Annotated in this window: 30 protein-coding genes and 1 pseudogene; 22 read left to right on the top strand and 9 right to left on the bottom strand. The window is 61.4% G+C overall.

Annotated elements, in window-relative coordinates:
- Positions 1-175 precede the first annotated feature (175 nt).
- Positions 176-820, bottom strand: coding sequence for a hypothetical protein (locus tag ACTOWK_RS22065; protein ID WP_441332236.1), 645 nt, complete (start codon positions 818-820; stop codon positions 176-178).
- 893 nt (positions 821-1,713) lie between these two features.
- Here ACTOWK_RS22065 and ACTOWK_RS22060 point away from each other — a divergent pair.
- The 9 genes from ACTOWK_RS22060 to ACTOWK_RS22020 all read left to right on the top strand — a co-directional run bounded on the left by ACTOWK_RS22060 (position 1,714) and on the right by ACTOWK_RS22020 (position 11,151).
- Positions 1,714-1,956, top strand: coding sequence for a YegP family protein (locus ACTOWK_RS22060; protein WP_441332235.1), 243 nt, complete (start codon positions 1,714-1,716; stop codon positions 1,954-1,956).
- Between the two features lie 56 nt (positions 1,957-2,012).
- Positions 2,013-2,615, top strand: coding sequence for a hypothetical protein (locus ACTOWK_RS22055; protein ID WP_441332234.1), 603 nt, complete (start codon positions 2,013-2,015; stop codon positions 2,613-2,615).
- Between the two features lie 531 nt (positions 2,616-3,146).
- Complete coding sequence (locus ACTOWK_RS22050) at positions 3,147-4,415, top strand: urate hydroxylase PuuD (RefSeq protein ID WP_441332233.1); 1,269 nt, start codon at positions 3,147-3,149, stop codon at positions 4,413-4,415.
- Positions 4,405-5,364: a Rieske 2Fe-2S domain-containing protein gene (locus ACTOWK_RS22045; RefSeq protein WP_441332232.1), complete on the top strand. Its 960-nt coding sequence runs from the start codon at positions 4,405-4,407 to the stop codon at positions 5,362-5,364. The genes ACTOWK_RS22050 and ACTOWK_RS22045 overlap by 11 nt, the downstream gene beginning before the upstream one ends.
- A gap of 103 nt (positions 5,365-5,467) precedes the next feature.
- Positions 5,468-6,469, top strand: a complete 1,002-nt coding sequence (locus ACTOWK_RS22040; protein ID WP_441332231.1) for a urate hydroxylase PuuD — start codon at positions 5,468-5,470, stop codon at positions 6,467-6,469.
- Complete coding sequence (locus ACTOWK_RS22035; RefSeq protein ID WP_441332230.1) at positions 6,439-7,833, top strand: MFS transporter; 1,395 nt, start codon at positions 6,439-6,441, stop codon at positions 7,831-7,833. Before ACTOWK_RS22040 ends, ACTOWK_RS22035 begins: the two co-directional genes overlap by 31 nt.
- Before the next feature lie 96 nt (positions 7,834-7,929).
- Positions 7,930-8,910 carry a Rieske 2Fe-2S domain-containing protein gene (locus ACTOWK_RS22030; RefSeq protein ID WP_441332229.1) on the top strand — a complete coding sequence of 327 codons (981 nt, stop codon included), beginning with the start codon at positions 7,930-7,932 and terminating at the stop codon, positions 8,908-8,910.
- A 616-nt stretch (positions 8,911-9,526) separates the two neighbouring features.
- Positions 9,527-10,552 carry a TolB family protein gene (locus ACTOWK_RS22025; protein WP_441332228.1) on the top strand — a complete coding sequence of 342 codons (1,026 nt, stop codon included), beginning with the start codon at positions 9,527-9,529 and terminating at the stop codon, positions 10,550-10,552.
- A gap of 107 nt (positions 10,553-10,659) precedes the next feature.
- Positions 10,660-11,151 carry a nuclear transport factor 2 family protein gene (locus tag ACTOWK_RS22020; protein WP_441332227.1) on the top strand — a complete coding sequence of 164 codons (492 nt, stop codon included), beginning with the start codon at positions 10,660-10,662 and terminating at the stop codon, positions 11,149-11,151.
- A 344-nt stretch (positions 11,152-11,495) separates the two neighbouring features.
- On the opposite strand, the gene ACTOWK_RS22015 is transcribed toward ACTOWK_RS22020, so the two are convergent.
- The gene (locus ACTOWK_RS22015; RefSeq protein WP_441332226.1) at positions 11,496-11,963 is read right to left on the bottom strand and encodes a GNAT family N-acetyltransferase; all 468 of its coding nucleotides are present in this window, start codon (positions 11,961-11,963) and stop codon (positions 11,496-11,498) included.
- Between the two features lie 370 nt (positions 11,964-12,333).
- Between ACTOWK_RS22015 and ACTOWK_RS22010 the strand changes: the two genes are divergently transcribed.
- Complete coding sequence (locus ACTOWK_RS22010; protein ID WP_441332225.1) at positions 12,334-13,374, top strand: alpha/beta hydrolase; 1,041 nt, start codon at positions 12,334-12,336, stop codon at positions 13,372-13,374.
- A gap of 194 nt (positions 13,375-13,568) precedes the next feature.
- Here the strand turns inward: ACTOWK_RS22010 and ACTOWK_RS22005 are convergent, their stop codons facing one another.
- A complete protein-coding gene (locus ACTOWK_RS22005; protein ID WP_441332224.1) occupies positions 13,569-13,970 on the bottom strand; it encodes a hypothetical protein in 402 nt (133 codons plus the stop codon).
- A gap of 567 nt (positions 13,971-14,537) precedes the next feature.
- On the opposite strand from ACTOWK_RS22005, the gene ACTOWK_RS22000 reads away from it, so the two are divergent.
- Together ACTOWK_RS22000 and ACTOWK_RS21995 are read left to right on the top strand one after the other, a co-directional pair.
- A complete protein-coding gene (locus ACTOWK_RS22000) occupies positions 14,538-14,888 on the top strand; it encodes a hypothetical protein (RefSeq protein ID WP_441332223.1) in 351 nt (116 codons plus the stop codon).
- Positions 14,889-15,250: 362 nt separating this feature from the next.
- Complete coding sequence (locus ACTOWK_RS21995) at positions 15,251-16,495, top strand: WG repeat-containing protein (RefSeq protein ID WP_441332222.1); 1,245 nt, start codon at positions 15,251-15,253, stop codon at positions 16,493-16,495.
- Between the two features lie 179 nt (positions 16,496-16,674).
- On the opposite strand, the gene ACTOWK_RS21990 is transcribed toward ACTOWK_RS21995, so the two are convergent.
- Positions 16,675-17,037: a nuclear transport factor 2 family protein gene (locus tag ACTOWK_RS21990; protein ID WP_441332221.1), complete on the bottom strand. Its 363-nt coding sequence runs from the start codon at positions 17,035-17,037 to the stop codon at positions 16,675-16,677.
- A 190-nt stretch (positions 17,038-17,227) separates the two neighbouring features.
- Positions 17,228-17,860 (bottom strand): TetR family transcriptional regulator, encoded by a 633-nt coding sequence (locus tag ACTOWK_RS21985; protein WP_441332220.1) that lies wholly within the window; start codon positions 17,858-17,860, stop codon positions 17,228-17,230.
- A gap of 356 nt (positions 17,861-18,216) precedes the next feature.
- Here ACTOWK_RS21985 and ACTOWK_RS21980 point away from each other — a divergent pair, with 356 nt between their 5' ends.
- From ACTOWK_RS21980 to ACTOWK_RS21970, 3 genes are all read left to right on the top strand, one after another.
- Positions 18,217-18,873 carry an O-methyltransferase gene (locus ACTOWK_RS21980; RefSeq protein ID WP_441332219.1) on the top strand — a complete coding sequence of 219 codons (657 nt, stop codon included), beginning with the start codon at positions 18,217-18,219 and terminating at the stop codon, positions 18,871-18,873.
- A 399-nt stretch (positions 18,874-19,272) separates the two neighbouring features.
- The gene (locus ACTOWK_RS21975; RefSeq protein WP_441332218.1) at positions 19,273-22,110 is read left to right on the top strand and encodes a pre-peptidase C-terminal domain-containing protein; all 2,838 of its coding nucleotides are present in this window, start codon (positions 19,273-19,275) and stop codon (positions 22,108-22,110) included.
- Between the two features lie 420 nt (positions 22,111-22,530).
- Positions 22,531-25,083 (top strand): pre-peptidase C-terminal domain-containing protein, encoded by a 2,553-nt coding sequence (locus ACTOWK_RS21970; RefSeq protein WP_441332217.1) that lies wholly within the window; start codon positions 22,531-22,533, stop codon positions 25,081-25,083.
- A gap of 561 nt (positions 25,084-25,644) precedes the next feature.
- Here ACTOWK_RS21970 and ACTOWK_RS21965 read toward each other — a convergent pair.
- Positions 25,645-25,839, bottom strand: a complete 195-nt coding sequence (locus tag ACTOWK_RS21965) for a hypothetical protein (RefSeq protein WP_441332216.1) — start codon at positions 25,837-25,839, stop codon at positions 25,645-25,647.
- Between the two features lie 223 nt (positions 25,840-26,062).
- Between ACTOWK_RS21965 and ACTOWK_RS21960 the strand changes: the two genes are divergently transcribed.
- A complete protein-coding gene (locus ACTOWK_RS21960; RefSeq protein WP_441332215.1) occupies positions 26,063-26,998 on the top strand; it encodes an ABC transporter ATP-binding protein in 936 nt (311 codons plus the stop codon).
- A 12-nt stretch (positions 26,999-27,010) separates the two neighbouring features.
- Complete coding sequence (locus ACTOWK_RS21955) at positions 27,011-30,622, top strand: M1 family aminopeptidase (protein ID WP_441332214.1); 3,612 nt, start codon at positions 27,011-27,013, stop codon at positions 30,620-30,622.
- A 134-nt stretch (positions 30,623-30,756) separates the two neighbouring features.
- Here the strand turns inward: ACTOWK_RS21955 and ACTOWK_RS21950 are convergent, their stop codons facing one another.
- The gene (locus tag ACTOWK_RS21950; RefSeq protein WP_441332213.1) at positions 30,757-31,344 is read right to left on the bottom strand and encodes a hypothetical protein; all 588 of its coding nucleotides are present in this window, start codon (positions 31,342-31,344) and stop codon (positions 30,757-30,759) included.
- Between the two features lie 357 nt (positions 31,345-31,701).
- Here ACTOWK_RS21950 and ACTOWK_RS21945 point away from each other — a divergent pair, with 357 nt between their 5' ends.
- On the top strand, positions 31,702-32,280 hold the full coding sequence (locus tag ACTOWK_RS21945; RefSeq protein WP_441332212.1) for a DUF1579 family protein: 579 nt from the start codon (positions 31,702-31,704) through the stop codon (positions 32,278-32,280).
- 725 nt (positions 32,281-33,005) lie between these two features.
- Here the strand turns inward: ACTOWK_RS21945 and ACTOWK_RS21940 are convergent.
- Both ACTOWK_RS21940 and ACTOWK_RS21935 read right to left on the bottom strand, forming a co-directional pair.
- Positions 33,006-33,521, bottom strand: coding sequence for a hypothetical protein (locus ACTOWK_RS21940; protein WP_441332211.1), 516 nt, complete (start codon positions 33,519-33,521; stop codon positions 33,006-33,008).
- A gap of 57 nt (positions 33,522-33,578) precedes the next feature.
- Positions 33,579-36,455: a hypothetical protein gene (locus ACTOWK_RS21935; protein WP_441332210.1), complete on the bottom strand. Its 2,877-nt coding sequence runs from the start codon at positions 36,453-36,455 to the stop codon at positions 33,579-33,581.
- A 1,217-nt stretch (positions 36,456-37,672) separates the two neighbouring features.
- Here ACTOWK_RS21935 and ACTOWK_RS21930 point away from each other — a divergent pair.
- The 4 genes and pseudogenes from ACTOWK_RS21930 to ACTOWK_RS21915 form a co-directional block, all read left to right on the top strand.
- Positions 37,673-37,804, top strand: a complete 132-nt coding sequence (locus ACTOWK_RS21930; protein ID WP_441332209.1) for a hypothetical protein — start codon at positions 37,673-37,675, stop codon at positions 37,802-37,804.
- 74 nt (positions 37,805-37,878) lie between these two features.
- Entirely contained in the window at positions 37,879-38,382 is a 504-nt protein-coding gene (locus tag ACTOWK_RS21925) for a MepB family protein (protein WP_441332208.1), read from the top strand.
- Positions 38,383-40,198: 1,816 nt separating this feature from the next.
- Positions 40,199-45,454 carry a DUF7507 domain-containing protein gene (locus ACTOWK_RS21920; protein WP_441332207.1) on the top strand — a complete coding sequence of 1,752 codons (5,256 nt, stop codon included), beginning with the start codon at positions 40,199-40,201 and terminating at the stop codon, positions 45,452-45,454.
- A 17-nt stretch (positions 45,455-45,471) separates the two neighbouring features.
- Positions 45,472-46,603 (top strand): annotated as a pseudogene (locus ACTOWK_RS21915) (hypothetical protein); the annotation flags it as partial.

Here is a 46,603-nt window from a genome sequence, read left to right as displayed (position 1 = left end):
ACTTGCTTCAGCGTCGTGACGATTTGGCTCTCGGTGAATTTGCTCTTGCGCATCTGGGTCTCCTTGGGGCTAGTTTGCCTGGAGACCTCTGGTTAGGGTTGGAGTGAGTTTACGGGGAGGCGACAATCTGCTTCGGCTACATCATGTGTCTCGTCGACGGTATCAAGGGCTATCGTCAGTCATGGGCATCTTTCTTAGACAGCGAATAGCGCCAACGGGCGTCGTCGAAGATTATTCTCATCCGCTCAGAATCGCTGCCTGGGCCAACTTTAGTCACGATCAGTGGATAGTGATCTTCATCGGCTGAAGAGTCGTCGATTTCGATCCTGTACTCCGAGCCCTGATCGCTCTCGGTTTGCATAGGTACCTCGCTCAGGTCGACGAACTCCTTGCCGTGCGGAGCTACCAGGCTGTGGGACAGTGAAGCGATCCCTTGCCAAACCCCGCCACTGACAAACGTCCAGCCGTAGCGCTCCCGGCCTAGCTTCACGAACTTGGCGGATTCGCAGCCGCAATTACCGATCGATCCGAAGTCGAGATGCTTGGTCGCTGCCGTCAGGATCCATGCGGAGGAAGAGTCCATCTTCAGGGCGAAGGCTCCCATGACGCCGGAATCGGGCAAGGAGTAGGTGTATTTGGGGTTGCCCCTGATATCGGAGCGGTTTGACGCAAAAAAGTAGAGCATTCGGCCCTGACTAGTTTCCACGAGTTCATGCCCGCGAGGCACCATGCAGTACTCATAGCGCTCACCGTTCGTTTCCTGGGCATATCGCCAGCAACCAAGCCCGGAATCGAAGGCGCCACCGTACTGTTCGCTCATTGTCGACCGAATTGCTCGCTCTACGTTTGCCGGGTGAGTCTTGGGTCCGGGCTGCTGCTGAGCAAGTTGCTCTCGTGTCCCAGGTCCTTGTAAGCCCGGCGTCGCTTCTGATTGGCACGCTACAGCGCCAAGCGCGCAGAACCAAGCCGTTGCTGCTAGCTTTATCAATTTCATCGCTTCGCTCCTTCGGCGCGATGGTTGATCTCGCCAAGATCACGAGGCCGCGCTGCATCGAACGGTCGTGAAATCAACTCGCCGATAAGCATCCTATTGGGATGGAAATTCCTCATCAACTTTCCCTGTTTGCGACCTGCGGATGTAGTTCCCTAAAGCGGCGGGAACGCGACGGACTTTAATCCATCGGTACGCGCTCTTACGTCCAGCATCTATCAGCTTCGAAGACCTAGTCAATGCTATCGGTAGCCCGCGGGGCAGTGTCTGAACATAAGCGCAAATCATAGTTGCGCTTCGACGTGTCGCGATCGTTGATTCGAGGCAAAGCACATTAAGGGGGCCGCTGCGATGCGTCAGCATCTAAGCGACTTGAACGAGAAGAATTACCCCAATGTCCTCGGCTCCGATGCCCTGGAGCTGACGGTGATGTGCGTACCTGTCGAGGGACCCCTCGCGGCGGTTCAGTCCACTAACGTTGCCCCTTGAGATGGAGGCGTTCAGCAAACGCGTCGTACTCACGCGGGCAGGGTCCTGGACGCCCTCATCTAGTTCTTATCCAACTTCGAGGACTTGCATGGCTACGGACCGCAAGGCTCGTGCATCCTCGGTCACGTACAGGTCCCGGGCGCGCTCGGCAATGTGCTGTGGCCGCTTCCGGCGACTGTTGGCCGCAGGGACCGTCGAGCGCCGTTGTCCCGGTAATGAGGGGAGGGACCGTCATGGCTGGCAAGCCGCATTTCGAGGTGTATAGGGAAGGCATGAAGGCGGGCGGGCAGCGCTCACTGTCTAATGCGTTCTTGACCGGGTCAGTGACCGATGGGCAATGGCGCTGGCGACTGGTCGGCGGGAACGGGGAGCCGATGGTCCATGGCGAGTCTTACCCCGACCAGGACTCGATGATGCGGACCATCAACATCATGGCGAACCTGGGTGGCGCTGAGATATGGGAAGTCGACGGCTAACGAACTAAGCCTGTGTTCGATCCGCGTGGCGGGTCAGTCTAAGGACGGGACGGTTTATGGGTATTCACGTCAGCTATCACCCATTTGCTCCAGCCGACGTACACAGCTTGTACATCGACGATATAGGGCGCGATGCGTCCATCGAGCGTTTAGCCTTGCAACTGGGACTGGACCCGGTTGCCTCGGTCAGGCTGAAAACCCTGTTGTCGCATGGCGGCCGCCCTCGTCCTAGAGGGATGAGTCTTTGCCAAGCACGCGCATACAACCTGGCCAGAGTATCGGAGCTGTTGCGCAGTTGCTGGTATACGAACGACTGCCGCCTTTCCGGGTTACGGGAGCTTTCCGATTTCGGCCGATACGTGACCGATTGGCGGGACCTTATGGCCGAGAAAGTCGTTCGCGAGCGTTATCCTGATGAGAGGTTTGCGCCTCGCGACGACGGTATCTTCTTTCTAAGCTGCGAAGGACTAAAGCGTTTGCGTACTGATTATGCCGACCACGGGGCGGTGCGCTTGCAGTTGGCTCGGGTGTTTCCACGCGGCTGGCTGCCGATTTTCTGGGCGGCGGTGGACCACGCTGTCGCGCGCGAGTGCGGACTGATCGAAGCGGTAAACCTGGTGCGTCCTGACGCTATCGCGCCGTCGTCGCTTATGGCGTAGTTGCCGGCCGAACTGTTGCTTTGGAAACTTTATGCGGTCTATGGAATAACGGCTCAGTTTCCCTCACCGCATACCAGTGAGAAATGGTGAGCGTCCGGCGTTATGAGGATCTGTGCACAGAAATAGCCCGCGTCCTGTTTGATAGCGTTGCCTTACGCACCGCATCTGCAGCGCAGGCTTGGTAGGGAAAGGGAATAACGGGGGGAACCGCAAAATGATCCGCACAGCTGCCGCGAGCGGTTCGACCGCTTGCACCTGTTTCCCGGGGCTACAGAGTTGTCTCTTGCCGCGGCCGCACCCGCCGGGCGTGGAGTCCGCATGCCGAATTCACAAGCACGCCTGGGCCGCGTTCATGCCGCTTGACCAGGCGTCTTGAAGGGCGGACTCGATGGCGCCGCATCTCGGGCCGTCCGTCTGCCAATCACTCGGCCCGTACAGAACCGGCGGTTCAGTCGAATAGCCGCCCTCGCAAGCACTGGGACACGCGAAGCAACTTTGTGGCGATCGTGAGATGCACCAGGAGATTCCGCAATGACAGGCACATTGCTTGACTTGGCAGCCGATCTGACCCGTTGGCTGCATGTACTGGCCGCATTCGCCTGGCTCGGTGGTGGCCTCTGGGTAAGACGTCTGACATTGCGGGCGAAGCCGCTCCTGGACCAGCGGTCCGAGCTGGAGGTCTGGGACACGCACAGCCTGTCGTTCTGGCGTACCTCAAAAGTCACGGCACCTACCGCGGAAGAGCTGGACGGCCTGGTTTGGTCGTTCAATCAGATTCGCTGGTTGGTCGGCACCGGCGTCGTGCTGTTCGCCCTGATCTACTATCGACAGCCTTTGGCGTATTTGGTCGACCCGAGCATCGCGCCGCTGTCTGCCCGCGATGCGATCGAAGTCTCGGTGCTTGGCCTGATAGGTGCGCCCGTCCTCAACGAGTTCGTCAACCGCATACCGCTGCGCTACAAAACCTTATACATGGTCGCAACCGTCGCTCACCTCCTCGGCTGGGTGTGGTTGTACGCGAACCTGTTCTCTCAGCACGGCGCCATGATCCAGATCGGCGCCATGCTGGGCGTAGTGATTGCGTCCAATGTCATCTGGTGGCTCTATCCGAGAATGCGCAAGGCGTATGAGGCGGTGCTGAAGGGCGAGCAGCCGGACCCCATCGACCGGCTGCTGTGGGACCGACGCGGCCTGCATGCCCATATCACTTTGGCGGTCGTGTTCCTGATGCTTTCCAGCCACATGGGGAGTCTGGTCCGCGCCAACGGCTATCCGTTCCTGACCATTGCCACCGTGCTGGCCTTGAGCATTGGGGCTCGGTGGGTCTTCGACGCCACCCACCGGAACGGTGGCGTCATGCCGATCCCACAGCGCTGGATATCCGCGGCTGCAGTCCTGATGCTCGGATTGGGGATGACCTGGATGGCCTTGCCGCGGACGCCAACCGAACCGGTCGCCGCTCACGCTGTTACCTATGTTCCGCCAAGCATTGCCGCGCCGCCGGTCAAGCACTTAAGCCCGACTTCAATCGCAAACTCAGTCGCTGGCGGCGAAGTCCTGTTGCGCGCCGATGCGATCGTTCAACGTCGCTGCGCGGTCTGCCATGCCGCGCAGCCCAGTTTCCCTGGCATGGCGTCGCCTCCGCGCGGCATTGTCTTTACCCCCAAAACCCTGCCTCTCTATGCAGGCCTGATCGCCGCCGTAGTGCAGAGCGAACGCATGCCGCCCGGCAACGCCACGGACATGCAGCCGGACGAGCGCAAGGCAGTGACTCAATGGGCAACCGAGCATGCACGCTGAGCTGCTCCCCTATTGGTACCCGATAGCGCGCAGCGAGGACGTGCGCGAAAGCCCCGTCTGCGCATCGCTGTTGGAAACCGCCCTCGTACTGTATCGGACCGGCCAACAGATCGTGGTGGCAGCCGATCGTTGCCCGCACCGCGGCACGCGGCTCAGCTTGGGACAGCATCGAGAGGGGGTGTTGATATGCCCCTACCACGGCTTGGAATTCGGACAGCAGGGGCGCTGCACTCATATACCGGCACATCCCCACCTCACGCCATCACGGCAGTTCCAGCTCTCCACTTATCCCGCGGTGGAGCGTTATGGATTGGTCTGGACCTGTCTTGGGACTTCACCTTCGCCGTTTCCGCAACTGAGCTCCGATTGGGACGATCCCGCATTTCGCCAAGTGGCGCCCGATCCGGTGCCGATCGCCGCCAGTGCGGGTCGTCAAGTGGAGGGCTTCATCGATGTGGCGCATTTCGCGCACGTCCACACCACGACTTTTGCCGATCCTGCCAACGCGGCAGTGCCCGCATACTCGGTCCAGGTCGACGAAGACGGGTTGCGTTTTGATTACTGCAGTACGGTATCGAATTACGCCGTGGGCAGTGGAATGACTGTGGAGGACTTCGTGTGGCGTCGCAGCTTCGACGTTCGCCCTCCCTATTTGGCTCACCTGACGGTGCATTTCCCCAACGGGCGCTTGAACATCTTGAACGGCGCCAGCCCGGTGGCGAGCGACCGCAGCGTGCTGTTCTCGCCGGTGTGTTTCGATTTCGATATCGGCACCGACGAGGCGGTCAAGGATTTCAATGCCCGCATCTTCGCGGAGGACCGTCTGATGGTCGAGAGCCAGCAGCCGCGTCATCTTCCTTTGGTGGCCAGCGAAGCCTCCTTCGCGGCGGACCTCGCATCCGTTTATTACAGGCGTCTATTGCGGCAAATGGGGCTGTCCACCGCCTGAGCAAAACCTCTCGATTTCTGTCGAATTCTCTGAGCCGACCGAAGTGGGGTGGCACCAATGCAGCACGATAGAGCGCGCGGCGGATCAATCGGAGGAGGCCGTCATGATGGATGCTTTGATCGATTTCATGACCGACATCGTGCGCTGGCTCCATGTCATTGCTGCTATCGCCTGGTTGGGCTTCGTGCTGTGGTTGCGGAGACTGGTGATGAGGGCCCGCCCATTCGTCAGCTCGTCGTCGGCGGATCTGGAGGTCTGGAACGCAGAGAGCTTCGGATTCTGGAAAACGGAAAGAATCACTCGGCCAAAAGCGTCCGATCTCGAAGGGCTGGTCTTGTCCTTCAATCTGATTCGCTGGTTGTTCGGTACCGGCCTGATCCTTTTCGGTCTGGTCTATTACCGGCAACCTCAGATCTACCTGCTCGACCCCGGCGACCCGTCGCTGTCGTATCGCGCAGCAGTCGCTCTTTCGTTGGTCGGGTTACTAGGCGCGCCACTGATCAATGAAGCGATCAATCGTATCCCGCTGCATCACAGGGCCATCTATTACTTCGCCTGCGCCTTGCATATTTTGACCTGGACGTCGCTCTACGCGAACCTGTTCGCCCAGCACGGCGCGATGATTCAGATCGGCGCAATGCTTGGAATAACCGTATCGGTCAACATACTCGGCAATCTGTATCCGGCGACGCGCGAGGCGATGGTCGCAGTGATGCGGGGCGAGCGATCCGACCCGGCCAAGAAGCAATGCTGGGATCGGCGTAACCAGCATTCATTTCTCCTGCCCGCTGTCGTCTTCTTGATGCTTTCCAGCCACATGGGCAGTGCCATAAAAGCCAATGGCCATGCATTCGCCACCATCGTCACCGTGCTGGCCCTCAGCGTGGCGTCGCGGCATGTGCTGGAGATAATCCATCGCAACCGCGGCACCCTGCCAACGCGGCTTCGCTGGGTAGCCGCCGTCGTCGCGTTCGTTGTGGCGATAGGCTGGGCGTGGTTGGTCGGCGTCGAGCACAAGGCCGATCTTCAGGGCGCGGTAGACGCAGCCACTGCCGCCGGCGGCTCGCCCTCCGCATGGATCTTCTCGCGCACACCCGCGTCATGAGCCCCTCGCGCATACCACGACGAGTGTGGTCCATCGGTCTGGTCTCCGGCATGGGCGGCATGCTGGTGATGCTGGACGCTACCCTCGCCGGTCTCGCCCTGATCTGCGTGCAAGCGGATCTGAACGCACCTCTCGAAGACGCGCAGTGGGTCATTTCCAGCTATCTCATCGCCATCGCCGTTTCGCTACCGACCTCGGCCTGGTTCGGCAGCCGGTTCGGGCACGGGCGGGTCTGGGGCGCCGCGTTGGCGGCCTTCATTGGCGCATCGATAGGCTGCGCGTTTGCGACCAGTCTCGACACGCTGATTGCCGCTCGTATCGTCCAAGGGCTGGCCGCCGGCATCCTGCTTCCGACCGGGCACGCCATCTTGATAGGAGGCGCCGAGCGCGACCAGTTGGGCCGCGTCCTCGGCGTTGTCGGCACCTTGATCAGTCTGGCCGCGGCGATCGGGCCGGGCATCGGCGGCTGGTTGGTCGACGTCGCCTCATGGCGGTGGCTGTTCTGGATCAACGTGCCGCTGGGAGCGATCGCCGCGGTGTGGGCGGCGAAGGTGATGCCGGGGGGCGTCGCCCAGCACGGTCTCAGGCTTCCTCTGGGACAACTTGTCCTCATCGTGACCGGACTGCCCTTGGCTCTGTACGGCGCGGCGGAGATCACCTCCCGCCATCCTTCGGGGAACGGTTGGCTGTCCATCGGCGGCAGCGCCGTGCTTCTGGTCCTGTTCGTCGCGGTTGCGCGTACGAGCGCATCTTCGCTCCTGTCGCTGGAGCTGATGCGAAATCGTCAGTTCCGCGCGTCGTCGCTGCTGGGCGTGGCAAACAGCGCCAACCTGTTCGGCGGGCTGCTGTTGTTCCCGCTGTACTTCCACGCCAAGCATGAGATGAGCCACTCGCAGATCGGCGTGATGTTGGTATTCATGGGAGCCGGAACGGCCTGCGCACTGTATCTCGCCGGTAACCTGGTGGACCGCTTCGGCCCCCGACCCGTGGTCCTGGCCGGAGCGGCCATGCTGGCGGTATCCGCGGCGCCGTTTGCCCTGGTCACGGTGCCGTCCGACATCGCTGCGGTGCTTATGTTTGTCCGCGGCATCGGATCGGCCTGGACGACGAACCCGGCCACCACGGCCGCCTATGCGGCCGTGGATCGGAAGGACATCGGCGGCGCCGCCACGCTCGTCCACATCGTGCAACGCGTAAGCGGCGCGCTAGGCGCGGTAGCGGTGGTGGCAACCATCGGATGGCTGGGCGGAAGCGGCGGCCACGGCGAAGTTCGTGCGATGGGGCTGATGGTGGTCCTGCCACTACTGCAGGCCTGGTGGGGGACCTATCTGACCGGATATCGCGCAGTGCGCGAACCGGGTTAACCGTTTCCGGCGCCTCGAAGCGGCGGCGTTGGTTGCACGGTGGCATGGCTGACTGCGCGGCAACGCAAAATCAGACCGTCTGCAATCGGAGGAGTTATGAGCTACTCACATAAACTCATTGATTACTATTATCCAGTTGCCAGATTGCAGGACCTCGATGCAGCCACGATGGAGGGTAAGCCCCTGGCGGCCGTGTTGCTTGGCCAGCCGCTGGTGATCTATAAAATTCAAGGCGAAGTGGTCGTGGCAGACGACCGCTGCCCGCACCGAGGTGAAATGCTCTCTGCAGGAGTTGTGAGTGAAGCCGGGTTGCAGTGCCCTTATCACGGCTTGCAATTCGCCCATCTGGGGGCATGTTTCAGAATTCCGGCTCATCCCCAAGTGCAGAACTTGAAGCGGTTCGATCTGTGCTCCTATCCGACCGTGGAGTCTCATGGTCTGCTATGGGCCTGCCTGGGAGCAGGTGCCTTCTATGACCTTGGGCCTGGGCACGAGAGCGAAAACCAGCGGCTGGTGGTGGCACCGCCGGTAAACGTCAATGCATCCGCTGGCCGCCAGGTCGAAGGCTTCATGGATATTTCGCACCTGCCATTCGTGCATCGGGCGACCTTCAACGATTGCACGACCGAGGCCATGCCGGCGTACAAGGTTGAATCGTCTGATGGGGGTTTCAGTTTTGAATACAGCAGCTCGCTTGGAAATTATCCATTCGGCCATTCGTCGCCAAAGGATTTCGCGTGGCGTCGTGCCTACCGAATCCATACGCCTTTTATTGCCGTTCTGGATATCTATTTCCCGGATGGACTGTTTACCATCTTCAATTGCGCCTCTCCGGTCAGCGAGGACCAGTGCATCTGGTTTTACCCGATCCGATTCGATAAATCGTTGAGGCTAGGCTCGGATGCGGAGGTCAATGCCTTCTCGCAAAAGGTGCAAACGGACGACCTTACTGTGGTGGAAAGGCAACGACCCAGATATGTCGATCTGACGAGCGACGCCGAGCAATCCTTCGGCGCAGACCTGGCGTCGGTTGCCTATAGGAAAATGTTGCGAGACCTTGGCCTGGTCAAAGCTTGAGCTGATACGGCATTGTCAGATTATTGTGTTCAATGGGCACCGCTAAAAGCGCCGTGATTCTGACGATCCACTGACGTTGCCGGGCTGGCGCATCGGCCGAGCCGATCGCGACGGCGGTGAATGCCAGATTGGCGCTGGGGTCGTCCGGTCACGGTGGCCTAGCGCCGTATCCAACGGCAGGGGGCACAGTCCATCCAAATGCCTGCTTCCAGGGTTGACTGGATTGGTCGACATCTGTGCAGGAATTTTACGCTGTCCCGTCCTACGACAAGCGCACTCACAGAAATTGGCCGACGACGAGTTCTGCAGTTCGCTGCCTTTGCGCGGCACGCGAGCGAAGTTGACACTGAAATGGTCGTGTCCTACCTGGCGCACTAGGTTCTCCATGCCGGCAGGCAGTACGCTCCTCACGCTAACCTCGCCATTTCGCACACCGCTACTGACATATGTCAGCGATCCCCGCTACAAACAAGAACGCCACCCGATTCCGGCGAAAGCGATGACTAGTGGCACATGCCCCACCGCATCTGCGCGCCTAGCGTGAGCCGTGAATCCGGGCCAGGGATTGGTGTCAACCGCGGACGTAACTTTCCCGTTTAATCGCATCGGAACTTCCATGACATCCCTCGGCAGAGTCCTGTTGCAATCCGTTGCCATGCTGGCCTTCTCCGTCGCCGTATCTCCGCCTTCGATCGCTATCGCCGCGCAACAGCAAGACGCGCCGTCGATCTTTTCGCCCGGCGTGATCTCCGGCGCCGGGCATGACGCCGCGCCAGCGTTTACGCCCGACGGAAACACCGTTTACTTCGGACGGCAGGCGCCGGAAACGGCGGTGATCATGGAATCCCATCGTGGCGTGAACGGCTGGAGCGAACCGCAGATAGCCAGTTTTTCCGGCGAATGGAGCGATATGGAGCCGTCGATGGCGCCAGACGGCTCCTATCTGATTTACGTCTCCAACCGGCCGGTACGACCGGGCGGGAAACCTGGCGACGGTTTCTACAACGGCAAGTCCTGGCCTGGCAAAGGCAGCGCGCTGTGGCGCGTGCGCCGCACCGCGAGCGGTTGGGGTGCGCCGGAGCGACTGCCGGATCGGATCAATCGCAGCACTTCGATCTATGCGCCGACCGTTGCCGCCGACGGTTCGGTGTACTTCATGCAACCCAACTCCAAGACAGGTAATTTCCAGTTGTTCCGCGCGCAACTGCGCGATGGACAGTACGAAGAACCGCAGCCGTTGTCGTTCAGCGGCGGCGAACAGAACGATGTCGATCCTGCGGTCGCGCCGGACGAATCCTTCCTGATCTTCGGCTCGCGTCGCGAGCCGGCGACTAAGTCGATGGACTTGTTCGTCGTCTTTCGCGATGCGAAAGGTTGGGGCACGCCGCAATGGCTGGGCGAGGTCGTCAACAGTCCGACCTCGGATGCCGAGGCTCGTTTTAGCCCGGATCTGCAGACGCTGTACTTCAGCAGCGAACGCACCGTGCCGCAGGGGTATCCGCGTACTCGTGAACAGACCTCCGCCGATCTCAAGCGCATCGCGGCTTGGGATAATTCACTCTACAACGTGTGGGAGGTGCCGCTGCAGCCGTTGCTGGCGAAGCATCGGGGTAAGGCGGGGCGCGAGCTGATTATTAAATGAGCGCCGCTTGCATGCAGCATTGCCTATAGATTGGAAGTGACGCGGTACGCGGGCGAGTCGCTTGTCGTCGCGCTCAAGAAGGAGTTGGGTGCCACATGGCTGGATCAATGAGACTGAAAGAGGTTTTGTTCGGAGCCGCCTTGACATTTGCCCTCCTGGGCTGCGCGCATGTCTCTGGGGACTCAGCAGACTCCTACGCCCAGGCGGAGAGGTACATCATTGAATGCTCGCGCGACTGGGCTGAGTCCGTCGTGACCGGCGATAAATCCAGGCGGAGGATCTACTTTGCAGATGATTTTGTAGGTACCGACACCAAAGGTCGAGCATATGACAAGGCTATGATCACACGCGAGAACGGTCCTGCAAAACAGATCATTTCCAATCGGCTCGACAGCGTGAAAGTCAGATTCTTCGGCAGCACGGCGACTGCCCAAGGCAGTGAAAGCTGGGAGAAAAAGGACGGATCAAAGGGCCGCTACGTATGGACCGACGTTTGGGTCCGACGCAATGGCCAGTGGCAAATCGTCGCTGCGCAAGATGTCGCCATGCCCAGCAGCGCCGGAAAAACTGACCAGGCAGCTACATCATTGCCCGATTGAAGTAGGTCGCCCGCTCGAACTCGGCGATGTTCACAGCGATGCCTCGATGGCCAGCCCCCACGTCGCGGGTGTCGCAGCGCTGCCGTTCAGCGCCAAGTCCAGCGCCACCGAAGTGCGCAATGCATTGAGGAGGGCGTCAACCGTTGCGAACGGATTTTTTCAGCGAGTCCAGGACAATTCGCGCCGGCATTCAGCCCTTTCCCTGGTCGGCGCTGCGGGTGTCGGTTTGTAAGAGCGCGACGGCCGTCGAAATGTCCACGGGATAATCGATCCTGGGCCGACGAGGCGAGCAAAACCAAGCGTTTCAGCAGCGCAATCGGGCTCGTCTGCGCTGGTGACGCCGCTCAGGGGATGGCGATCTGCATCACCGGTACCGTCGATCCCAGGGGCGTCGTCCGTTCGCCAACGATGGTGAAGCCGAGCGCGCGATAGAAGTCCACCGCCGCCGGGCCTGCGACGACGCGAAGGCTGCGCACGCCACGATTCGCCAACTCCAGTTTGACCGCGTCGAAGATCGACCGCCCGAGCCCGCGTCGCCAGTGATCGGGATCGACGAACATGCCGTCGAGTTCGGCATGGCCATCTTCGACCAGGTAGGAGGCGAAAGCGATCGGAATCCCGGCGCTTTCCGCCAACACGACCTGGCCAGAAGCGAGCAAGCGATCGTCGATATCGATGTGCTCCGGCTCTTCCATCAGCCGGCGCAGTACCTCGCCCGTCTCAACCGACAGCGATGCGCGCCGCATGACCTCGATAAGCGCAGGTCGGTCGCCCGACAGGGCCAGGCGGATATGGAGGACGGTGTCGGTCATGAGTCGCTATCAGGTACGAGGGGGGCGGGTGGTTCCGTTGTCCGTCCCGGTACGAAGCCAGTCCGGTCTCGCGAGGGACAATCATCAGCTTCCAGGTCCCAGTCGATTCTATCGGAGCGCTTGAGGCGGTCGCCGTACCCAGGCGCAGATCGCGGTCGCGAGGGACTGGCGACGGTAGGTCCCGGGTGACGCGTTGCCGAAGCGGATGCTGTCGTTGGGGCGCGATGTCGTTGGGACTACGATGTCGACCCGGCAAACGCGCTCGTGGGCTGATTCGTCGGAATCACCCGTCAACCGTTCGCCTGATGGTGCGTTGGATGGCGACGTCGGCCGCGTCCCGCGCGCCGGCGATCACTCATGGAGCGAAACGATGATTCCGGGAAAGGACGAAACGATGGGTAACACGAGGTCGCGCCTGCGGGCGGGCTTGCTATGCACCGGCGCGGCACTGGCTTTTTTTGCCGCCGATGCCAGCGCGTGCGTACCGACGGCATTGCCGATGGGGGTGAAGGGGCCAGGGCTCTGCTACGGGGCGGAAGTGTGGCCGGAGCCGACGCTGGGAGGGCGGACGCTGGAGCAGCAGTTCGACTTTTACCGTGCGCCGTCGACGGCGCCGACATCGTTGATCGTCTGGGCGCATCCGAACGGCATGAGCAAGGCGTTGCCGGAGGACTCGCCGATGTACCAGGCGCTGGTCGTCCCGGCGCTGCGCGCGGGGTTCTCGTTCGCGTCGATCGAGTTCCGCCATCCGGTGACCAACGAGGCGTTGCCGAACAGCGACAGCGATCCGCGCGTGCCGCATTACGATCTTGCTTATGCGCTGCAATTCATCCGCGCCAATGCCGAAGCGTTGAACATCGACAAGCGCAACGTGTTCCTGGTGGGGCAGTCGCGCGGGACCCTGGCCGTGTGGACGGCGCTGCAGGACGATATGCGCGATCCGGACAGCCCTGACCCGGTCGCACGCCAATCCACGCGGGTGAACGCGGTCTACGCCGTGAACGCGCAGACGACTTATTCCGGCGCCGAGTTCGCCAGGCGTTTCCTGATTCAGGACGACCGCGCCCGGTTCACCGCTGCATTCAATCGACAACATCCGAAGCACGAGCAGTTCGGCAGCGCGATCGGCAGCGTCAACGCCGGCGTCAAGCCGGATCCGCCGGTGAGGTTGATCTACGACAGCCAGGAAGTGGGTCGACTGTTGTCGCTGCAGGAAATGAATCAGCACGACCCGATCCACTACCCGGACTTCGGGCCGGCGTTGTGTGGCGCGTATGCGAAAGCGTTCGGCAGCAGCGCGTATTGCACCTACGACGCGGACCCACGCTACCAGGGCGATCCGATGGCGGCATACGCCGGCTATGTCGATTTCTTCAAAAGGTATGTTCGCACCAGCACGTCCAGCCCTTAAGCCGCCCCGTGGCCAGCCTGGAGCGCTGAGAAGCAGAGCCATTGCGTCGAATAGCTGGGCGTAGCCTGGGAGTAACCGAGTCAGGCTCTCCGAGTGCCCCAGGAGGCCTTCACGTTCCGGCCCCCGGGCCAGCGCAGCTACAGCGCTGGCCCGGGGCGTCGGTAACATCGAACCCGAGAGGGGACCTTCGTGTCTTAGCCGAGGTAACGGAGTGTGAAATCCATCTCGGCGTTATTGCCGTGGATCGAGCCCGGCATGTCGAGTTTGTACCGATTGCTATCGCTGACGCCGCCGCCATCGGAGTTGCTGCCGTTATAGGGGTCGTTCCAACTCACCGAGACCGAGTTCCGCAACTGGTCGAGGATGTAGTAGCTCACCGATCCCTTCGTCCCGCTTGCGAAGCGGTCGGACTCGGATTTCCACCCGCCTCTTTCTCCGGACCTGATGACGGTCGGGGGATATTCGTCCCATTTTCCATCCGGCAAGTTCTCCGAATTGCTGTTGAGTTCCAGATCGAAAGGCGTGTTGTTCTGCAGGGTGACGACTACCGAGCGCGCGGCGTCCTTTGACTGCTTCCGAGAGGTTGTATCCGACATGGCGGTGGTCTCCTTCGTGGGGTTGGATCGAGGGTGCGATCTTTCTCTCGGCATCGGCGAGTGCCGACCGGTCGCGTCGCGATCGTTGCCTGGCAGGATGGAAGCACTGGTCGGCCGTAATGTTGCTCACGAATCTTCATTCTGTGATCGCGTGAGCTACATTCAGATTGCGTTGGCTACCGCGTAATGGCGGTCGCAGGGCCGTCCGGCGGATGTCTTGTGCCGCGTCCTCGCGGGGGACCGCCCCGCTGCGCTCGCCTGGTTGCGAGCTGTGCGCTGGGCTCGCAATCGATTGTGACGCTGCCCCTAAAACCGAATACCCGTGTCGTCAGAGGTAGGGGATGCGTTAGTTCGAGTTCGTCTGTATATGCGATGTGGATCTCCACATCCGGCGCCACACCGACTCCGCGCAGTTATTGAACCGAGCCGCTCGCAGGCTGGGACAGTAATTGTCGTCGAAAGCTCGTTGCGCGGATTCAGGCGTCCGACCTACGTCACGAAGAACGGAGCCATCGCACCTCCGGTGCGGTCTATTGCTCGCTGTTCTTAATCACATGGAGCGGAACTATGAACATCACGAAGATCGCTTTTGCTGGCGCGCTCGCTATCTCAACGCTGTTGGGTGCGAACAACGCTACGGCTGCAGAGCCGTATGCCACGGCGACAGCGCCCACTTCGGCGAAGGTGGCGCCATCTCCGGAATCGGTCGAGTTCTTCCGGCAACTGTGGGATAACGCGATGCTTTTTGCGTATCGCGGCTATGGAAACTTCGCGCAGTCCACGTGCGACATCTATCGGTCGCAGGTTTGGCCGGATCCCGGTGCCAATGAGGTCGTCCCGCTCCTGCATCTTCAATGCCGGATCAGCGTAGTGAACATCTATATCCACCACACCAATCCGCTGCCGTTCCCCCTGTGAACCGGGGTCGTCCACCAAGCACTGATGTGACCACATCGCGGGCGATAGTCCGGTGGCACTGATCTGAGCAAAGGGGCGAGGACGGACTATGCGTCCTCGTTTCCTTCGCCTTGTCGCGAACCCGTGGCGCCCAACCGGGCGACGTCCTGCTTGTCCGGTTGAGTTGCCTGAGGGCCAGTCCCTTGCCGACAGTCCTGGCGTCGCTGGTAACCCTCCCAGTCGCTGCGTTTCGAGCGATCTTCCTGATGCCGCGACAACCTGCATGGCGGTGCGCCGACTGCGACTGCCCTTCCGCAGGCGCCAAGATTCATGCTAATCATGGCGGTCTTCCGTGATTGCTGGCGCGCCCAAGGATCGAGCGTATGTCGAAAACAGTGCAGGTGGTTGCGATCGCGCTGGCGTGCTCGATCTCGGGTTGCGCCCCTGTTCGCTATTATCAGGCGCTTTCCGGGAAAACCGTGCCGGAGCCCGAGCCGCCGAAGATCGTCGAGCGCGGACAGCGCGCGCCATCGCACGAGACATTGGCGGCGATGAGCGACGGCTTGCATATCGCGCGGATCCGCAAGCTCGGCGAGCAGCGCTTCGGCGTGGTCGACCGATCCGGCCGGGTAGTGATTCCGATCGGCTACCAGTTCCTCACCGATCTTGGCGACAACGGCTTCAAAGCCATTGGCCTGCAGAGCCTGCGCGGCTTCGACCGGCAGGGCAAGGAGGTGTCGACGACGCTGTTCGAGCGCGAGCTGCATTTCCAGAACGGTCAGGCAGTGGCGGTGGTCAAATCGCCCTCGGGGGGCTCGGAGGATTCGGGAGAAGAGCGTTACGGCGTCATCGACACCCGCGGAGAGACGGTCATTCCGTTCGAATACAGCGGAATTTTCGAATCCGGCACGGATGCGAACCCCACCGTGTCGTGGTATCGGGTCCGGCGCAATGTGGCCGGCCCAGGCGAGCCCAGGAAGCTTCGCGACGGCTTGCTCGACGCCAAGGGACGAACCGTTCTGCCGATCACGTACTACGATATTTCCCCCGGCCTCGATCGCCAAGGCCTCGATCAGGGCTGGGCGAAGGTGTTCGAACAGGAATACCAGGGGGTCGCGGTCAACTTCATCACCGGTTTGCGTATGCCGCGCAACGGCGGCAGCTTTTATGGGCGGACCGTCGGCTATAGCGACCTGCTCAATCCACCACCGGAAGCGCTCAATCAGTACGAGAGGATGCTGTACCGAAAAACGCATGCGGAGCGTTACCGGCTCGAATTGTTCGACACCCACGGCAAGCGGGTGTACGACCAGAGCGATATCGGGGTGATTTGGGATCTGCACGGGCTCATCGCCGTGTCGCGGATGAAGCAGTTCGCCTTGCTCGATCCCGACGGACGGCCCCTGACGCCGTTCAAGTACGACGAAGTGAGGGATTACGGCGGCGGCCAGGCTTTGATGATCGCCGCTGGAAAGGCGGTATGCATCGACGCTGTCCATGCGCCTGGCACGGAACGGCCTGCGCACGAGTGCACGCAGGCGACGAACAAGAAAGATGCAGGACAACGTAAGCGATCGCAGCGCGGACCCATCGCAGTCCCCGCGGTCTACCCGCGTTATGGCGGTTGAACCCCTTACGATCATTCGTGCCCTGTGGCGGCTGGGGTGGTTCTACGCAAGCCGGTGCCTGACCGACCACGTCCAGGCTGCATTCGGTCTGGGGCCGGCTCTGGCCTCGCGCTTGCCGCCGAGTGTCCACGAGGTTCGACGCACGGTGCGTCGGATTGGCAACGGCAGGGATACGAACGCTAAGTTGCCGAGCCGTCGAGATCGATGACGAAGGCTCTGAGTTCCGCCATCTTTCCGTTGCGAAAACGCCAGACATCGCAGTACGAACTGTGAGCCTGCTGGCCATGACCGTCATTAATCGCGATTTCCCCTATCGCGGCGACCAGGTCGCCTTCCGCGATCAAGTCGGTTACGGTGAATTTAGGCGGATCGGTATACGCGGTTCGCATCCACCTGCGCACCGCGTCTTTTCCCTTGATGGTTTCCCTGCCTACCGTCGTCCATTCGAGGTCGTCGGTACAGAACGACAGGAACCCCTCGATATTTCCCGCCCTGATCGCCTGGTTGGCTGACTCGAGGGCGGACTTGTTTTCTTTCGACATGCAAACCTCCATCGCTTTGGGCCGTTTCGATCCACCGGCGCTCGCATTTCGCTGCAAGAAGGGAAGTAACGAACACCGCGTTACATGTCCGTGAAGTGCGGTAACCGATCTCTCGCAGGGAAGCGGCAGGGGCGGCGTACTCCACCCGATGTGCGAGATCGAGCGTCTATATTCTCGGTGGAGCGCGCGCTCAGGTCTGCCTGATCCGCTCGATATAGTCCAGGAACATGTCGGACATCGCATCCGCGTAGGCCTTGATCTCCGGCAGGGTCCGCGGCGATTCCGAGAACTGCTTGCCCACGGTGCTGAGGGTGGTACCGATGAGGTCGACCGCGCGCATCCGCGTCGCTCTCGGAGTGTCCGGCAGCATTTCGCGCATGAAGGCCTGGAGCGTGCGTTCGCCTCTCGCGCGTGCTTGCTTGGTCTCAGGGGCGTCGCGGTAGAGCGGGGCGGCATCGTTGAGCGCGACCCGCATCTGGGCCTCGTCGCATTCCGAGCGGAGGAAGGCATGGACGAGGGCGCGTAGCCGTTCGTACGGCGGTTTCCCGGCATCTTTCAGGATGAGGCTGAGCAGATCGGTCGTCTGCTGCCACTCATCGCTCTGCAGGCGGAACAGGAGGGCGGCCTTGTTGGGGAAGTACTGATACAGCGATCCCACGCTGACACCGGCCCGCTCGGCAACCCGAGCGGTGGTGAACCGTTGCGCGCCTTCCACGGCCAGGACTTGAGCGGCGGCCTGCAATACGGCGGTGACCAGCTGATTCGACCTAGCCTGTTTCGGCTGCTTTCGCGAGGAGATTTTGGGGGGCTTGCGATCTGCCATGGCCGGTCTGTCGATACGGTTGGAGTGACGAACTGGTCGCATCATAGGCCCTGGCGAGAGAAACCGCTGCCGCGTTGCTTGGGAATCGCGTCTGCGTGCGGACGCGCATAAACGACGGCCGGTCTTGAGATTTCCTCCAGGGAGGGCGGGTTCGCGAATCGAAAAACGCGAACGATGAAGGTTGGGTGCGCGCAAACAGTCAGCTTGAAGCGAGCCGATCCAATCGAAATTTCTCGATAAAACCAAGCGATTCGTCCTCGTCTAGCAGTGCTGCTTCGAATGCGAATACAAAATGCGACGGTTTATTCGTATTGTGTGTCGACACGAGATTTCACTCACACAAGGCAGAAAGCGCTATGAACACCCTTGCCGTTTCACCCGTTGCGCCGTTGCTCGACCGACTCTTCAAAGAAGCGGATGCGGCGAGCAGCCCGGCTGTAGCCGAATGGTCGCGCGATGAGCGCTTGCGTCTGATGCAGAGCAAGACCGAGTATCTGGACTTCTACGAGAAGCTGAAGGATCTATGGCTTCCGGTCTCTCGGGAAACCGGCCGTCTGCTTTACATGTTGGCGCGCGCATCCCTCGCCCGCAGCGTCGTCGAGTTCGGTACGTCGTTCGGTATTTCCACGCTGCATCTGGCCGCGGCCGTTCGCGACAACGGCGGCGGCCGGATCATTACCACGGAGTTCGAGCCGTCCAAGGTCGTGCGCGCCAGGCAACACATCGCCGAGGGCGGATTGCTCGACCTGGTCGAGGTTCGCGCCGGAGACGCGCTGCAGACCCTAAGTTCGAACCTGCCCGAATCGATCGATTTGCTCGTACTCGATGGCGCCAAGTCGCTGTATGGCGAGGTGCTGGCTCTGGTGGAAGCCCGCTTGCGGCCGGGAGCGCTGATCGTGGCCGACAACGCCGACTACAGCCCGGAGTATCTGGCGCATGTGCGCTCGCCGACATCCGGCTATCTGTCCATTCCCTTCGCCGACGACGTCGAACTGTCGATGCGCCTGGGATAGGCCGGTTGCGATTCTTGCCCGGCGGTCGATGCGCGCATAGTACGAGAGCGTGTCCACGCGCCGGTTGCGATGACGGTCAGATGAAATGCAAGCAGCTAGGCGTACATCGAACAGGAAGGGTGCTGAAGACTTAACTTGACCCTAACGAGGCCCGCCGAGAAATGGCTACTCGGCGGGCCTTTTCATGCTCACATTTTCTGCGGTCTGTCGTGAAGACGGCAGCGATGGAATGTGGTTGCTCGAATCGGAACACGCGGTTCGCGTTTGGAATCTAGGCAGGGCGACTGGTCGTTGTTAGAAGGAGCGGGCAACAAAGCGAAAGTCCTGAATCGTGGTCGGCGCTTCGCTCTCTATGGATTAAGGAACTCAGATCTCAACGACAATGGAATTCAGCAAGCCATGACCTCAAAGAAAAACCCTCTATTACGGCCCTCGTTCACGTTAGGGGCTCTCATCCTGTGTGCGTCCGCCTATGCGGGAGAGCCGTTGTTCGTAGGCGAAATCGAACCGTCTGCCGCGGGTATGCGCTCCGTCGCCGTTGCGCTGCCCGGCGCGTCCAATCGCCGCATCGTGCGGGTGAATGCGGCTGCAGTGTCGGAGAAAGTGTCGGAAATCGAAGCCGACCTGGATGGTCGCCGGGTGACGCTTGTGCTGGAGAGTGCGCGCAGTACCGACAGCAGCCTGGTATGGGTCGGCCATGTGCGTGAAACGTCCAAGCCGCGCAAGATGACCGGCCGCGAAGTGGTCCATGATTCGCTGAACTCGGTGATCCTGGTGCGGCGCGGCAACACCGTGACCGGCACGGTGTACATGAACGGCCGACCCTTCAGTATTCGACCGTTGCCTAACGGCGAACATGCAGTGGCGGAAATGGAAGAATCGCCCCCGGTGCGGGACGATGTGCTGATCCCCTCTACATCGTTGCCCCGGCCGTCGGAGCAAAGCTCCGAGATTCGTCCTGCACAAAGTGCAGTGAATCCTGAATCGACGGGATATGTCGGGCCGGGGCCCGCTGCCCTTAATGCGGGCGAGGACGTTACCGTCCGGGTCATGGTCGTTGTTACGAAGGATGCCAGGGAGGCCATCGCCGCGACGGGCGGCGATATCCGTTCGCTTGTTGAAGCGGGTGTCGCCAACGCTAACCTTCCTTATGTCAACTCGAAGGTCGGAATGACGCTCGATCTGGCGAATATACTGGAAGTGAATTACCCGACGGAGAATCCGTCTCTCGACCTGGATCGGGCAATCAAGCGCGATGATGGACACATGGACGAAATTCATGCCGCGCGAGATGCGAATGCCGCGGATATCGTCTTGTTCATCAACAACTCGATAGGAACGGCTGGCTTTGTCCCTAAGCTCCGCCCCGATGAATCGGAGGCGTTCGCTTTTATTGGCAAGTCGCACATCCTTAACCTGAGCACGATTGCCCACGAAATCGGGCACTTGATGGGCGCGGCTCATGATGAGTTCACTGCCAATAATGGCAAGTTGTATAACTATGGTCAGGGCTATTGCACCCCGGACAACAGGTTCTACACGATCATGTCGTACGGAATTTGCTCTGCCTATAATAATGGACGACAGCAGCTGAGGTATTTTTCCAGTCCGGAGCTGACGTTTGGCGGCGTGACGTTGGGGACTGCGGATTTGCACGACAATCGGCGAGTGCTTATCGAGAACAAGAGGCGCGTGGCGGCGTTTCGTGCGGATCCGGCGACGGCGAACTTGCGTCCGGTCGCCGATTTTTCGTTTTCGAAAGATACCTCGGGCGACTATCCGAATCCGAATAGGCTGCGTTTCAGCGATAACTCGGTCGATCCGGACGGGAGCATCGTTTCGCGCTATTGGGGGTTTGGCGATCACGCAGCGTCCGGGGAGGCAAATCCCGCACATAACTTTCTGGACGGCACTTGGAATGTGACCCTGGTCGTTACCGACAACAAGGGCGCCACCTCCATCGTGACCAAGACGATAACGCTTCCGGATCCTGGGGCGGCGAACTCGCCGCCGACCGCGGATTTCTCGTTCTCTGGCAATGGCCTGACCGCGACGTTCACCGATCGCTCGGTGGATCGGGACGGCAGCATCGCATCGCGCAGCTGGAACTTCGGCGACGGCGGCACGGAGACGGGGATCAACCCCACTCGCACCTATGCCAAGGCCGGTACCTACAACGTCGCCTTGACCGTTACCGACGACAAAGGAGCCCAGCACACTGTTATCAAATCGGTTGCCGTCATCGCTCCGGTGTCGCCTACAGGTACTCTGAGCAACGGAGTTCCGGTGGATAACATCTCCGGAGCTACAGACAGTAATCGCTATTGGACCCTGGTCGTTCCGCCGGGGGCGTCGAAGCTGCGATTCGCGACCAGCGGATACAGCGGCGATGCCGATCTGTACGTCAAATACGGCTCCGCACCGACCACGAGCAGCTACGACTGTCGCGCGAATCTCGGCAGCGGGGCCGAGACCTGCAACATCCCGACTGCGCAAGCGGGCACCTACCACGTGATGGTGAACGGCTGGTCCGCGTTCTCCGGCATGCGCCTGGTCGGCAGCTACGACGAAGGTGGAGCCGACGCCTTGGTCAACGGTGTCGCGAAGACCGATATTTCCGGTGCTGCACGCAGCTATCGGTTCTGGACGATGCAAGTTCCGTCGGGCGCTTCCGAACTGCAGTTCGCGACCAGCGGATACAGCGGCGATGCCGATCTTTACGTCAAATACGGTTCCGCGCCGACGCCTACCAATTACGACTGCCGTGCGAATCTGGGCAGCACGTCGGAGACCTGCCGCATAGCCGAAGCTAGGGCCGGGACTTATCACGTGATGGTGAACGGTTGGTCCGCCTACTCCGGAATGCGTCTGCTGGGCAGCTACCGGGCCAGCAGTGGCTCCGGCGATACCGGTACCGGAGTGGGAGTCCTGAGCAACGGCGTTTCAGTGAGCAACATTTCCGGCTCGACCGGCAGCTATAAGTACTGGGCCTTGACCGTGCCGTTTGGAGCCTCGGATCTGGAGTTCATCGCCAGCGGGTACCGCGGCGATGCCGACCTGTACATCAAGTACGGTTCGTCGCCGACGACGACCAATTACGACTGCCGAGCGAACCTGGGCAGCGCCCTGGAAGTCTGTCGTATCGCCAATGTCCAGGCCGGTACGTACTACGTCATGGTCAACGGCTGGTCGGCGTTCTCGGGGATGAACCTGGTCGGTACCTACCGTTCCCGCTGACGGCTGCAAGCGAGCTTGGAAGCTTCCGATTCAGGTGATCGATCCGGGCGCCGTGCGGCGACAGCTGCGCGGCGCCTGCTTTGCATTGCCGGCGACCGGCGCGTTGCAGTGGATGCGTCGCCTGCGCAGTTGAACGGCACTCAGGACTTCAGCCGTGAATCGATGAGACTCCAGATCGACAGTGGCTTATCGCCAATTCGTTTCTTTAGAGTGCATGACGAGCGGGGCGAGGCACGTCCTGCGATCCGAGTGGGCCGTTGCTAAAAGTGGAATGTGAGGTTCGCATTTTGAGACTGGGAGTAAGTATCTGTCCCTGCTAAAAAGGCGGACTGGCATTCCGATATCAAGATGCAGTAAGCGTTTCGCCTGCTGTGGATTAAGGAAGTTCAGCTCTCAACAATAACGGAATATAGCAAGCTAATGAGTCTAGACGTTCACACTCTATTGCGCCCCGTGTTCACGGTGGGGGCGCTTACTGTCAGTGCATTCGCCTGTGCGGGCGAGCCTTTGTTCGTAGGCGAGATCAACCCGTCTTCAGCAGATCTGCGTGCCGTCGATGCCGTTGCACTGCCGGATTCAACGAGCCGACGGATCATGCGAGTCAATTCGGCTGCAGTATCGGAAACGGTATCTGAAATTGAAGCCGATATCGACGGTCGTCGGGTGACACTGGTGCGGGAAAGCGCCCGCAATACCGATGGCGGCGGTCTGGTATGGATCGGCCACGTACGAGAAACGTCCAGGCCGCGTAAGATGACCGGCCGCGAGGTCGTTCACGACTCGCTCAACTCCGTGATTCTGGTGCGGCGCGGCAATGGCGTTACAGGCACCGTGAGCATCGACGGTCGATCCTTCAGCATTTCTCCGCTGTCGAATGGCGAGCATGCCGTAGCGGCGATGAGTGGATCGATGGCAGAGCGGGATGAGGTGTTGATCTCCCAGGAAGCTCCGCCTCGGCCGATGGTCAAAAATCTTGCCAATCCACAGTCGAGCGGATTCGTCGGGCCGGGCCCTGCTGCACTCGAAGTGGGCGGGGATGCCACCATTCGAGTCATGGTGGCTATTTCGAAGGATGCTAAGGATCGTATTGCCGCGTCCGGCGGGAACATCCGTTCGCATCTGGACTTGGGCATCGCTAGCGCCAATCTCGCATACCAGAATTCGAAGGTCGGAATTACGCTCGAGCTGACGAATGTGCTGGAGCTGGATTACTCTTCAAGAGCCGGGGATCCTTATCTCGATCTGCGTCGTGCAGTCGCCCCTGGTGATGGGTACATGGACGTAATTCATGGCGAGCGAAATGCCAACGCAGCCGATTTCGTCTTGCTGGTCACGGATTCGAAAACATATGCAGATCCGACCCGGGGGATAGCCGGCTTAGCCAAGCTATATGCCGGGGAATCCGAGGCGATTGCTTATGTTTCCAGCTGGCATCTAATTGGCTATACGATTGCCCACGAATTCGGGCATTTGATGGGGGCGCATCACGATAGCCTTGATAACCCCGGCGGAAATAGGCATTTTCGCTATGGCCAAGGCTACTGCACTTCGGACGCAAAGTATTTTACGGTCATGGGAACCGGCCTCAACTGCGGAACAAGAATCGGATACTTCTCCAGTCCTGAGTTGACGTATGGCGGTCAGATCTTGGGGTCCGCTGATTTGAACGACAATCGGCGGGTATTGATCGAGAACAAACATCGCGTAGCAGCGTTTCGTGGCGCACCGATACCGGCGAATTCGCCGCCGGCGGCGGATTTCTCTGTTTCGAGCAACGGCCTGACGGCCACGTTGACCGATCGTTCGGTCGATCGGGACGGCAGCATCGCATCGCGCAGCTGGAACTTCGGCGACGGCGGCACGGCGACGGAGATCAACCCCACTCGCACCTATGCCAAGGCCGGTACCTACAACGTCGCCTTGACCGTTACCGACGACAAAGGAGCCCAGCACACTGTTATCAAATCGGTTGCCGTCATCGCTCCGGTGTCGCCTACAGGCACTCTGAGCAACGGAGTTCCGGTGGATAACATCTCCGGAGCTACAGACAGTAATCGCTACTGGACCCTGGTCGTTCCGCCGGGGGCGTCGAAGCTGCGATTCGCGACCAGCGGATACAGCGGCGATGCCGATCTGTACGTCAAATACGGCTCCGCACCGACCACGAGCAGCTACGACTGTCGCGCGAATCTCGGCAGCGGGGCCGAGACCTGCAACATCCCGACTGCGCAAGCGGGCACCTACCACGTGATGGTGAACGGCTGGTCCGCGTTCTCCGGCATGCGCCTGGTCGGCAGCTACGACGAAGGTGGAGCCGACGCCTTGGTCAACGGTGTCGCGAAGACCGATATTTCCGGTGCTGCACGCAGCTATCGGTTCTGGACGATGCAAGTTCCGTCGGGCGCTTCCGAACTGCAGTTCGCGACCAGCGGATACAGCGGCGATGCCGATCTGTACGTCAAATACGGTTCCGCGCCGACGCCTACCAATTACGACTGCCGTGCGAATCTGGGCAGCACGTCGGAGACCTGCCGCATAGCCGAAGCTAGGGCCGGGGCTTATCACGTGATGGTGAATGGTTGGTCCGCCTACTCCGGAATGCGTCTGCTGGGCAGCTACCGGGCCAGCACTGGCTCCGGCGATACCGGTACCGGAGTGGGAGTCCTGAGCAACGGCGTTTCAGTGAGCAACATTTCCGGCTCGACCGGCAGCTATAAGTACTGGGCCTTGACCGTGCCGTTTGGAGCCTCGGATCTGGAGTTCATCGCCAGCGGGTACCGCGGCGATGCCGACCTGTACATCAAGTACGGTTCGTCGCCGACGACGACCAATTACGACTGCCGAGCGAACCTGGGCAGCGCCATGGAAGTCTGTCGCATCGCCAATGTCCAGGCCGGTACGTACTACGTCATGGTCAACGGCTGGTCGGCGTTCTCGGGGATGAACCTGGTCGGTACCTATCGTTCTCGCTGACGGCTGCAAGCGAGCTTGGAAGCTTCCGAGCCCAGCGATCGGTCCAGACCGCGCAGCGATATCGGCGGCTGCACGGTGCCTGCTGGTAGCGAGGCGCGATAGTTCTTGAACGGCCCTGAGCCGAATCGGGTCAGGGCCTGTTTCGTCGATGAATTCGTTTGAATAGATCATCTGAAGTTGGTCCACGGACTGCCCATTGAGCGAGCGGCACCGTCGCGATGCGGACCGCAGCAAGCCGGCCGAACGCTATGGTTCTATGCGTTCAACCTCAAAGATCACGCCCCGGCCCGTCCGGTTCGTGGCATAGGCTAGTTGCTGGATATGAGGCCGCTGGATATGGAGCGATGGGTACCGCCACTTCGCTCGCATTTCAGTCATTCGGTCGTCCTTCCGGTGCTTCGGGCCGTAGCTTGCGCTCCACAAACCGGCAGGCTCTCATAAGCCACCCCGAGCCCTGTATGAGCTGGTATGGGCCCCCAAGCGCTTGCAGACGCAGGCGCCGACGCCAATAGCTAGTCTCCGCGAAATCGCCGCGGGGCGCGCGGCGCAAATATAGGAATCTCAGACGCCGGATGGGCAGCGGTACGGTCGGCGGTTGCCGACCCGCAGCGGCAACTCGAAGCTGTCCGTTTCGAGCGCGATCCTGCGTTTTGCTCGGTGAGAAGTGTCGCGGGCGGTCGCCCGTGCGGCGCTATAGGTCAGATGCGCCACCGGCGCCAGATTGCATTGCGCGATTAACACGTTCTGCGGCTTCAAGTTCGTTCCACTATTGCGAACGGCCGGTTGTGAATTCTGAAACATCGTCCGGATTCAACAAAATAAGTGCTCTTTTCCGGCTTTTCCTGTTCCTCGCTTGTCGCTCGGCGCTGCTCCTTTTTCGGATCGAGTTCAAACAGTGACGTCTTACACATTGTGGCGCCGCGCCATAGTCGAATAGTTTGCTGACACCACCATGCCTTAGCTCGTGAGGACGGCCCGCATGCTCACTATCCGTAAACTCAGCAAGACCTACGCCAACGGTGTCCATGCGCTCAACGACATCAACCTCGACATTCCCCGCGGAATGTTTGGCCTGCTGGGCCCGAACGGGGCGGGAAAATCCTCGCTAATGCGAACACTCGCGACCCTGCAGGAGGCCGACAGTGGCAGCGTTACGTTGCAGGGGGCCAATGGCGAGGCCATCGACGTGCTGCGAGACAAGGACGCAGTACGTCGGCAGCTGGGTTATCTGCCACAGGATTTCGGCGTGTACCCGAAAGTGAGTGCGGAGGACTTGCTCGAACACTTTGCCGTGCTGAAGGGCTTGGTTCAGCGCAAGCAGCGCCGCGAGGTGGTCGACGGGCTGCTGAAGCAGGTGAACTTGTGGGACGCGCGCAAACGCAAGCTCGGCACCTATTCCGGCGGCATGCGCCAACGCTTCGGTATCGCGCAGGCGCTGTTGGGTAACCCACGCCTCGTCGTCGTCGATGAGCCGACGGCGGGCCTCGATCCGGAGGAGCGCAACCGTTTCCTCAACTTGCTGGCAGAAATTGGCGAGAACGTCGCAGTGATCCTGTCCACGCACATTGTCGAGGATGTCACCGACCTTTGCCCGACGATGGCGATCATGAACAAGGGGCAGGTACTGCTGGCAGGCAAGCCCAACGACGCTATCGCCGCGCTGGCGCAGCAGATCTGGCGCAAGCAGGTGAGCAAGGCCGCGCTGCCGGACTACGAAGCCAACCACACCGTTCTGTCGACCCGTTTGGTCGGTGGCCATCCTGTGATCCATGTGTTCAACGATACGCGTCCTGAGGACGGTTTCGAGCCGGTTGCGCCGGATCTGGAGGACGTGTACTTCCAGCGCCTGCGCATGCAGGCGAAGGGAGACGCATGGCGACAGACGGCCCAGCACGCTGATCCGCTGTCCGCCTGACGGAGCGCACATATGATCCTCGAGTTCTTCAAGTTCGAGCTGCGCGATCAGCTCCGTTCGCCGCTGCTTTGGTTGATTGCGGTCCTGTTTGGTTTGCTGGCGTTCGGTCTGGCCAGTTCCGATGCGGTCCAGATCAGTGGCGGCGTCGGCAACGTGTATCGCAATGCGCCGACGGCGACTGCCACTTTCCTGACTATATTTACCATGCTCGGGATACTGGTGATCACGATATTCATCACCAGCGCTCTGCTGCGCGATTTCGACCAAGGCATCGCCGAGCTGTTCTTCGCAAGCCCGATCCGCAAGCGCGATTATGTGTTTGGCCGCTTGGCGGCGGCGCTGGCGGCGAGCCTGCTGGTATACGCGATGGTCGCGCTAGGCCTGTTCGTCGCCCAGTTCATGCCGTGGATCGATCCGGCACGGCTCGGACCGGTGTCGTTATGGCCGTACTTGTGGGCTTTCGTGTTGTTCGTGATCCCGAACCTGCTGTTCACAGGGGCGCTGCTCGCGCTGTTGGCGGCGGCGACACGTAGCATCCTGTGGGTCTATATCGGTGTGATTGCATTCCTGGTGCTATACGGCGTCAGCGGCGCGTTGCTGAGCGACCTCGACAACGTGTGGCTGGCGACTTTGCTTGAACCGCTCGGTATGCGCGCGCTTTCGCGCACGATCCGCTATTGGTCGGTGGAGGAGCGCAACACCGATCTACCGGCGATCGCCGGCTACATCCTCGGCAACCGTGCGCTTTGGACCGCAATAGCTCTGGCTCTGTTCGCCGCTACGCTCGCCGTGTTCAAGACCGAGCGTAGCGGCACAACGCGCCGGCGCTGGGGGCGCAAGGCGCGAGCTGCCGCGCTCGCGGTCGTGGACAATGCGCCGCAACCGGTGCGCGCGCCGGTGGTGGTAGCGAAGGTCGCGCCAGCGTTCGATGCAGGCACCGCATGGCGGCAGTACCTGCGCCAAGTGAGGTTCGACACCGCCGGCGTGCTGCGCAGCGTTCCGTTCTTGGTGATGTTGGCGCTCGGTTTAGCCAATTTCATTCCGGTGGCGCTGAATCAGCAGACCCTGTACGAGACCGCGATCTATCCGACCACTTCACAGATGCTGTCGGCGTTGCAGAGCAGCTACGGCTTCCTGCTGGTCATCATCGTGCTGTTCTACGCGGGCGAACTGGTGTGGAAGGAGCGCAGCGCGAAGATCGCCGAAGTCACCGATGCAATGCCGGTGCTGAACTGGATGCCGTTGCTGGCTAAGTTCACCACTCTGCTCGCGGTGATCGTCGTGTTCCAGCTGATCGGTGCCGCCGCGTCGGTGCTGATCCAGCTATTCGGGGGTTACACCCAGTTCGAACCGATGCTTTACCTGCAGTCGCTGGCGTTGCATTCGACGACCTTCGTCCTGATGGGGGGGCTGGCGCTAGTGCTGCAGGTGTTCAGCAACAACAAATTCGTGGGCTATGCACTGGTGCTCCTGGTGCTGGTCGCACAGGGCGTGCTGGGCATGCTCGATTACACCCACAACCTATACAGCTTCGCCGGTGCGCCGATGGCGCCGTACTCGGACATGAACGGGTTTGGTCACTTCCTAGCCCCACAATTATGGTTCCAGTCTTACTGGGCACTGTGCCTGCTGTGCCTGTTGCTGTTGGCGGCGGCGTTGTGGGTGCGCGGCGTCGACCAGGGCCGCAAGCAGCGTTGGGCGCTGGCCAAGCAGCGCCTGAAGGGCGGACTCATCGCCACGCTAGCGGTGGCCGCGCTCGCTTTCGCGGCGGTCGGTGGCTTCCTGTTCTGGAACACGAACATCCGTAACGAATTTCGTTCACCCGACCGGCAACTCGATCTGCAGGCCCGCTACGAGCGAGAGTACGCTCGATACAAGGATCTGCCGCAGCCGAAGATCCGGGCGGCGGCGGTCGACATCGACCTGCACCCGGAAACCCAGAGCCTCCGCGCGCACATCACCTATCGGGTGCATAACCCGCATTCGACGACGATCGCCGACATTCATGTCGCCATTCCGGAGGACAAGGCGCTGGTAGCCGTCGATCTTGGTGGCGCCAAGCTGGTCAAGCACGATGCCGAGATCGGCTACCGCATCTATCGGTTGGCGCAGCCGATGAAGCCGGGCAGCCAGCGCGAGATCCGGTTCGATGTGGACTACCATCCGACCGGCATCAGCAACGACGTGGCACAGACCCAGATCGTCGACAATGGCAGCTTCTTCAACAACCACTTGTTCCCGGGCTTCGGTTACGACGAGAGCCGCCAGGTCCAGGACCGCAACGAGCGTCGCAAACGCGGCCTCGGCGAACCGACGCGTATGCCTAAGCTGGAGGACGCGGCCGCGCGCGCCAACAACTTCCTGACCGACGACGCCGACTGGATCGATTTCAAGACCACCATCTGCACCGCACCGGATCAGATTGCGCTGGCGCCGGGTTACCTGCAGAAGACGTTCGAACGCGACGGTCGCCGCTGCTTCAGCTATGCGATGGACCGGCCGATGCTGAACTTCTACGCGTACCTTTCGGCGCGCTGGTCGTTGAAGAAGGGCGAATATCGGGGCGCCGACGGCCGCACCATCCCGATCGAGATCTACTACGATCCAAAACACCCGTACAACGTCGAGCGCATGATCGAAGCGGTGCGCAAGTCGCTGGCATACTACGAGGCCAACTTCAGCCCGTATCAGCACAAGCAGGTGCGGATCATCGAGTTCCCGGGTTACAGCGCATTTGCGCAGAGCTTCGCCAACACAATTCCGTATTCGGAGAATATCGGCTTTATCGCCGATCTGCGCGATAAGGAAGCAATCGATTACGTATTCTACGTAACCGCACACGAAGTCGCGCACCAGTGGTGGGCGCATCAGGTCATTGGCGCCAATGTACAAGGGGCGGCCGTTCTGTCGGAGTCCCTGTCTCAGTACTCGGCATTGATGGCGATGGAGAAGGAATACGGTCGCACCAAGATGCGCCGCTTCCTCAAGTACGAGCTCGATCGTTACTTGTCGGGCCGTGGCGGCGAGGTGCTCGAGGAACTTCCGCTATACCGGGTCGAGAACCAGCAGTACATCTACTACCCGAAGGGCTCGCTGGCGTTCTATCGTCTGCGCGAGGAAGTCGGCGAGGCGGCCTTGAATCGCGCATTACGCAGGTTCCTGCGGGACAAAGGCTACCAGCAACCGCCGTACACCACCTCGGCCGAGTTGATCGACTACATCCGCGCGGAAGCCAAGCCGGAGCAACAAGCATTGATCACCGATCTGTTCGAAAAGATCAGTTTCTACGACAACCGCGTCGAGACCGCGGTGGCCAAAAAGCGCGCCGACGGCAGATACGACGTCACACTCGACCTGTACGCGGCCAAGCGCTACGCCGACGGCAAGGGCAAGGAAACTGTGGGAAAGCTGGACGACTGGATCGAGGTTGGCGTGTTCGCGCGTGGTCCGTCCGGCGAGGAGGTAGACGAAAAGATCTTGTACTTGCAGCGTCTGCGCGTCACTTCCGAGCGTCCCAAGGTGACGGTGGTGGTCGACGCGGAGCCTTATGAGGCTGGATTCGACCCCTATAACAAACTGATCGACCGAGTGTCGTCCGATAACCGAATGCGTGTTGCATTCTAAGATGGCATAACGAGGCGGCCGTGCAAATGTGGCGCGGCCGCTAGAAGTGCGTGGATCATGAAGAGCACTCAGCTCGTCCATCGGCTTGAACCACGCGGGGACAGGCTGCCGCCTGGGTCATATGTTCGCGTGGTTCACTTCATTCCGTCAGGAGCCGCCATTTCGATGAGCGACGTCCCATCCCAGCGGAACTCTTTGGAGGCCATGTTATTCGTTGCCGGTTCTCCGACCTCCCTCTCCGCATAGCTGATCCAGAATTGCGACGGCTGCTCGGGGTCGGCCTTGAAGTACTGAACGGCAATTCTGTCGCCGATGAACACCGCGTTCGTGCCCTGGTAGCCTTGCGGGGTATTCAGCGCCGCTGCGGCGTAGTAGAAGGTCCCGCTGCCGCCGCTGTCCTGGGTCAACAGGAAAACCCGGTCCTTTCGGCCATCGTCGTTGAGATCCATCTCGAACTCGTGCTCGGTGTAGCGCGTCACTTGCTTGGAAGCCGCGCCGGGCACGATGGTTTTCTCGTCGACACCGTCGACCAGCGTGATCAGTTCCCCATCGATCATGTAGGTCGCATTCTTGGCGTCTTTAGCGGGCCGGACGGTGGATGCGGCAGGCGCGGCTTTGGGCGGTGAGTCGGGTGCGACACTTGCGGTCGACGGCTGATCGGGCGCGCAAGCGGCGATGGCGGCGCAAAGAATCAACGGCAAAGTATTGTGGAATCTGGACACGGTTAGTTGCCTTGAGTAACAGTGCCCGAATTGTGGCAGCGTGGGATAGGTACTAGGTTAATGAAGGGCGACTGGAGGGGTGGGGCAGGATCACCGAGCTGCTGTTGTCCATCCAGGAACACGGTGTTGCCGATTCTTGGCTATGCACCGTATCGGTACCGGTCCACCGTCGCTTTTGGAGCGGGCTCATGCCAGAAAGCGATGGAATTAAGGACCTGTGAGCTCAGTTCATTGCATCGAATGAATACGCTGTAGAGCGGGAGGAGCTCACCCGCTTCGAGGTGCCTAGGTGTCGTGTCTCCTGCTCGATCTCCGTAGATGGCGACCGTTAACCTAACTTATGACAATGAGGTTCAAATGAAGCGAAAACTGATTATCTCGGGCATCGTTCTGGCTGCACTGGCCGTTTGCTCGTCTGCAGGCGCTGAAGTCGCCCCGAGCGAGAGCGTCCAAGGCCCAAAAAAGAAGACGGCTGTCGGCCAGCCGCATCGACAACTGGACTATTTCGTCGGGCAATGGAATACGAAGCTCAGCCATGGCGATGCTCCAAGTGATCCAGGTTCTGCCAAGTTCACTATGGAGTTGGGCGGACGCCATCTGCGCCAGCAGTTCGCGGGTCGGATGGGAAAAATGAAGTTCGACAGTACTAGCTACTACAGCTATGACAACCGCAGCAAAAAGTATTCGCACATGTGGATGGAAACTTTCTATTCCGCACCGATCCTGTTTGTCGGCGACTATGATTCGGCAAGTAAGGTCTATACCCTCAAAGGCGAACTGGGAGTCCCGTATCAGTCGTACTCGGCTGAGGATGAGTTCAAGATCAATGAGATAATCCGCATCGTCGATCAGAATAATTTCGTCGTCGAATGGCACGACATAGTCGACGGTAAGTCCGTTCCCGCGATGAAGATCGAGTACGTTCGGGCCAAGTAAGCAAGCACGAAGCGATGGTGCTGCAAGCAACGACGGGTATCCACCGCCGCGGATGAGCGGTAGCCGGCGCTGCCGCGCGATATGCCGGCGCCGGTTGCGCGCGCCGGATAACATTACCAGTCCGCTTGTCTCTTTTATGTTAGAGATGGGCCATGCCGAGTACTGCTATGCCGCCACGTTCGCGGCCGCTATATTTGGCTGATCCCGCAGCGTCGGATCTCGGCGATAGAGACTGTCCCGCTGGTCACTCTCCCGCATTGCTTTTGGAAACCGGCGAAGACGGCCGGAGCAACCGCGATCGATCGATACTTCATCGCGTGGTACAGCGTCGTTATCGAGGCGGAGTTGGCAGCCCTGGATCCGGGGCGATGGGCAGAGACCGTCTACTTTCTCGCTCGAGCGCGTGCTGAGCGAGCCTCGGAAGGTCGCCAGAGGGCATTAGTGGACCAGGTGCCGGATGCAGCCCGGACGGCCTCGCTTGCCGGACACTACGGCATGGCGCTCCTCGTCCCGGAGCGTATCCGGTTGTGTACTTCGGAACCTGAGATCTTCGTTCGGCTGGGCCGAATCAAGGGGTTGGCGCGGATGGTCCAAATAACTCCTGACGATCGGCATGTCAGTCGGCAATGGAAGCGCAGCTGAGCTGCCTATGAAACAAGGGCTCAAATTCATTCTTGGAAATGAACTCGAGCCCGATTCAAACCTGGCGCTTTCTAAACGAGGCGCTATTGCCGGCCCACTGGCTCGCGTTCGACGATCGTGCCGGGCGGGAGTTCGGGGCGGCTCGAACCATCGTCCGTTATCAGCCAGTACCGGCCATCTTTCTGCTTCTCGATTCGGGCCGTGGGGATGTTGTAGCGAGCGCTTTCGCTCGGTGTGGGCGCAATCCTGGGGCCGAACCGCTCCCGGGCCAGATACGCCATGCGTTGCGCTTCCGGCAGTTTCTCCAGGTCCTCCGGCAGGATGACCTGCTCCTCAGACGCACGTTGGGGCGTGTCCGCGCCTTGGTCGACCAAGTGCCTGGTCAGCAGCTCCTTATCCGGCACAGTGAGCCCGGCAGCCTGCTCGCGCGCGTTGTCGGAGTAGTGCTCATCGGGGCGACTAGGCGGAGTCGTCGATCGGCTCACGTCTTGCTCGAACAGCCCTGCAAGCGTTCGCTGCAGGGGATCGGTGACGGCCACGGCCATCGCCCCGAGCAGCGCCGCGAGAACGACGGCCCATAACCACTTTGCCTGCATCATTCGCCAACCTCATAGGTAGGCAGCGCCCCGTTTCCGGGGCGCTGCTTGGGTCCAGGGTTACTCCACGAGCTTGCCCGGGTTTTCTCGTACGTACTGATCCTTGGCGCTGCGCATGTTCTGCGAGAACGTTGCTTCGTTCGCATCGCGCAGGCCGCCGGCGTAGTAGTTGTTCGCCGCGCTGTAGTGCCCGGACCGCTTGAGGTCGTTGATGTAATCGAGCTGGGCGGGATCCTTGTCGATCAGGTGCTTGTAGATGCTGGTGTTGATGTCGTAAATGCAGCCGCCGCGGTTCTTGCAATAGGCGGTATCGTCATAGCGGGCGCCCGCCAGCCAGATGTCCGAGGTCGATTTCGCCGCGACCGTACCTTGGGCAGCGTGCACCAGGAAGGAAACCGGACGGCCGGCCGTCTTGGTGGTGAGGTATCTGCTGTCGGCCAGGCGATCCAGCTCTTCGCTCAGGTAGGTTTGCACGACCTCCGCCAGGCCTTCGGTGATCGAGTCCCTCGGCCAACCGGTATACGAGGCCACGGTGGTGTCGTTCGAGTGCTTCAGGAGCAGGCTCTTGCGATCCAGCTCGTGCGCTGCCTCGTGGCCGAGCTCCCACGGAACGTAGTTGCCGGCGCGGTACGACGGATTGTCGGCATACGCATAGATCCAGAAGCCGCGATCCAATCCTGCCTCCGACCGGTCGGATAACTGGCCGTACGAGGTGCCGCCGGCAAAGGTATTGTTCTGGTGGAACTCGTTGAAGTCGAAGATGCCTTCGACGAAGGGCTCGAAGGTCGTCTGCCAGTTGTATGCGTTCGCATTGATGTAGAAATCGCCGGCGCGATAGCTGTGGCCGTTCTTCTCCGACTCGCTCCAGCGGTTGTTCAACACCTTCTTGTAGAAGTACTCGTGGGCCAGATCGAGCTCCTTGGTGATCCGCTCGCGGATGTAGTCCGACGAGGCCGCGACCAGGTCGCTCGGCTTCTGCGCCCAGATGCGCCAGTTGTAGCCGCCGCGGCTATAGGTGAACTTGACGTCGTAGTAGTAGTCGTCGGCGCTGCTCCGGTCGCGGTAGGGGCGGCACATGCTGTAGAACTGGCAGTTGCCGAGCAGGCCGGTATAGCTCAGGACATAGCTCAGGGCCATCACCATGCCCTTGTGCCGGGTACGTCCCGCTGCGAGTTCATCGCTGACGGCCTGGGTGATCGGCCTGATCCGGCCCTTCCACCAATCCAGTACCCCGGTGTCCTGCAGTGCGGTCTGGTAGCGCGAGGAGAATTGATACGTTCCGTAGGCCTCCATCAGCTCGCGCATCAACGCGGCCTGCGCTCCGCCGGATTGATACGGGCTCTCGGAGAGGATCGCGCTGCGTGCGGTGTCGAAGGCCGTGTTGTAGGTATCGAAGAACGCGGTGCGCAATGCGGGTTCGTTCCTGATCCGAGCGGCCGCGACCTGGCCCTTCGTCGTCCGGCAGTCGTACTTGAACTTGCCGACGCTGACTTCGGACTGGTTGTAAGCGCCTCGGCCGTCGGTGGCCAGTAGGGTTCCGTCGCTGTTCTTGTATACCGGCGAGCCCTGCAGCAGATTGATGTCGAAGGTGCTCAGGGGGTACTCGACGGCATCGATACCGCTGCCGGCGTTGAGCTTGAAGGTCGCCGAGTAGTAGAACTTCCCGTCGCGTACGTCCGATGCCTGCAGATACACCTGCTTCGGCAAGCCGCTCGGATTGGTCCCGTAGGACGTGTTGGTATCGATCTGCTTCTTGTCCTTGGCGTCGTAGTATCCCGACGAGCGGACATTCAAGGTCAGAGGAAAGTACGCGGGGCTGTCGCCGACGGATTTTGGAGTGTAGTTCGGCTTGTACACCACCTCGAATTGCACGGTGTCGCAGTGCGGCGCTACCGCATTGACCTCCACGTTCGGATTCTGATAGCTCTGGTCGTAGGCGCGGTTCGACAGGTTGAAGTACGCCCAATCGCGTGCGGGCAGCACCTGGCGGTAGCCCTTGTCGGTGCCGGTGGAGAACGCAACGTCGACGCGATCGTCGACGCTGGGTAGCGCGCCGGAAGCGGTCATACGCTTGGGGTAGCGCACCTCGGTGGTGAAAGCCTGGGCATTGTTCGCCAGCTTGGTCGAGAGCAGGCTTTGTCGGAGCGTCCTCATCAGATACCCAGGCAGCCGGTTCATGAACGCGTTCGCATTGAGATACTCGTGCGCCCTGTGTCCCGGTGCGTTGGCCGGGACGAACAAGGACACGTAGTTGTTCATGTACTTCAGGCGATCGATCACCGCCTTCGTGGTGGTGATCAGATAGTCCTTGCGCGCATTGTCGTAAGGCAGGGTATCGGCGCCGTCGGCGAACAGCAGGGCGATGTTGCGGACCAGCTCGCTGTTGGTCGCGGTAGGGAAGTTCGCCGGGGTGTCGCTGTTGAACGCATAGATGTACTTGTTCGGTTCGCCCGAGCCGTAGACCAACGCGTCCATGGCGAGCTGGATCTTCTCGATCAGCCAACTCGGCTGACCGGAAATCGGCCGGTCGATCGGTTGATTGACCAGGCCCATGCGCAGGAACGCGACCAGGCTGTTGAGTTCGTTGAGTTTCGAGTTGAAGGCATCGGGGTCGCTCTTCAGGCCAGGAAGTTCCTTGGCCTTGACGGCGATGGCGTCAGCCACCCAGTACATGTGGTCGGCCGTATAGACATCGCTCGCCGAGACCTGCCCTGCGGCCATGCCCACGTTCGCGTTGATGCAAACGAGCCCGCCGCTGAAGTTCATCTGCGCCACCTTGGCGGCGAAGTTGGCGTCATTCCAGAACTTGGATACGTTGTTCTCCGGTCGACTACAACTGTCGTCGCGCGGATTGCTTATCGGTGCCGCCATCGATACCGCCGGCACGGCGCTTACTGCCATCAGCAGCAGCGCCAATGAACCATTTTTCGCTCGCATGATCGAACCCCTGTTGGTGAGATCGGCCGGAGACGGGCTGATCCCGGATACGTTTAGAAACGTTCTTTGGACACATGCAGTCGCTGGATTACCCCGTTTCGGAGGCCTCCCGAAAGGCGTATCCCGGCCGGTCCCGATGTCGCGACGACGCATTCCAGGCGCACACAAGCGTCGGCCGGCGGATGCGGCCCGATTCCAAAGCTTGGTTGCGCACTCAGGCGCTATGCGAAGGCGCAGTCCATCGACACTCCGTTCCCGGGAGCGGTGTTCTGCTCCCGGACGTTTGAGCCCGATGCATTAGGACAGAGTCTTGTCCAAAATCGTATACGGAATACTCTTAGCTGCACTGCAGCAGTGACGGCCTTGCCGATCCCGGCCCGCGGCGGATTCGAGGCGGCGTTCGCACGGGAGGTGCCTGTGTACGGAATCCGGGACGCAGTACGGCTGAAGAGCCGTTGTTGATCGACAGCCGAGAGTGATTCGTCTCGCTTGCCGCTTGTGGCCTGTCGATCGGGCGATGCAGGTCGAGCGCCGCAATGGCGTGCCTACGAACCTATCGGAATGGGCGCTTCAGCCGGGGCCGAACCCACAAACGTTCTCCGCGGGTATCGCGAGGCAAACTCCCCGCAGTCGCCGACGCCAAGACGCCTCAAGAGCCGATGGTGGATTCGAGTTTCGCGAGGCGGTCTATGGATGCTGTCGAGGAGGCTGAGGCAGGCGCTTGAATCGCAGCCGTGCCAGGCCGCCTCTGCCTGTTGTCGGGCCCTGCCTGAGCCTTGAGCGATGCATCTCGAATGATGCCGCTCGAACGACGTGTTGATCGGGCCTGCAGCGCCGATATGAGCGGCTGGCCGGTAGGCATACGCTTGGTTGCGCTGGAACGACGGGTGCGGAGTCTTCGGCTATGGCTGCCTAGGGGAGTAAAGGCCTCTTCGATCCGATCCGATCCGGTTGCGAGTCCATCCGTCCGCCATCTCGCCGGGAATGCAGCTTCGATTGTCGATCAAGGTGGCTGCCGACGACATAGGGAAAATTCTTAGCTGCCCAACGCGGCCTGCACTGAGCGATACTCGGCTTGCTGCAATCGTCGCAGCGAGCCGTGCGGGCATTCCGGACGCAACTGGCGAGGCACGCGTTACGTATGCTGCATCCACCGCGGCGGCGACCGCGTGAGTCGATTGCGCGCAGAGCGACAGCCGAGAACGTGGATGTGATTCATGGAATCGGCCATCTATCCACTTGTCGAATGCCGATCTCTGATCGTGTATCCGTTATCGATGGCGGCGATCGATCGCCAATCGCCGATCACGTTGAGGGGCGCCATCGGCGGCGGGCACCTTGCCATTTAAACCATTGGCATGCGAGATGCCCGGACTGCCGGGCATGCGGCCAACGGATCAGTCGTTCTAGAGAAGGAGGTTTCATGCATAGCGATTTGGCTGCCGCGAAAGCGCTCGTCTACGATCCGGGTCGGTACGAGCTGACCGAATTTCGTTTGGAGGCCGAGAGTTCGGAGTATGCCGCTTGCAGGTTCAAGCTCGACGGGGTTTCGGTTTGCTTTCGCGTTGCGAAGACGACGCCAGTGAAGACCGGACAATTCGTGACTCTATGGAAGCGCGTCGGGGCTGGTCCGATCCAGCCTTTCGATGGGTCGGATGACATCGACTGCTATGTCGTCAGTGCTCGCTGTCGTTCCGGCTTCGGGCAGTTCGTGTTTCCGAAGCGGGTGTTGAGCGAGCGAGGCGTACTGTCGAGGAACGGCAAGGGCGGCAAGCGCGCGATACGCGTCTACCCGCCTTGGGACGCGACCACGAGCGAGCAAGCCCGGGCGACGCAAGCTTGGCAGTTGCGGTACTTCATGGAGATAGGGGGAGACGTTCCGTTCGATCATGATCGTTGTCGAACGCTCTATGCGCCCGGCAAATAGCCGGCGGATATCGCCGGGTCGATGGATCCCGAGGGGGCACTCCGGTGGAACTTTCGGCAATGCAGCAAGCCGCGCCACTTCTGTCTTGCTCTTGTTCCCGTGCTGAGTAATCGGCTCGCAGGTGCGTTGCGGTTCCGATGGTCGGTGCTTCGCGCCCGTCCTCATCGAAGCGGCTGAAGGAGTTCGGGAGTCCACGTTTAGCAATCGCTCGTTCGTGCGCTGCGGTCGAGTGCTGCGTCGGTTGAGCGTGCGGCGACCAAGTCGCTCACCGTGCCTGAAGCGAACACCAGGCGTGCAGTCGATGCAACTACGAGCAGGCACTCGATGTGCTCGGCGAGTCGCTATGGCGGCCTGGGCGGCACAGCGGAACAGCTGGCCAACGTCAATGGCGCGAGCCTGGACGCACCCGCGTCGACCGTGGCCTCCCTGGGGCGTCTAAGACTTTTCTTAGTCCCTCCAATTGGAACTAAGACATTTCCCTATATCAATCCCGGCGGATCTGACGAAAATGTGCCTCCATGAGACCTATGTCACATAATTTTTGGACTTAATTGGCATTGGTCTCGGGGCATAGCTGGCCGAGCTTGGGGACATGCAGTCGGGTGTATTGGCCGGCTGCAGGTATTCGGGATTGAGAGCGGTGAAAAGTGGTGAGTGAAAATTTACTTAAAGCACACGACTATCCGATCGCGGCACTGTGGCTTCCTCATTCGATGTGAACGCTCCTGTCCAAGGGAGCGCGCGCTCGTCTGAGGTGTGGGCGAAATTCCGATCATGAATCTCTAGGCCGTAGCGGCCCGGAGGTTGAACGGCATCTGTTTTCCGGTTGACGAATAGCGCTGTGCCGGCAGCTGAATAATCAAATGGGCGGCGAGAAATGAATATCTCTGGGCTAAGAATGGATCGAGCTGTTAACAGGTTGAGGGGCATGCTTTACGCGCCTCTTAGGTCGCTGTTGCGGCAGCGCGTGGCCGCTTCGGAGCGAAGCTGGCGACAAGGGCTCGTGTGGAGCATCCTGTTGCTGGCGCAGTTCGCGGCCGGCCAGGCGCTGGCCCAGGAGAATTTCTGCGCGGTGGTCGGTGGAGAACGCGCGATCTATGCGCTCGATGGGGGCGGTGGCGGCACCGTTACCATTAAAAAGTTCTTCCCGAACGGTACCGAATCGACCGTTTTTACTATCGCGGACCCCGGTTCTGTTGGCAGCGGGTCCAATGGGCTAATGGTCGATATGGCGGCCAATGCCGGGGTCGGGCGTTTGTTGTATGTCAATAGAGACTCCCCCGCAGTCGGGCAAGTTCAGCTCAGGGCTATAGATCCCAACGGCACCGTATACGATGCGGCGCCGGCGTTTAATGACAGCTCGGATATCACTCGAGGGGCCTGGGCGCCTTCGGGCATTGGATATCTTTCGTCCGGTAGCAGCCCGCTACGACTGATTCCGGTCACCCCCAGCGGTGCGACCAACTATACGGTCGGTGCAGTGATCACGCTTGTCCCCGACTTTCCACCCGAGGGGGGCGGTACCGGAGATCTGATATTTTCCGGCCCCGACTCGGGCATGGTCGCTATCGGCAAGGATTTCTACTCCTTCGATATCAGCGCGGGAACTTTGACGCGCCTCACTCGGCCGGTGTTGGCCGATGGCTCGCCGAACCTGCTTCAGTGGAATGCTCTGGCGGCCACCAGCGACTCCGTGTACGTATCTAACAGCACAGGTCACTATTTCTATAACCGTACGACGGGTCGCTATAGCCCAGCGATTGGGGGGGGGAATATTAATGACTCGGCCTCCTGCGCGGTGCCCGCCAATTTCCCGTTGACACCGAATATCACCGGCTTGGTGAAGACGCTCGCCTTGGTCAATGACGTGGCCTATGTCACGGGCCAGCCGATCAAGGCCGGGGACAAGCTGACCTACCGCCTGACCTTCCGTAACGAAGGCGGCGATGCGGGTACCGTCTATGCCAATAACGTGGACGAAACCGTCCCGCCGAATACGGTGGCCGATCCCGCACCGGCGCCTGGGTCCGGGCCTGGGCAGCGCGACGATCCAGACAGCCATTTGCCGAATCGGCAGCATTTCGACTGCTCGACTACGCCTTGCCGCAATTGGCGCGCACTGACCGTCCCGGCGAACAATACGGCGTCTATGGATTTCATCGTTCGGGTCGTCAATCCGCTGCCCGCGGGCACTAATCAGATACTCAATAATGTGGCGGCTACCATCGGCAGGTTGCCGAACGGTACCGGCGGTACGCCTATCGATTGCGCAGCAGCTGGCAACGACTGCACCGAAGTTACCCCGATCATCAACGTCGTGAAGACGCTGGTGACCGGCGGCCCGACGGCTGCCGCCGGCGAGACTCTCGTCTATCAGATCCAGCTGACCAACAACGGCACGACGCCCGCCACGATCCCAGTCGGCGGCGTCACCGAGATCGTGCCGACGGCAACCACCGCGGCAGCCGGCGACAGCTTCAGCTGTGCAGTCGGTGCGCCGGCGACCTCTGTTTGCACCAACACGGCCGCAGTGACGGTCGCGGCAGGCGGTGGTACGCAGAATTTGACCTTCCGGGTGACGGTGGACAATCCGCTTTCCGCGGGTACTCAGAACATCGCCAATACGGTCGCTCTCCCGCAGTTCGTCGATTGCGCATCCCCGGGCAACGACTGCTCCGAGACGACGCCGACCTCTCAGGCGTCGCTGACCCTGGTCAAGACGGTGACCAACGACAACGGCGGCACCGCGACGATCGCCAACTTCCCGCTGGCCGCGGCCGGCCCGACGCCGATCGCCGGCGTCAGCGGCTCGGCGACGGTGACCAACGCGTCGGTCGCCCCGGGCGTGTATGCCTTGAGCGAAACGACGGTAACGGGTTACACCGCCGGCGCCTGGAGCTGCACCGGTGGCTCGTTGTCGGGTAGTAATCTGACCTTGGCCGATGGCGATGTCGCGACCTGCACCATCAACAACAACGACCAGGCCGCGGCCTTGACCCTGGTCAAGACGGTGACCAACGACAACGGCGGTACCGCGGTTGCGACGGCATGGACGCTGCAGGCGGCTGGCCCGACCAACATAAGCGGTGCCACCGGTGCCGCGGCTGTCACCAATGCCCCGGTCAGCTCGGGCAACTACACCCTCTCCGAAACCGGCGGTCCGAGCGGCTATACCGCCAGCACCTACAGCTGTGTCATCAATGGCGGCGCAGCGGTCGTCTCCAACAACCTGACGCTCGCCGTCGGCGATACCGCCACCTGCACCATCAACAACAACGACCAGGCCGCGACCTTGACCCTGGTCAAGACGGTGACCAACGACAACGGCGGTACCTCGACGGTGGTGAATTTCCCGCTGGCCGCGGCTGGTCCGACCCCGATCAGCGGTGTCAGCGGAACGGCGGCGGTGACCAATGCGTCGGTCAGCGCGGGCACTTACGCCCTGAGTGAAACCAATGTTGCCGGTTACACCGCCGGCCCGTGGGGCTGCACAGCAGGCACGTTGTCGGGCAGCAGCCTGACCCTGGCCAGCGGTGTTTCGGCGACCTGCACCATCGTCAACGACGACGTGCCTCCGCCGACCCAGACGATCGTCAAGGCAGTAACCGCCAATGCCGACCAGGACGGTACCGGCACGGTGACCTTGGGCGACACGTTGACTTACACGATCAGGGTGACCAACACCAGCACGACCACGAATCTCGACAATGTGGTCATCAGCGACTCCAAGATCACCCCGACGGGCGGCACCACGCCGTGCGCGAGCGTAGCGCCGGGCGGCATCTGCACCCTGATCGGCAGCTACACGGTGGTGGCAGCGGACGTGACCGCGGGCAACATCGTCAACACCGCGACCTCGACCAGTTCGATCTGCCCGGTGGGCAGTACCGCCCCGACCTGCACCACGACGCTGAACACGCCGGTCTCGTCGCTGAGCCAGGGCCTGACCAAGACGGTTACCGCGAATGCCGACGAGGACGGCTCGGGTACGGTGTCGGTGGGCGACACCCTGACCTACGCGGTCACGATGACCAACACCAGCACCACTTCGACCCTGACCAACGTGGTGGTGAGCGACAACAAGATCACCCCGAGCAGCATCACCTGCGCCACGGTGGCGCCGGGTGACGACTGCGTGCTGAGCGGTACCTACGTGGTGACGGCCACCGACGCGAGCACGGGTTCGATCGTCAACACCGCGACCGTGACCAGCCCGGTCTGCCCGGCGGGCAGCACCGACCCTGGCTGCACCACGACGGTCACCACGCCGGTGCCGCCGCGTAGCCAGACCCTGGTCAAGGCACTGACGAATAATGCCGACGAAGATGGTTCTGGCACGGTGTCGCTGGGCGACACGCTGACCTACACGGTCACGATGACCAACACCAGCGCCAGCGGCAACCTGAGCAACGTGGTGGTGAGCGACAGCAAGATCGCCCCGAGCACGATCACCTGCGCCACGGTTGCGCCGAGCCTGACCTGCGTGCTGACCGGCACCTACGTGGTGACGGTGGCCGACGTGACCGCCGGCAACATCGTCAACACCGCAACCTCGACCAGCCCGGTCTGCCCGGTGGGCAGCACCGACCCGGCCTGCACCACCACGGTGACCACGCCGGTGGCCTCGCTGAGCCAGACCCTGGTCAAGGCGCTGACCGGCAATGCCGATGAGGACCGCTCGGGCACGGTGTCGCTGGGCGACACGCTGACCTACACGGTCACGGTGACCAACACCAGCACCGGCGGCAACCTGAACAACGTGGTGGTGAACGACAACAAGATCACTCCGAACAGCATTACCTGCGCCACCATGGCGCCCGGCGCGATCTGCGTGTTGACCGGCACCTACGTGGTGACGGCGGCCGACGTGACCGCCGGCAATATCGTCAACACCGCGACCTCGACCAGCCCGGTCTGTGCGGTGGGCAGCACCGCTGCATCCTGCACGGCCACCGTCAACACGCCGGTGATTCCTGCCTCGGTGCGTTACGCGAAGGCGGTGAATACTGCGGGTCCGGTGGTCGTGGGCGACACGATCACCTACACCCTCAGCACCACGATCAGCGGTGGCAAGACCTTGGGCGTGACCACCCTGACCGATACCCTCGGTACGGGTCTGGACTTCGGCGCGGTGACCGGTGCGGCCGGCTACAGCTGCAACGCGGCCAACCCGCTGGTGTGCACCTTGCCGGCCGGTACGGTGCCGGGCACCTACACGGTGAGCTACACCGCGAAGGTCAACGAGCAGGCCTTGGAGACGGTCAACAACACCGTGGTCGGCACCGGTACGGACAACCCGACCTGCCAAGGCAACTGCACCACCAGCACTCCGGTGACGCTGGCGCAGACCCTGCGCGTGATCAAGCAGGCCTCGCCGCGCGATGTGAAGATTGGCGACCTGGTCCGCTACACGGTCACGGTCGAGAACACCGGTACCGGCGACGCGGTCGACGCGACCCTGGTCGACACGCCGCCTGCGGGCTTCAGCTTCGTCGACGGTTCGCTGGCGGTCGCAGACCGCGACGGCGTCGGTCGCCTGGTCGGTACCTATCCGATCCAGGTCGACCAGGTCGACATCGCCGCCGGTGAGCGTGCGACGTTCACCTACCTGCTGCGGGTCGGCGCCGGCGTACGCGCGGGCATCCACTCCAACAGCGCATTGATGCGCGACAACGGCCAGATCGTCTCGAACGTGGCCACCGCCGAAGTGCAGTTGATTGCGGATCCGTTGCTCGACCACGCCCTGATCCTGGGTACCGTGTTCGACGACCGCGACAGCGACGGTTGGCAGGACAGCGCGGCGATCGACGACGCGCGGGTCCAGGGCGGTTTCGCTGCCGAGGCTTACGTGCCGAACTCGACCACGGTCGACCGTGGCAACGGTCCGAAGGCGGAACCGGACGCGAGCTCGCCGATGCTGCACGGCATCGTGTTGGGCAGCATCTCGGCCCGTCAGTCCGACGCCGATCCGGTCGACGCGCACCGCGTGGTGATCAGCCAGCGTCTGAAGGAGTTGAGCTTCACCGACGACTTCGCGCTGACCACTAAACAGGGCGTGACGGTGCGGATGGATGCGGCCGGTACCACCCGGATCGAGCGCAGCGGCGACGCGGCCAAGAACCTGAGCGGCGCGGCACCGACAGTGGAACGTCGGGTCAGCCCGACCGAGGGCGGCTACCTGGTCGACTACATCGTGCGCAACACCGGCGTCGACGAACGCGGTATCCCGGGCGTGCGCATCGCCTCGATCGAGGGCTTGTTGATGGAGACCGACCAGTACGGCCGCTATCACCTCGAGGGCGTGGACGTGGGCACTTTGGAACGCGGCCGCAACTTCATCCTCAAGGTCGATCCGTCGACCCTGCCGCCGGGCAGCGTGTTCACCACCGACAACCCGCTGACGCGTCGCGTCACCCCGGGCCTGCCGGTCCGCTTCGACTGGGGCGTCAAGCTGCCGGCCGGGCTGATCGAAGGCGGTGAGAAGCAGGTCGAGATGGAACTGGGCGAAGTGTTCTTCGCCCCGGGCAGCGCCGAGGTGCGTGCGTCGTATCTGCCGGCGATCGAGAAGATGGCCGAGAAGATCAAGCAGCATCGCGGCGGCGAAGTGGTGATCAGCGCCAACGGCGATAGCGAGTCGCTGGCGTTCGATCGGGCTTCGGCGGTCAAGGCCGAGTTGGTCAAGCAATTGCCGGCCGACCTGCTGCAGGCGCTGAAGGTCAGCGTCCGCGGCAACGCCGACGACCCGGGTTCGCTGATCGTCGGTCTGGGCGAAGGCGGTGCGCTGCTCGGTACGGTGTTGTTCGACACCGACAAGTCGAACATCAAGCCGCAGTTCGAGCCGTTGCTGGATAAGGTCGCGGCTGCGCTGGAGCGCATGCACGGCGGCGTCATCGCGATCGTCGGCCACACCGATGTCCGCGCTTCGTACCAATACAACACTGCGCTCGGCATGCGACGCGCCAAGGCCGTCTACGACGCGTTGGCCCAGCGACTGAGCCCCGAAGTGCGCGCCAAGGTGCGAGTCGAGTCGAGTAACGATCCGACCGCCCCTGTCGACGTGAAGCGGAATTGAGGGGGCGGATCATGAACATGAAGACGAAAATGAAACTGCTGGACTACACCCTGATCGGCCTGTTGGCGGGCGCAGCCCCGTTGGCGGCTGCGCAGCAGCCCATACAAACGGCCGCAGCTCAGTCCGATACGGGCCGGTCCGATGCGAGCGAGCCCGAAGGCGTCGCCGAAGCGATGAAGTGCACGGAAGCAGCGTGCAGCGGCGAAGATGGCCTGCTGTTCAAGCTGCGTACGCGCAGCTACAGCAAGCCGGTCACCGAGGGCACGACGGCGAAATCGTCGTCGGAAGCCCTGCAGCCGGACCGCCGCGTGTCGGTGGCGCTGGAGCAGCCGGGCAAGGCGGTGGCGGTCGGCAAGTGGTCGGTCAGCCTGCCCAACGGCGGGGTGATCTGGGCGACCGAGGACCCCACCCTCGGCCGGCCGGAGATGAACGTCAGCGGCACCAGCCTGGTGTCCTTCGACGGGACTAAGGTGCTCAAGCCGGTGCGCTTCTACGCGTACAACAACTATGCCTCGTTCATCCAGCGCGCCGAAGTGTTGATCTACCGCGCCAGCGACACCGACCTGGTCGATCCGCTGGCCAAGGTCGAGCTGCCGGTGGGCGCGATCAGCGAGGCCGAATGGGACGGCACCCTGCCGGCCGGTTACGAAGCGCGTGCCGGCGACGAACTGCTGTACCTGGTGCGGGCCTACGGCGCCGACGGCAGCGTCGACGAGACCTATCCGCAACGCATGCAACTGGTGCGGCCGGAAGAAGCCGAACGCGGCCTGCAGACCATGCGCAACGCCATGGAGCGCAAGCAGGGCACCTCGCTCGGCGTCGAAGAGGCGCAACGCAACAGCCTGACCGAAGCGGTGTTCGGCAGCAGCACCCTGCGCCAGCAGAACATCGGCATCTACGGCTCGCGCATCCGCATCCAGGGCCGCAACATTCCCGAGAACTACTCGGTCACCATCAACGGGCGCAATTTCCCGGTCGACCTGGAACGCAAGCTGGTCGCCGAATACCTCGAGCCGATCGGCCGCCACGAGTACGACCTGCGCCTGAAGGGCGAGGGCGGCGAGATCGAGCACACGCTCGACATCGACGTCAGCGGGCGCTACATGTTCGCCGTCGCGATCGCCGATGTGACCGCGTCCAAGGGCAGCA

The sequence above is a fragment of the Lysobacter sp. CA196 genome (assembly GCF_052078695.1).
Lineage (GTDB): Bacteria > Pseudomonadota > Gammaproteobacteria > Xanthomonadales > Xanthomonadaceae > Lysobacter.
This window is presented reverse-complemented; position numbering and strand designations above follow the sequence as displayed.

Coding starts and splice junctions, on each gene's coding strand:
- ACTOWK_RS22065 (WP_441332236.1), bottom strand. CDS start 820: ATGAGCGAACAGTACGGTGGCGCCTTCGATTCCGGGCTTGGTTGCTGG.
- ACTOWK_RS22060 (WP_441332235.1), top strand. CDS start 1,714: ATGGCTGGCAAGCCGCATTTCGAGGTGTATAGGGAAGGCATGAAGGCG.
- ACTOWK_RS22055 (WP_441332234.1), top strand. CDS start 2,013: ATGGGTATTCACGTCAGCTATCACCCATTTGCTCCAGCCGACGTACAC.
- ACTOWK_RS22050 (WP_441332233.1), top strand. CDS start 3,147: ATGACAGGCACATTGCTTGACTTGGCAGCCGATCTGACCCGTTGGCTG.
- ACTOWK_RS22045 (WP_441332232.1), top strand. CDS start 4,405: ATGCACGCTGAGCTGCTCCCCTATTGGTACCCGATAGCGCGCAGCGAG.
- ACTOWK_RS22040 (WP_441332231.1), top strand. CDS start 5,468: ATGATGGATGCTTTGATCGATTTCATGACCGACATCGTGCGCTGGCTC.
- ACTOWK_RS22035 (WP_441332230.1), top strand. CDS start 6,439: ATGGATCTTCTCGCGCACACCCGCGTCATGAGCCCCTCGCGCATACCA.
- ACTOWK_RS22030 (WP_441332229.1), top strand. CDS start 7,930: ATGAGCTACTCACATAAACTCATTGATTACTATTATCCAGTTGCCAGA.
- ACTOWK_RS22025 (WP_441332228.1), top strand. CDS start 9,527: ATGACATCCCTCGGCAGAGTCCTGTTGCAATCCGTTGCCATGCTGGCC.
- ACTOWK_RS22020 (WP_441332227.1), top strand. CDS start 10,660: ATGAGACTGAAAGAGGTTTTGTTCGGAGCCGCCTTGACATTTGCCCTC.
- ACTOWK_RS22015 (WP_441332226.1), bottom strand. CDS start 11,963: ATGACCGACACCGTCCTCCATATCCGCCTGGCCCTGTCGGGCGACCGA.
- ACTOWK_RS22010 (WP_441332225.1), top strand. CDS start 12,334: ATGATTCCGGGAAAGGACGAAACGATGGGTAACACGAGGTCGCGCCTG.
- ACTOWK_RS22005 (WP_441332224.1), bottom strand. CDS start 13,970: ATGTCGGATACAACCTCTCGGAAGCAGTCAAAGGACGCCGCGCGCTCG.
- ACTOWK_RS22000 (WP_441332223.1), top strand. CDS start 14,538: ATGAACATCACGAAGATCGCTTTTGCTGGCGCGCTCGCTATCTCAACG.
- ACTOWK_RS21995 (WP_441332222.1), top strand. CDS start 15,251: ATGTCGAAAACAGTGCAGGTGGTTGCGATCGCGCTGGCGTGCTCGATC.
- ACTOWK_RS21990 (WP_441332221.1), bottom strand. CDS start 17,037: ATGTCGAAAGAAAACAAGTCCGCCCTCGAGTCAGCCAACCAGGCGATC.
- ACTOWK_RS21985 (WP_441332220.1), bottom strand. CDS start 17,860: ATGGCAGATCGCAAGCCCCCCAAAATCTCCTCGCGAAAGCAGCCGAAA.
- ACTOWK_RS21980 (WP_441332219.1), top strand. CDS start 18,217: ATGAACACCCTTGCCGTTTCACCCGTTGCGCCGTTGCTCGACCGACTC.
- ACTOWK_RS21975 (WP_441332218.1), top strand. CDS start 19,273: ATGACCTCAAAGAAAAACCCTCTATTACGGCCCTCGTTCACGTTAGGG.
- ACTOWK_RS21970 (WP_441332217.1), top strand. CDS start 22,531: ATGAGTCTAGACGTTCACACTCTATTGCGCCCCGTGTTCACGGTGGGG.
- ACTOWK_RS21960 (WP_441332215.1), top strand. CDS start 26,063: ATGCTCACTATCCGTAAACTCAGCAAGACCTACGCCAACGGTGTCCAT.
- ACTOWK_RS21955 (WP_441332214.1), top strand. CDS start 27,011: ATGATCCTCGAGTTCTTCAAGTTCGAGCTGCGCGATCAGCTCCGTTCG.
- ACTOWK_RS21945 (WP_441332212.1), top strand. CDS start 31,702: ATGAAGCGAAAACTGATTATCTCGGGCATCGTTCTGGCTGCACTGGCC.
- ACTOWK_RS21940 (WP_441332211.1), bottom strand. CDS start 33,521: ATGATGCAGGCAAAGTGGTTATGGGCCGTCGTTCTCGCGGCGCTGCTC.
- ACTOWK_RS21935 (WP_441332210.1), bottom strand. CDS start 36,455: ATGCGAGCGAAAAATGGTTCATTGGCGCTGCTGCTGATGGCAGTAAGC.
- ACTOWK_RS21930 (WP_441332209.1), top strand. CDS start 37,673: ATGGAATCGGCCATCTATCCACTTGTCGAATGCCGATCTCTGATCGTG.
- ACTOWK_RS21925 (WP_441332208.1), top strand. CDS start 37,879: ATGCATAGCGATTTGGCTGCCGCGAAAGCGCTCGTCTACGATCCGGGT.